Origin of the sequence: Marinobacter sp. DUT-3 (genome assembly GCF_050379435.1) — a bacterium.
Classification (GTDB): Bacteria; Pseudomonadota; Gammaproteobacteria; order Pseudomonadales; family Oleiphilaceae; genus Marinobacter.
In genome coordinates this window covers 1-57,319 of the sequence record NZ_JBNRMG010000015.1, presented here as the reverse complement: position 1 = coordinate 57,319, position 57,319 = coordinate 1, and the positions used below count along the sequence as shown (strand labels likewise).

Here is a 57,319-nt window from a genome sequence, read left to right as displayed (position 1 = left end):
GTGGAAACCGGCTGGGCACGGGATCCCCATCAGTTCGCCGTCCTGTTCGGCTTCGGTGCGACAGCGGTCTACCCGTACCTGGCGTATCAGGTACTGAATGACCTGATACGTACCGGTGAACTGCTGATGGATCCGATCGAGGCCAAGAACAACTATCGCAAGGGCATCAACAAGGGGCTGCTGAAGATCCTGTCCAAGATGGGTATCTCGACCATGACCTCTTACCGTGGCGCCCAGTTGTTCGAGGCCATCGGCCTTGCTGATGAAGTGGTCGACCTATGCTTCAAAGGTGTCCCCAGTCGTATCCAGGGCGCTGGATTCTTTGATTTCCAGCAGGATCAGGAGCAACTGGCAGCGGTAGCCTGGAAGCCCCGCAAGCCGGTATCCCAGGGTGGCCTGCTGAAGTACGTCCATGGTCAGGAATACCATGCCTTCAATCCGGATGTGGTCGGCAAGCTCCAGGAAGCAGTGATCAGCGGTGAATACGGTCACTACAAGGAATACGCGGGCCTGGTAAACGAGCGGCCAGTGGCGACCCTGCGGGATCTCCTTGGTTTCCGTCAGGACCTCAAGGCCATTGATATTGCCGAGGTTGAACCGGTCGAAAACATCTTCCCGCGCTTCGATTCCGCAGCCATGTCCCTGGGGGCGCTGTCCCCGGAGGCGCACGAGGCGCTGGCCGTCGCTATGAACACCCTGGGCGGGCGCTCCAACTCCGGTGAGGGTGGTGAAGACCCCGCCCGTTATGGCACCGAAAAGCGTTCCAAGATCAAGCAGGTGGCGTCTGGTCGTTTCGGTGTCACCGCCGAGTACCTGAGAAGTGCCGATGTCATGCAGATCAAGGTTGCCCAGGGTGCCAAGCCCGGCGAGGGTGGCCAGCTGCCGGGTGGCAAGGTAAACGACCTGATCGCGCGGCTGCGGTACTCCGTGCCCGGCGTGACGCTGATTTCGCCACCACCGCACCATGACATCTACTCGATCGAGGATCTGGCGCAGCTGATTTTCGATCTGAAGCAGGTGAATCCGAACGCGCTGGTGTCTGTGAAACTGGTCTCCGAGCCGGGTGTGGGCACGATTGCCGCTGGTGTGGCCAAGGCTTACGCCGACCTGATCACCGTGTCCGGTTACGACGGTGGTACCGCCGCGAGCCCACTGACCTCCATCCGTTACGCCGGTTCCCCTTGGGAGCTGGGGCTGACGGAAACCCAGCAGGCCCTGCGCGCCAACGATCTGCGTGGCAAGATTCGCCTGCAGACTGACGGCGGCATCAAAACCGGTCTGGACGTGGTTAAGGGCGCTATTCTCGGCGCCGAAAGCTTCGGCTTTGGTACGACGCCGATGGTGGCGCTGGGCTGTAAATACCTGCGAATCTGTCACCTGAACAACTGTGCCACCGGTGTGGCCACCCAGAATGAGCACCTCCGTGAAGAGCACTTCAAGGGTACGGTGGAAATGGCCATGAACTTCTTCCGCTTCGTTGCTGAAGAAACCCGCGAGTGGATGGCCAAGCTGGGAGTTCGCAGTCTGGAAGAGCTGGTGGGTCGGGTAGACCTGCTTGAGCGCCTGCCGGGTGATACAGAACGCCAGAAGAAGCTGGACCTGAGCCGCCTGCTGGCCAACGATCACATCCCTGCGGACAAGCCACAGACTTGTCAGGTAGAACGCAACCATCCGTTTGATGAAGGCGTGCTTGCCGAGCAGATGGTGAAAGATATTGCCGGGGCTATCGAAGAGAAGTCTGGCGGCGCATGGTCCTACCGTGTGACTAACTGCGACCGTTCCATCGGTGCGCGCCTGTCTGGTGAAATTGCCGCGAAGCATGGCAACCAGGGTATGATCGACGCACCGATTACCCTCGACCTGACCGGTACTGCCGGGCAGAGTTTCGGTGTCTGGAACGTCAGCGGTCTCAACCTGATTCTGGAAGGCGATGCCAACGACTACGTGGGCAAAGGGATGACCGGCGGCAAGCTGGTGGTCAAACCGCCCCGTGGCAGCAGCTTCAAGACCAATGAAACTTCTATCGTTGGCAACACCTGTCTGTACGGTGCGACCGGCGGCAAATTGTTTGCCGCAGGTACCGCAGGCGAGCGTTTCGCGGTACGTAACTCCGGCACCCACGCGGTTGTCGAGGGCACCGGCGACCACTGCTGTGAATACATGACCGGCGGGCTGGTGACGGTTCTCGGCTCTACCGGATACAACTTCGGTGCCGGTATGACCGGTGGCTTTGCCTATGTGCTGGATATGGATAACACTTTCGTGGACAAGTACAACCACGAACTGGTGGAAATCCAGCGCATCTCCCGTGAGGACATGGAGTCCTACCGTAATCACCTGCGTGGTGTTATCCGTGAGCATATCTCGGAGACCGGCAGTCAGTGGGCAGAGCACATTCTTGAAGATTTCGACGACTACATCGGCCGTTTCTGGCTGGTGAAACCCAAGGCTGCCAACCTGCGCAGCCTGCTGGCAAGCACTCGTGCGCGTCCGGAGTAAGCGGCTGTCGGATTACGCTTCGCTAATCCGACCTACGAGTGCCTTACTCCCGGAGTAGGCGCCAGACGGATCAGGGTTTGGGGTGCCCGCCACAACGCGGGGCCCCAGTCGAAATCGAGTTGATGAGAGCATCATGATGAAAGAACGACTGAATAACGACTTCCAGTTTGTCGAAGTAGGGCGCGTAGACCCGAAAAAGGTACCCGCAAAGAAGCGGAAGAAGGAATTCGGGGAAATCTATCACCCGTTCACTCAGGAAGAGGCTGCGCCACAGGCGCACCGCTGCCTGGAGTGTGGCAACCCATACTGTGAGTGGAAGTGCCCGGTACACAACTACATTCCTAACTGGCTGAAGCTGGTATCCGAAGGCAACATCATGCGGGCGGTGGAGCTGTGTCACCAGACCAACTCCCTGCCGGAAGTCTGTGGCCGGGTCTGCCCGCAGGACCGTCTTTGTGAGGGTGCCTGTACCCTGAATGACGGTTATGGCGCGGTTACCATCGGTTCTGTCGAGAAATACATTACCGATACCGCGTTCGCTCTGGGCTGGAAGCCGGACATGTCCGCCGTGAAGTGGACCGAAAAGAAGGTCGCCGTGATTGGTGCCGGCCCTGCGGGTCTGGGTTGTGCGGACGTTCTGGTGCGCAACGGTGTGAAACCGGTGGTATTCGATATTTACCCGGAAATTGGTGGCCTGCTGACCTTCGGTATTCCCGAGTTCAAGTTGGAAAAGTCCGTCATGACCCGCCGTCGCCAGGTGTTCGAGGAAATGGGTGTGGAATTCCGCCTGTCCACGGAGGTAGGCAAGGATGTGATGATGGAAGACATCCTTGAGGAATACGACGCCGTGTTCATGGGAATGGGTACCTACACCTACATGAAAGGCGGCTTCCCCGGGGAAGATCTGTCGGGTGTGTATGACGCCCTGCCGTTCCTGGTCTCCAACGTCAACCGCCGCCTCGGCTACGAGGAAAATGCGGATGATTTCATCGACATGAAAGGCAAGCGTGTAGTGGTCCTGGGTGGTGGTGACACTGCGATGGACTGCAACCGTACGTCCATTCGCCAGCAGGCAGAGAGCGTCACGTGTGCCTATCGCCGGGATGAGGCGAACATGCCGGGGTCCCGCAAGGAAGTGGCAAACGCCAAGGAAGAGGGCGTCAAGTTCATGTTCAACCGTCAGCCCATTGCCATCATTGGTGAAGACAAGGTGGAAGGGGTGAAGGTAGTTCAGACCCAGTTGGGTGAGCCTGACGAGAACGGCCGCCGCCGTCCGGAAGTGATTCCGGGCAGTGAAGAGGTGATCCCGGCCGACGTCGTGCTGGTGGCCTTCGGTTTCCGTCCAAGCCCGGCAGACTGGTTTGATGCGCAGAGCATCAACACCGATGATTCCGGTCGTGTGGCGGCGCCGGAAGAGTCTGAGTTTGCGTTCCAGACCAGCAACCAGAAGATTTTTGCCGGCGGTGACATGGTCCGCGGCTCCGATCTGGTCGTAACCGCTATCTGGGAAGGCCGTCAGGCCGCTGAAGGCATCCTGGATTACCTGGATATCTGAGGACGGACCTGATTCAGATCAGAAGGGCGGCTTGCTACGGGTAAGCCGCCCTTTTTTATTGTTGTAAACGGGGTATCATTGCAGCCCACATTTCACAGACCGAGAGCAGACTGGAAATCCTATGACCGAGCTGAAAAATGACCGCTTCCTGCGCGCATTGATGCGCCAGCCCGTTGATCGCACACCGGTGTGGATGATGCGTCAGGCCGGCCGTTACCTGCCAGAGTACCGTGCGACCCGCGCCCAGGCGGGGGATTTTCTCAGTCTCTGCAAGAACACGCCTCTGGCCTGTGAAGTCACGCTGCAGCCCCTGAAGCGGTATCCTCTGGATGCCGCCATCCTGTTCTCCGACATCCTGACCATCCCGGATGCTCTCGGGCTTGGCTTGTATTTCGAGACCGGTGAAGGTCCCAAGTTCAAGCATACGATCCGCTCTGAGGCCGACGTTGCAGCCTTGCCGACCGTGAAGGCCGAGGTGGACCTGGATTACGTGATGAACGCGGTATCCACCATCCGTGGCGCCCTCAACGGCAGTGTTCCGCTGATCGGTTTCTCCGGCAGTCCCTGGACGCTGGCCACTTACATGATCGAGGGCGGCTCCTCCAAGGATTTCCGCGAAGCCAAGAAACTGATGTACGGCCAGCCGGAGGTGATGCATCGCCTGCTGGATCACCTGGCGGACTGCGTCATCGATTACCTGAATGGCCAGATCAGGGCCGGTGCTCAGGCTGTCCAGATCTTTGATACCTGGGGCGGGGTGCTGAGCAGCTGGGCGTATGAAGAGTTCTCGCTGCGTTATATGAGGAAAATCGTGGGTGGCCTGATTCGCGAGAGCGAAGGTCGTCGCGTTCCGGTCATCCTGTTCACCAAGAACGGCGGCCAGTGGCTGGAATCCATCGCCGACTCCGGTGCTGACGCAGTGGGTCTGGACTGGACTACCGACATCGGCAACGCCCGCGCCCGCATCGGCGACCGGGTTGCCCTGCAGGGCAACATGGACCCAGCCATGCTATATGCACCGCCTGAGCGGATCCGACAGGAAGTGGCCGATATTCTGCGCCGCTTCGGTACCGGCCCGGGGCATATCTTCAACCTGGGGCACGGCATCACCCCGGATGTGGATCCGGAGCACGCCAAGGCGTTTATTGAGGCGGTGGTAGAGCTGAGTCCGGAGTATCACCGCTAACTCTGGTTTTCGCCGTCTCCTAGCCTGAGAGTTTGGTGGTAGCGGCCGTTGTGGGGCCCTTTCCAAAAACCGCTACGAGCACATCCATGTGCGCTTCTCTCCGGCCATCCATGGCCTCCGAAATTTTTGGAAAGGGCCCCACAACGGCCTCATCTTAACTGTCTTGGGATATCCAGCCGCGGCAATATCTCCGCTTGTGGGTCGGAGCTGACTTGTAGGTCGGATTAGGCACGCAAAGCGTGCCGTAATCCGACGCCTGCCACCAAACACCACCCCAAAAAACTCCTCTGGCTGCATCCCCCTGTCGGGTCTATAGTCATACAAAACAAGACCGGTAAACAGGAGTAACCACTTGCCGACTCAACCCCCTGAAAAACGACGATTTCACCGTATCGAATTTGATGCCCCCTGTGAGCTTCACTGCCAGGACAGCGTCTGGTTGACGGAAGTGTTGGATATTTCCCTGAAAGGCGTTCTGGTGAAAAGACCGAGTGATTGGAACGTGCCGCTAAACGAGCCGTGCGAGGTGATCATTCATCTGGACGACAATGAAACGGCCATTGTCATGGCGGTGGAACTCCGCCACGTGGAGTCGCAGCGGTTGGGCTTCAAGTGTCAGTACATCGACCTGGAAAGTGCGACTCATTTAAAGCGGCTTGTTGAGCTTAATCTGGGGGATCAGGCGTTGCTGGAGAGGGAGTTTGCGCATTTGATTGATTAGGGTGTCTGGTTTTGTCGGATTACGGCTTTGCCTAATCCGACCTACGTTGTTGCTTCCCACCTGAGTTTGCTTGCTATCTGGCGTTGAACGTCGGCGCTATCTCCTGAACTGGATGGGCGAGATTGGAAAAGCCTTTCCAAAAATTTCGGAGGCCATGGATGGCCGGAGAGAAGCGCACATGGATGTGCTCGTAGCGGTTTTTGGAAAGGCTTTTCCAATCTTGCCCCAGCACCAATCAAAGAAGTCTGGGGCAGTAGATTAAACCTCCTCCAAAGCCAAAAGCGCCTCACTAAGCTTGGTCACCGGCATCACCGTCATCCCCTCGACAGGCTTGCGAGGCACGTTGGCCTTGGGCACCAGTGCCCGGGTAAACCCGTGCTTGGAGGCCTCGTAGATCCGCTCCTGGCCGCTGGGTACCGGCCGAATCTCCCCGGACAGGCCGACTTCCCCGAAAATCACCAGATCCTGGGGCAGGGCGCGGTCGCGGAAGGACGAGACGATCGCCGCCAGCAGGGCCAGGTCAGCGCTGGTCTCGTTGACCTTGACGCCGCCGACCACGTTGACGAAGACATCCTGATCCGACACATGCATCCCGCCGTGGCGATGCAGCACCGCCAGCAACATCGCCAGCCGGTTCTGATCCAGACCGACGGCAACGCGCCGCGGATAGCCACCCTGGGCCATGTCCACCAGCGCCTGGATTTCCACCAGCATGGGCCGGGTGCCTTCCCAGACCACCATCACCACACTGCCGGGTGCAGCCTCCTCACCACGATTGAGGAAAATCGCGCTGGGGTTTTTCACTTCCTTCAGGCCCTGCTCCAGCATGGCAAATACGCCCAGCTCATTCACCGCGCCAAAACGGTTCTTGATGCCCCGCAGGGTGCGGTAGCGGCTGTCGCTGGACCCTTCCAGCAGGATGGAACAGTCGATCATGTGCTCCAGCACCTTCGGGCCGGCGAGGCTGCCGTCCTTGGTGACGTGGCCAACAAGGAACAGAATGGTGCCGGTCTGCTTGGCAAAGCGGGTCAGGTAGGCCGCGCTTTCGCGCACCTGGGAAACGCTGCCCGGAGCGGATTCAGTTTCGGCGACGTGCATCACCTGAATACTGTCCACCACCAGAATCCTCGGTTTCTCGGCCTCCGCCACCTGCATGACCCGCTCGACGCTGGTTTCCGACAGCATTTTCAGGTCTTTGGTGGGCAACCCCAGGCGCTTGGCGCGCATGGCCACCTGTTGCAGGGATTCCTCACCTGTTACATACAGAGCGGGAACGCTTGCGGCCAGATGGCAGACGGCCTGAAGCAGCAGGGTACTCTTGCCGGCGCCGGGGTGACCGCCCATCAGAACGGCAGAGCCCGCTACCAGGCCGCCACCCAGCACCCGGTCAAACTCCTGCATGCCGGAGCTGATGCGTGGCTGTTCGGCCAGGCTGACATCGTCCAGGCTCTGGACTTCTGACAGACTGCCGGCAAAGCCCTCGAAGCGGGCACCGCGGGCGCCTTTGGCATTGCTGCTGACGCCGCGTACTTCGCTGATGGTGTTCCAGGCCTGGCAGGCCGTGCACTGGCCCTGCCATTTGGAATAGTCTGCACCGCATTCGGTGCAGACGTAGGCGGTTTTGGGTTTTGCCATCAGGCCAGCTTCTTGTACTTCATGCGCTGGGGCTGCATGGCGGAATCCCCCTTACGCTTCTTGAAGTCCTCATCGTACTCCGTGAAGTTACCTTCGAAGTACACCACTTCTCCGTCGTCCTCGAACGCCAGGATGTGGCTGGCTACACGGTCCAGGAACCAGCGATCGTGCGAGATCACCAGGGCAGAGCCCGGGAAGTTGAGCAGGGCTTCCTCCAGGGCGCGCAGGGTTTCCACATCCAGGTCGTTGGTCGGTTCGTCAAGCAGCAGCACGTTGCCGCCTTCTTTGAGGAGCTTGGCCAGGTGCAGGCGGTTACGCTCACCACCGGACAGGTCGCCAACCCGTTTCTGCTGGTCACTGCCCTTGAAGTTGAAGCGTCCCACGTAAGCCCGGGACGGGGTCTCGTAGTTGCCAACCTTGATAATATCGTTGCCGTCGGAAAGCTCTTCCCACACGGTTTTGCTGCCATCCAGGTCGCGCATCTGGTCCACGTAGGCCAGTTCCACGGTCTCGCCCAAGGTAATGTCGCCGGAGTCGGGCTTGTCGTAGCCCGCAACCATCTTGAACAGTGTGGATTTGCCGGCGCCGTTGCCACCGATAATCCCCACAATGGCTCCGGGCGGTACGCTGAAGGACACGTCTTCGTACAGCAGGCGGTCACCGAAGGACTTGCTGATGCCGTCCACTTCGATCACCTTGTTGCCCAGGCGTGGTCCCGGCGGAATGTACAGCTCGTTGGTTTCATTGCGCTTCTGGAATTCCTGGGAGCTCATCTCCTCAAAGCGGGCCAGGCGGGCCTTGCTCTTGGACTGACGGCCCTTGGCGTTGCTGCGCACCCATTCCAGTTCCTGCTTGATGGCTTTCTGATGGGAGGCTTCCTGCTTGGACTCCATCTCCAGACGCTTTTCCTTGTTCTCCAGCCACTGACTGTAGTTGCCTTCAAACGGAATGCCCTGGCCGCGGTCCAGTTCCAGGATCCAGCCGGCGACGTTGTCGAGGAAGTAGCGATCGTGGGTGATGGCAACCACGGTGCCTTCGTAGTCGTGCAGGAAGCGCTCGAGCCAGGCCACGGATTCCGCATCCAGGTGGTTGGTGGGCTCATCCAGCAGCAACATGTCCGGGCCGGACAGCAGCAGGCGGCACAGGGCCACCCGGCGGCGTTCACCGCCGGACAGCACGCTTACTTTCTGATCCCACGGCGGGAGGCGCAATGCGTCGGCGGCGACTTCCATCTTGCGTTCGATGTCATGGCCGTCGGTGGCCTGAATGTAGGCTTCCAGTTCGCCCTGCTTCTTGGCGAGGGCATCAAAATCCGCATCCGGTTCGGCATAGGCGGCGTAAACCTGATCCAGTTCTGCCAATGCGTCGTGGACGCCAGAGACTGACTCATCGACGATTTCCTTGACGGTTTTCTCTTCGTCCAGCTCCGGCTCCTGGGGCAGGTAGCCCACATTGATGCCGGGTTGGGGGCGGGCCTCGCCGATGTAATCCTGGTCGATGCCCGCCATAATGCGGAGCAGGGTGGACTTACCGGCACCGTTGAGACCGAGTACGCCAATCTTGGCGCCCGGGAAGAAGCTCAGGGAAATGTCCTTGAGGATTTCACGCTTGGGCGGAACCACCTTGCCCACGCGGTTCATGGTGTATACGTACTGGGCCATAACTGGCTGTGTCCTCTGTTGTATTCGGAGGTAAATAAAGGGAATGATCAGATTAGCCCCGTAAGGTAGCGAAACCCGCAGGCTATGGCAATTGCGGGAAATCGATGGCCGGAAGCGGGAAGGGGGCGAAAATTGCGGTGTGACGGTTTCTGCGGAGGGGCCGCAGGCGCTATAAAGGATGATTTTTTACCCATTTGTAAGATAGAATAGCCGCCCAAATTTTTCGGGCAGCTAAGCACACAGGGGCAGCGCATCCATGTTTAATCGTGATATGAAAATCGCCGGCTTTGACGACGAACTCTGGAACGCCATGCAGGCGGAAGAAAAGCGTCAGGAAGCTCACATCGAGCTGATTGCGTCAGAAAACTACACCAGCCCGCGGGTGATGGAAGCTCAGGGCAGTGTGCTCACCAACAAGTACGCCGAGGGCTACCCCGGTAAGCGCTACTACGGTGGCTGTGAGTTTGTCGACATTGCTGAAGACCTGGCAATTAACCGCGCCAAGGAGTTGTTCGGCGCTGCCTACGCCAACGTGCAGCCGCATTCGGGTTCCCAGGCCAATTCCGCAGTATTCATGGCGCTGCTGAAGCCCGGCGACACTGTGCTGGGCATGAGCCTCGCCCACGGCGGTCACCTGACTCATGGCGCCAGCGTGAACTTCTCCGGCAAGATCTACAATGCCGTCCAGTATGGTATCAACAACGATACCGGCCTGATCGACTACGATGAGGTTGAAGCCTTGGCGGTTGAGCACAAGCCGAAGATGATCATTGCAGGCTTTTCTGCTTACTCCCAGGAACTGGATTTTGCCCGTTTCCGCGAGATTGCGGACAAAGTGGGTGCTTACCTGTTTGTCGACATGGCTCACGTTGCCGGTCTGGTGGCTGCTGGCGTCTACCCGGACCCAGTTCCCCACGCCCACGTGGTTGCGACGACTACCCACAAGACCCTGCGCGGCCCACGCGGTGGCCTGATTCTGGCCTGCGACGATGCCGATCTGCAGAAAAAACTGAACTCCGCGGTTTTCCCGGGCGGCCAGGGCGGCCCGCTGATGCATGTGATCGCTGGCAAGGCTGTGTGCTTTAAAGAAGCCATGAGCGACGAGTTCAAAGCGTATCAGCAACAAGTTGTGAAGAACGCATCGGCCATGGCGGAAGTATTTATTGAGCGCGGTTACGATGTGGTTTCCGGTGGCACTAAAAACCACCTGTTCCTGGTCAGCCTGATCAAGCAGGACATTACCGGTAAGGATGCGGATGCAGCCCTGGGCCGTGCCCACATCACCGTCAACAAGAACGCGGTTCCCAATGATCCTCGCTCTCCGTTTGTGACTTCCGGTCTGCGTATCGGCACGCCGGCGGTGACCACCCGTGGTTTCGGCGAGACCGAGTGTCGCGACCTGGCGGGCTGGATGTGTGACATCCTCGACAACCTGGAAGACGACGCCGTGAATAGCCGTGTGCGCGAACAGGTTGAAGCCGTGTGTGCTCGCTTCCCGGTGTACGCGGGCTAAACTTCAGGCTAGGCAGGCCGGGCCGTCCCGTCGACGGCCCGGCTATTCTTTAACCGGTGACTCTTAACCCGGCTATTTTCCGGAGCTCCCGATTATGCACTGTCCGTTCTGTGGTGAAGCAGATACCAAGGTGATTGACTCACGGCTGGTGGCCGAGGGGGATCAGGTGCGTCGTCGCAGGGAGTGTCTGTCCTGCCGTGAGCGGTTCACAACCTTTGAGTCCGCCGAACTGGTGATGCCAAGGGTGGTCAAACAGGATGGCACGCGCCAGCCGTTTGACGAGGAAAAACTGCGTTCCGGCCTGATGAAAGCGCTGGAAAAGCGCCCGGTCAGTATTGAAGAAATCGATGCCGCGTTGAATCGCATCAAGTTCCGGTTGCGCGCCACCGGCGAGCGTGAAGTTAAATCCATGCAGCTCGGCGAGGAAGTCATGACTGAGCTTCGCCAACTGGACAAGGTAGCTTACGTTCGGTTTGCGTCGGTTTACCGGAGCTTCCAGGATATTAACGAATTCAAGGAAGAGATCGAGCGGCTGTCAGCCAATTCCGGCGAGGATCCGGTGGATGTGGCCAAGGTTCTGGCCGGTAACCACTCCTCCAAGGGCAAGGCATGATAGACGCCCAGGATATTGCGTTCATGGCCCGGGCGGTGCAACTGGCCTGGCGTGGGCGCTATTCGACACATCCGAATCCACGGGTGGGCTGTGTTATTGCCCGGGGCGGCAAGATCCTGGGGGAAGGCTGGCATGAGCGCGCCGGCGAGGCCCACGCTGAAATTCGCGCGCTGAGTCAGGCGGGCCCGGCGGCGCGGGGCGCAACGGCCTATGTGACTCTGGAACCGTGTAGTCACTTCGGCCGAACGCCTCCCTGTGCCAAGGCGTTGATTGAGGCCGGTGTCGCTCACGTATTTGCGGCCACCAAGGATCCCAATCCTTCCGTGTCCGGCCGGGGGCTGGACATGCTTCGGGAGGCCGGTATCCGGGTCACCGAAGGGATGATGGCGGACGAAGCGGCCCGGCTTAACCCCGGCTTTATGAAACGAATGAATTCCGGCCGGCCTTTTGTGCGGTTGAAGATGGCGGCCAGCCTGGATGGGCGTACGGCGATGGCTTCGGGTGAAAGCCAGTGGATTACCGGCCCGGACGCGCGCCGGGACGTACAGCGTCTGCGTGCCATCAGCGATGCAGTGCTGACTGGTGTTGGTACGGTGCTCGCCGACGATCCATCACTGACGGTCCGGCGCGAGGAGCTGGGGGACATTGGCGATGCCACCGAACCATCCCGTATGCCGCTGAGGGTGATCGCAGACCGTGATGCCCGCACACCATGTGGCGCAAACATTCTTCAGGGCGGGAATGTTCAAGTGTACTGTGCGTCCCCCACGTTGGCGACCGCGCCGGCCCAGGATCTTGCCGCGCTGGGAGTTAGTCTGACCGGGGTTGCCTGGAAGGATAATGGCGTCGATGTTGGTGAGCTGCTCGATTCCCTCGGCGAGTTGGGGATCAACGAATTACTGGTGGAAGCCGGGCCAACCCTGGCCGGTACCTTTATTGACGAACGCCTGGTGGATGAGCTCTGGCTGTACCAGGCTCCGGTGTTTTTGGGCAGCACGGGGCGGCCAACAGCCCACCTGCCACTGGACTCCATGGCGGATAAAGTACAATGGAAGGTGCTGGATCGCCGTCAGGTGGGTGAGGATCAGCGTCTGATCCTGGCGCCACGGTAACTCATACAATTCACGGTTTGTTGGTTGAGAGCTCTCGTTGGTTGAGGGCTCAGCTTCGGCAAACTGAAAGGGTGCAAAATACCTATGGCACTGAACAGCATAGAAGAGATCATTGAAGATATTCGTCAGGGCAAAATGGTGATCCTGATGGACGATGAGGACCGCGAAAATGAAGGCGACCTGGTGATGGCGGCTGAGCATTGCACGCCGGAAGCCATTAACTTCATGGCCCGTTTTGGTCGCGGTCTCATCTGCATGCCGATGACTCGTACCCGCTGCGAGCAGCTCGGGCTGCCGTTGATGGTTCAGCGGAATGCTTCCGGGTTCGGAACCAAATTTACCCTGTCCATTGAGGCGACCGAGGGCGTGACTACCGGTATTTCCGCTGCGGACCGGGCGCGTACCGTACAGGCCGCGGTGGCGAAGAATGCCAAGGCGTCCGATCTCGTTCAGCCAGGCCATATCTTCCCGCTGATGGCAGACCCCGGCGGTGTCCTGAGCCGCGCCGGCCATACCGAGGCGTCCTGTGACCTCGCTTCGCTGGCCGATTGCGAGCCGGCGGGTGTGATCTGCGAGATTATGAACGACGATGGCTCCATGGCCCGCCGTGAAGATCTCGAAAGATTCGCGGAACAGCATGATCTGAAAATTGGCACCATTGCCGATCTGATTCACTACCGTACGTTGAACGAGCGCACGATCGAGTGTGTTGAGAAATACGATCTGGACACGGAATACGGTGTATTCAACTTGCGGACTTATCGGGACAATATCCAGGGCTCGACACACCTGGCTATGGTCATGGGGGATATTAAACCTGATGAGCCTGTGCTGGTACGCGTACACATTACCGACACGCTGCGGGACCTGTTGGGTGCCCGTCGTGCCGATTCCCGCAGCTGGCCACTGCATCACGCCCTGGAAAAAGTGGCCGAGGACGGCCGGGGTGTGGTGGTTCTGCTGAACAGCGCCGAGGACAGCTATAATCTGGAAGACCGGATTCACGAGTTCTTCGGGGAGGAGCAGGCCGCTGCCGCAAAGGGCAGTTCCGGTGTTTACTTCACAGTGGGTACCGGTTCCCAGATCCTCAAAGACATTGGCGTGGGAAAAATGCGCCTGCTGAGTCCGCCGATCAAGTTTTCCGCGATTTCCGGTTTCGATCTGGAAGTGGAAGAATACGTACCCTATACCCCCGAATGATGAACCCGGCAGCGCTGATGTTCAGCGTTGCCCGTTAAGGAGCCTTTCATGGCAGATATCAAAGTAATTGAAGGCGACTTCACCCACTGCAGCGGCCGGTATGCCCTGGTGGTTGGTCGCTTTAACGGATTTGTGGTGGAAAGCCTGGTGGAGGGCGCTGTTGATACCCTGCGTCGTCACGGCATCGCTGACACCGACATTACCATCGTCCGTGTTCCCGGCGCCTACGAAATGCCGCTGGCCGTCAAGCGGGTGGCCGAAACCGGTGATCACGACGCGATCATTGCCCTCGGCGCGGTCATCCGTGGTGGCACCCCGCACTTTGATTATGTTGCTGGCGAAGCTTCCAGCGGTCTGGGTGCGGTCAGCCTGGAAACCGATGTACCGGTAACCTTCGGTGTGTTAACGGTGGATTCTATTGAGCAGGCCATTGAGCGCTCCGGCACCAAAGCTGGAAACAAGGGCGCGGAAGCCGCTATTACGGCCCTGGAAATGGTTAGCCTGTTCAAGAAGCTGGGTGAGTGATGAGCGCAACTGAAGACACCTCCCCGCAGCCGGGCGCCTCCGGGCAACCGAAAGCCGGTGACCGTCGCCGTGCCCGTGCCCTGGCCATGCAGGGACTTTATCAGCGCCATTTCAGCAAGAGCGCGATATCGGATATCGAATCCGAGTTCCTGGTCGACAACGACATGACCAAGGTGGATACCCTCTATTTCCGGGACTTGTTGCGCGGGGTTCACCGTGAGCAGGCCGAACTTGACCGGTTGCTGGAGCCGTTCCTCGACCGTCCCCTCAACGAAGTGGACCCGGTGGAATTGGCCATTGTCCGCCTTGGTGCCTATGAGCTGAAGCATCGCCTCGATGTGCCCTATAAGGTGGTCATCAACGAAGGCATTGAAATGGCTAAAAAGTTCGGGGGCACGGAAGGGCACAAGTTTGTAAACAGCATCCTCGACAAACTCAGTCGTCGCCTGCGGCTGGCTGAGACCCGCCCGCGCTAACGAATGGGTGAATTCGAGCTGATACGCCGCTATTTCAGCCCTCTCACCGGGCAGAGTCGCGCAGCCTCGTTGGTGCTTGGTCCGGGGGATGACTGTGCCATCGAGCGTGTCGCCTCTGGTAACGAGCTCGTTTTTTCCGTGGACACTCTGGTTGAGGGGGTTCACTTTCCCGCGGGTTATAACCCCGAACATCTTGGTTGGCGATCGCTGGCTGTGGCTGCCAGCGATCTGGCGGCCATGGGCGCACAACCTGTTTGCTTTACCCTGGCACTGACGTTGCCGGAAGCCTCGCCGGAATGGCTGGAGCGCTTTTCCCGCGGGCTTTCCCGGGCGTCCCGGGCCTTTGGCCTGGAGTTGGCGGGAGGCGATACGACCCGGGGACCGCTGACGCTCACCCTGCAGGTGCACGGTGAAGTGCCTGCAGGCGGCGCGATATTGCGTTCCGGTGCCGCCGAGGATGACTATCTGTGTGTGTCGGGAGTCCTTGGGGAAGCGGGCGCTGCACTGGACTATCTCGATACGGTGTCCCCGTCAGAGGATGAGCAGACGGTGCTGGAGCGATACCACGCTCCGGTGCCCAGGCTGGATCTGGGGATGGCCTTGCAAGGGGTGGCCAGCGCCGCCATCGATATCTCGGATGGCCTGTTGGCCGACCTTGGCCATATCCTGAAGGCCTCCGGTGTCGGGGCGCAGCTGGATTCTCAGTCGGTGCCTGTGTCCTCTGCGGTGACTCGCCTGAAAGGCGAGGAAGAAGCGCTCAGGCTCGCCCTGGAAGCCGGTGATGATTATGAGCTTTGCGTCGCGGTTCCCCGGGACGCATGGAGTAGCCTGCCAGACACGGTACGGGCGCAAATGACCATAATTGGTAAGGTAGTGCCCGGGAGTGGCATTACCGGTATTGAGGCTGCCCCGGTGGCTGGCGGATACGACCATTTCGGGAGTAAGTCATGAGTAATGATAACGATCTGCAGGAGCCTGAGTTTGCCGGGGCGCTGCTACCTCCCGGTTTTCTGCGTGATCCGGTGCACCTGCTGGCTTTTGGTTTTGGTAGTGGGGCGGCGCCACGGGCGCCCGGGACCTGGGGCAGCCTTGCGGCAATCCCGCTGTGGTTTGCCATTGCCTGGCTACCGCTCACGGCATATTGGGTTGTGGTTGCGATCGCCTTTATTGTGGGTATCTGGCTGTGTGGCAAGACAGCCCGTGACCTTAAAGTGCACGATCATGGCGGCATTGTCTGGGATGAATTTGTCGGCATGTGGATCGCCCTGGCGTTAATCCCTGACAATATATACGGGGTGTTGATGGCCTTTGCGTTGTTCCGGCTGTTTGATGTGGTCAAGCCCTGGCCCATTAGCTGGATTGACCGGCGAGCGCCTGGCGGCCTGGGCATCATGGTGGATGACGTGGTGGCGGGGTTTATGGCGCTGGGGTGCCTGTTTGCCATTGACCGGTGGTTGATGCCGATCATTGTCTGAACCGCTCAGCGGATGAGCCTTGCAGCCCGCTTCCTGTGAGTCAGTGTATCTGCTGCTGTTGCTCTTCGGGCAGCAACCGGACCACGTGCAGGAAACGTTTCAGGCCGATCTCCGCGCGGTCGCGGGTGGCGAACGGGCCGCTGTCGAAACCTTCCCTGGTAGTGAAGTACCATTTGCTTCCCACACAGAAAAAGCGGCTGCTGCGAAACGGTGCGGGCCCTTCTTCTCCGAGCCGACGTTGAGTGTCCATGGTGTCTCCTGTGCCCTGTCTTTTTTCTGGTTTTCGGGCTTCGTATTCCATTGGTCGGTTGTTTAAAATTAAATCAATTCTGGACGAATTCAACCGTTTTTTACGGGTTGTACGTCCTGAGTCTCATTCCGGGGTCTCCGCTGCGGGAATGGGAGCAGGAAACCTGGCTTTACCGTCTTGCCCTTGTCATTTGCACTCGTCAGAATGCCAGCAGATTGAACTCTTACACCACAAGGACTTTACATGAGTATTTATCACGTTTTGCGAGTTTTCAAGATGGCTGTGTCTCCGACATCCATCGGGCGCTTTTTTGCGTTCATTGTTGCGGCTGTATTCCTGGCAGGGTGTAGCTCAACCATGACCCGCGTTCAGACCTGGGACGGGGACGCTGCTGAGGGCGGCACGGCCCTGTTGGAAGCGCCTGGTGAAATCCGGGTGGCCAAGGTCAACGGTCGCAACATGGGTAACTTCCTCATGGATGATCTGGCACTGAATTACGATCTTCTGCCCGGCGAAAACCAGGTGGTGTTCAGTTACAAGACCATCTGGGCCAAGGCGGGTGTCGTGCGAAATGGCGAGTCAAAGGTTCACGTCGTACAGACAGAGCCTCACGCAGTCACTTTCACCGCCCAGGCTGGTGAAACCTACCGTTTCGATTTTGATAAGCCGGATTCCCGCCGGGAGGCGGAGGCATTACGTGAAGATTTCTCCGGTGTCATTGTGAACGAGGCTGGCGAAGAAGTGGCGCGCTTTGAGCCGTGGGATGGTGAATCTGTCGTTGCCGCTTCACCGGCACGCACGCCTGTTTCCGGTGATGCCTCTGCAACGGCCGACGCAGTCGATGGCAATACTCTCGAGCAACTGAAAGCGCTTTGGCACAAGGCCAGTGAAGAAGAAAAACGTACCTTTCTGCGGTGGGCGTTTGAATAAGCTCTGAGGCCAACCGCTTCCGTCAGCGCCGGAAGCGGTGAAGTGTTTTTTTCAGTAATCCTTCCAGCAGGGTCAGGGCCTCATCGGTGAGGGTCTGACCGTTCTCTGCCTGATCGTCCAGTTCCTCTTCCGATTCGGTCAGCGTGGCCGCTGCGTTCTCGATGGCAGTCAGGCTGTCCTCCAGTAACGGTTTCAGGGACTCACCGTCAGCGACCACATCCGGGCACAGAGTGAAGTTGATGGTCAGTCGTCCCTCATAGCTGACCGCTACAATCACCAGTCCCATGCTGTCAAACAGGGGGGAGGTGTTGTACTGCCGGACCAGGCGAGCCCCCTGAAGATACAGCGGCACCTGTGGTCCGGGTACGTTGGTGATGGGCAGGTTGAAGACCGGTTGATAGCGTTGTGCAATCTGTAACTCGGAATAGAGCCTGGCAGACAGGGCCAACATGGTGGATGGCAGTAACTCGGTGAGCCGGTCTGCAGCAATGGCCTCCCGGTATGGCTCCGATGCGACCGCGTTCCGGTGGATCTTGCGGATTCGGCGCGCGGGGTTGGGTTCGTTGGTGGCCAGGTCCAGCAGCATGGCCGACATCTGGTTGCCCGTTGCCATGCGCAAGCTGTTCGAGCGAACGGAGATCGGCGTCATGGCGACCAGGGATTTGTCCGGGTCGCCATCGTGGTTGACCTGATAGCGCCGGAGCGCTTCCGCGCACAACCCCAGCACCACGTCGTTCAGAGTGACGTTACCCAGGCTGGCCTTGATAGCCTTGAGGCGTGACAGATCGAGATCGGCGGCCACGATCTGCCGGTTGGCTGTGATCTGGCGATTGAAGGCGCTGTGGGGTGCCGAAAACAGGGGGAATGGCAGTGGCAGTTTGCGCATCTGGTTGTGAATCAGCCCCCGCGCGGTAACTTCTGCCGCGCTGATGGCCAGTGACGTGACCTGCAGGGGTTTGCGCAGCAGGTTGGCGCCCGTCTGCACAATGATTCTTTCCTCAGATGGCGCCGGTTTTGGGTGCCAGGGCCTGGGCTGTGGGATAGGTCTCGCCTGCGGCGTATATTCCAGTAGCTTGCCCATGATTTCCTCGCCACTGAAGGCGTCAATCGCCGCGTGATGGAGTTTGACGATCAGGGCGAACCCGTTGAGGCCGTCGTCATCCTCAGCGGCTGGAAAGCCGTCCACGAAGGTGATGTGCCAAAGTGGACGATCCCGTTTCAGCGGTTCCTCAAGGATCTTGGAGGCCAGCTCCATCAGGCCATGAGCACGCCCGTGCTCACCCAGGTTTACGTAAGCGAGGTGACGCTCAATGCTGAAATCGGGATCGTCAACCCAGTAGGGGCGACCGAGACGAAATGGAATTTTCTTCAGGCGCTGGCGAAATACCGGGACAACATGGAGGCGGCTGCGGAGATAGGCAACAAAGGTACTGAAGGCCAGGGGGGTGTCGCTACCGCGGCCATCGAACAGATAGATGCCCCCGATGTGCATGGGCGCCGTTTCCGACTCCAGGTAAAGAAAAGAGGCATCCAGTTCCGACAGCTGCCGCATGTTTGAACTCCGTTCGGCGTTGGTTTGCCGGCAGTATAAACGAGTTGCGCCGGATTCCGTTGGCTGTTTTGCCTGTTCCGCCCACGCCTCGGCGGCCACGTTGAACTCCCGGCTAGGTTTCAAGCCAGGAGGTCAGCTCCTCTGACTGGCTCAGGTAGTCCCAGAACCACATCAGGGCCTTGCCCTGATCTTCCGCGTGTCGTGCCAGGTGGAGCATGATGGGTTGGCGAACGTCGTGGACATCAAGTGCAATAAGCTGGCCTTCCCTTAGTTGCGAGCGAATCCTCGATTCCGGCAACCAGCCGACCCCCAGGCCCGCCTGTTGCACAGCGATCTTCTGGTCAATGTTGGCCACTGTGATGGTGCGCTGTCGCCGGAAGATGCCGGCGTGCCCCGGTGGCAGCGAGCGGGAGGTGTCCGCCGCGACCGCAGCCGGGTAGTGGGCAATGTCCTCTTCGGTCAACGGCTGGGGTACGGATGCGAGTGGGTGGTCGGGGGCAACGGCGTACACAAAGTTCATCCTGCCGAGTGCCTTGGTAGTAAAGGTGCCGGCTGGTTTGCTGAGCTGGTCGGCACCCACAATCAGGTCGACGCGGCGGCTTTGCAGTGCGTCCCAGGAGCCGGCAAAGACTTCCTCAATGATCTGCACTTCCACGGGAATGTCCAGGTCGTTGAATGTCTTTATGGCTGGAAACAGGCATTCCGCCGGGAGCAGGGAGTTGAAACCGATGCGCAGCCGGGTCTCCCAGCCCTGGGCCACCTGTTTGGTGGTGTGCGCCAGGTTCTCTGCCGCCTCCAGGAGGGTTCGACCTTCTTCCAGCAGGTAGCGTCCCGCCGGCGTCAGGGTAGCGCGATGGCCGCTACGGTCGTAGATGGCAATGTTCAGGTCTTCCTCGAGCTTTTGCACCGTGTAACTGATGGCGGAGGGAACCCGGAACAGTTCCCCGGCAGCGCCGGCGAAACTGCCTTTGCGGTCGATGGCATCGAGGACTTTGAGTGCGTCTATGGTGATGGCTGTATGCATGTTCGAATTATCTGAGGTAGTTGGCCAGAAATGCTTGTTTGAGAGGGTAGCAGGCTGACCGTTATTCTTCTTCAAATATTATCGGGTTCTGGAGAGGTAAATATTATGGGTCTTTTGGTTGACGGCAAATGGCACGATCAGTGGTATGACACCGGCAAGACCGGTGGCAAGTTTGAGCGGGAGGCCGCCCGGTTTCGCAACTGGGTAACGGCGGATGGATTGCCCGGTCCGGAAGGTGAGGGTGGTTTCAGGGCGGAGTCGGGTCGATACCACCTGTACGTATCCATGGCCTGCCCCTGGGCGCATCGCACCTTGATCTTCAGGAAGCTGAAGGGGCTGGAGAAGCATATCTCCGTGTCGGTGGTTCATCCGGACATGGTAGAGAATGGGTGGGAGTTCCGGCCTGGCGATGAGCAGCACAGGGATCATCTGCACGATTTCGAATTCCTGCGTCAGGTTTACACCCGTGCAGCGCCGGATTATTCCGGGCGGGTGACGGTGCCGACATTGTGGGACAAGGAAAAGCAGACCATTGTCAGCAACGAATCAGCCGAGATCATCCGGATGTTCAATTCCGCGTTTGATGGTCTTGATGGCGTGCGTGAGGAACTGGATTTCTACCCTGAACCTCTGCGAGGGGAGATAGAGGAGGTGAATGCCCGGGTGTATGACACCGTCAACAATGGTGTCTACAAGGCCGGGTTTGCCACCGCTCAGGATAAATACGAAGAGGCTTATGGTGCGCTGTTTGACTCACTCGACTGGCTGGAGGCGCGGTTGGCAAAACAGCGTTACCTGGTCGGAGGGCAACTGACCGAAGCGGACTGGCGTTTGTTCACGACGCTGATCCGGTTTGACGCGGTGTACTACAGCCACTTCAAGTGCAACCGGCAACGCATCGGGGACTTTCCGGCGCTGTCCGCGTATGTCCGGGATCTGTACCAGGTGCCGGGGGTGTCGGAGACGGTCGATATTGGTCAGATCAAACAGCACTACTACGTGAGCCAGCGTACCATCAACCCGACCCAGATTGTCCCTGTAGGGCCGCAGCTGGATTTTGAGACGCCCCACGGCAGAGAGCTCTTGAAGTGAGTCGCCAGAGTTGGTGCCAAAAGTAGAGGCTTCGATTCGGCGTGGGATGTCGGAATACGCGCCGCTAGGCGGCGCTAATCCGACAATCTTCTGTTCAAGGGAGGCTAGCTGACCCGGGCAACCGCAACTTCAGTCAGCAGCGCCAGGGCTTCTTTATAGTCGGATTCGGGAAGAATAGTGAGGCAGCCCGCCGCCAGGGCGGCCTGTTCCCTGGCTTTCGCCATGGTGTACTCCAGGGCGCCGGAGCTGTCGACGATCTGCAGGATGGCCGGCAGGTCATCCAGGCCGCCCTTGCGGATGGCCTGACGAATCAGTTGGCGTTCGTCCTCCACCCCTTTTTCCATGGCGTGGATCAGGGGCAGGGTGGTCTTGCCCTCGGCCAGGTCGTCGCCCACGTTCTTGCCCATGGCTTCGGCATCGCCACGGTAGTCCAGCACGTCGTCCACCAGCTGGAACGCCAGTCCCAGGTGTTTGCCGTAGTCCTTCAGGGCGTTTTCCTGGCGTTCATCGGCGCCGGCCAGCAAGGCGCCGGTGTGAGAAGCAGCCTCAAACAGCATGGCGGTCTTGTTGTGGATGACCTCCATATACTGCGCTTCGCTGAGATCCGGATTCTTTACGTTCATTAATTGCATCACCTCACCTTCGGCGATCACCGCTGTGGCGTGTGACAGCACGTCCATGATGCGCAGGCTTTGCAGTTCCACCATCATCTCGAATGCGCGGGCATAGAGGAAATCACCTACCAGCACGCTGGGTGCATTTCCCCACCGGGCGTTGGCGGTGCTGCGGCCCCGGCGCATGTCGGATGTGTCTACAACATCATCATGGAGCAGGGTGGCGGTGTGCAGGAATTCGATGACGGCGGCCAGTTTGAGATGGTCGTCCTTGTCATAACCCGCAGCCTGGCTGGATAGCAGGACCAGGAGTGGTCTCAGTCTTTTCCCGCCACTTTCAATAATATAGTGGGCTATTTTCTCCACCAGCGGGACGTCGGAAGAAAGCCGTTTGATGATCAGGTCGTTCACGCGGCTGAAATCATCCGCCACGGTGTCGTAGATGCGCTGGGCTGTCATGCGGCTTGTGGATCCCTTTCTGGTGTTTTCGTTGATGCTTCTGTCGATACTATTTGTTGATAATAAATAGGGCAGGAAGCGGCAATGCTAGGTACTGGGGCTTTCAGTGTCAACTTGGCTTGTATTACGGGGGCGGTTTTCGTACAATCACGCGCCCAACTCATCCCAACCTGCGCTCCCTGCTATAGGGTTGCCGAAGCGCTTCCCTTAGAACCAGGTGGATAAGAGCAGGGATGGGTCAATCGCGGAGAACGTTAATGTACGCAGTTATTGTTAGCGGTGGTAAGCAGCACCGTGTAAAAGAAGGCGAGACTCTGAAGCTGGAAAAGCTGGAAGTGGAAACCGGCGGTAACGTCGAGTTTGACCGCGTTCTGCTGATCGCCGATGGTGACAAGGTTCAGGTTGGCGCGCCGGTTGTTGATGGTGCCAAGGTGACAGCGGAAGTGGTAAACCACGGCCGTCACGACAAGATCCAGATCATCAAGTTCCGTCGTCGTAAGCATTCCATGAAGCGTCAGGGCCACCGTCAGTGGTTCACTGAAGTCAAGATCACGGGTATCCAGGGCTAAGACCCTCGAGTAACCCCTTAAATAAGGAGGCTTGTAATGGCTCATAAAAAGGCAGCAGGTAGTACCCGTAACGGTCGCGATTCCGAGTCGAAACGACTTGGTGTGAAGCGTTTCGGTGGTGAGACTGTTTCTGCAGGCAGCATCATCATTCGTCAGCGTGGCACTCGTTTCCACGCTGGTAGCAACGTAGGCATTGGCAAGGACCACACCCTGTTTGCGAAAGCAGACGGCCAGGTGAAGTTCGAAGTCAAAGGCCCGCAGAGCCGTAAGTTCGTGAGCATCGTTTCGGCTGCGTAAGCAGCGGCGATCCGGTTCTGTCGAACCTTGGATTGCTCTGGTGGTATCATCAGGGTAATCCGGAGCCCCGCAAAGCTTCCTAGAGGCTGCGGGGCTTTTTAGTTTATGCGCACAGCGCAAAGGGTAGACCCATGAAATTCGTAGACGAAGCCACCATCATCGTAGAAGCCGGCAAAGGCGGTCACGGCTGCCTCAGTTTCCGGCGAGAAAAGTACGTTCCCAAAGGTGGTCCCGATGGGGGCGATGGCGGGGATGGTGGTTCCGTGTATCTGGAGGCGGATGACGCGCTCAATACGCTCATTGATTACCGTTTCCAGCGCAAACACAAGGCGCAGAACGGTGAGCCGGGGTCCGGCCGGAATTGCACCGGCACCAAGGGTGAAGACCTGGTTCTGCCAGTGCCGGTGGGCACCACGGTTGTCGATATGGATACCCATGAGGTGCTCGGAGATCTGACCCATGCCGGGCAGCGCCTGAAGGTTGCCCAGTGCGGTTTTCACGGTCTTGGCAATACCCGCTTCAAGTCCTCGGTCAACCGCGCTCCGCGCCAGACCACCAAGGGCTCCGAGGGTGAGTTGCGCAACCTGCGCCTGGAGCTCAAGGTGCTGGCGGACGTGGGCCTTCTGGGTATGCCCAACGCGGGCAAGTCCACCTTTATCCGTTCAGTGTCGGCTGCACGGCCCAAGGTTGCGGACTATCCGTTTACCACGCTGGTGCCGAACCTCGGCGTGGTCAGCGTGCAGGCGCATCAGAGTTTTGTGATTGCGGATATTCCCGGCCTGATTGAAGGTGCCGCTGAAGGCGCCGGGCTCGGAATCCGTTTCCTGAAGCATCTGGTGCGAACGCGTCTGCTGTTGCACCTTGTAGACGTGGCTCCCTATGACGGTTCCTCTCCCGCCGAGTCAGCGCGCGCCATTGAGCATGAACTTGAAAAGTTCAGCGAGACCCTGGCTAACCGGGAGCGCTGGCTGGTTCTGAATAAAGTCGACATGGTGGCGGACGAGGATCGGGATGCCCATTGCCAGGCCATTATTGATGAGCTGGAGTGGGAGGGGCCGGTTTTCCGTATTTCCGCATTGAGTGGAGAGGGCACCAAACCGTTGACTCAGGCGGTGATGCGCTGGATTGAGGAGCAGGCCGAAGAAGAGGCTCAGAACCCGGAGTTTGCCGAGCGCGAGGCAGAACGCCGTCGCCAGATGGACGAAGAGGCGCGTGCCCGCATTGCGGCGGAGCGTCAGGCTCGCCGGGCTGCCCGTGAGGACGACGACGATGACGACTTCGACGACGATGATTACGATGTCGAAGTGGTGTACGCCCCCGAATAATTCGATAGACGCATCAGTGAGCACCCAGGCGAATCATGAGTGAACGCACCCAGTTACGCCAGGCTCGTCGCCTGGTTGTGAAAATAGGAAGCGCCCTGCTGACCAATGATGGTAAGGGGCTGGACGTTTCGGCCCTGGGTTTGTGGGTGGATCAGATTGCGGAGCTGGTTGAAGACGGCGTTGAGGTGGTTATTGTTTCCTCGGGCTCTGTCGCCGAAGGGATGAGTCGCCTGGGGTGGACCTCCCGCCCCGAGCAGCTCCATGAGTTGCAGGCCGCGGCTGCGGTTGGGCAGATGGGGTTGGTGCAGACCTGGGAGGCTCAGTTCAAGCGCCACGATATCCATACCGCCCAGATTCTGCTGACTCACGATGATTTGTCTGACCGCAAGCGATACCTGAACGGGCGCAGTACGTTGCGGGCGCTGTTGGATTTTGGTGTGGTGCCGATCGTTAATGAGAACGACACCGTGGTCACCGATGAGATCCGCTTTGGCGATAACGATACCCTTGGTGCCCTGGTGGCCAACCTGATTGAGGCGGATGGTCTGATCATTCTTACCGATCAGCTCGGGCTGTTTGACAAGGATCCCCGCAAGCACGCTGATGCGCAACTGGTCACCGAGCGGAAGGCGGGTGATCATGAGCTGGATGCCATGGCGGGCGGCGGTGCTGGTGCGCTGGGGCGTGGCGGCATGCAGACCAAGGTGCGTGCGGCTCGCCTCGCGGCGCGCTCAGGTGCGTTCACCGTGATCGTGGGTGGCCGAATCGAGCATGCCATCGCGCGTCTGCGTGGCGGCGATGTGATTGGCACTTTGTTGCTCCCGGAGCAGGGGCGCATTGCCGCGCGCAAGCAGTGGCTGGCCAGTCATTTACAGACCCGGGGCAAGCTCATCCTGGACGATGGTGCGGTAAGGGTCTTGTGCTTAGGTGGTCGTAGTTTGCTGCCGGTGGGCGTCAAGGGTGTTTCTGGTCAGTTTCGCCGTGGCGAGATGGTGTCCTGTGTGGATCAGCATGGGAAAGAGGTAGCTCGCGGATTGGTCAATTATGATGCGGATGAGGCCAGGGCCATTGCCGGGCGCTCCAGTGACCGAATTGCAGAAGTGCTGGGGTTTATCTCGGACGAAGAAATGATTCACCGGGATAATATGGTGATTGTCTGAGGGGGAGGGCTCCCAGTCAGGCACAAAAAAACCGGCTCGAAAGCCGGTTTTTTCAGCTCTGAAGGAAAGTCGCTTATGCGCTCTTCAGGGCTTTGATCTTGGCGCTCAGGCGGCTCTTATGACGAGCAACCTTGTTCTTGGCGATGACGCCCTTGTTAACCATGCTGTCCATGATCGGCTGGAACTGCTTGAAGGCAGCCTGGGCTTCTTCGTAGTTGCCGGCTTCAATCTTGGATTGAACCTTTTTCATGTAAGTACGAGCCATGGAACGCAGGCTGGCGTTGTGCTTGCGGTTCTTCTCGTTCTGACGTGCGCGCTTCTTGGCTTGCGGGGAATTTGCCACCGTATAACTCCTGAAAATCTGTAATTGATTCGAAAAATTCGCGGGCGCGCCAAAACCAGCGCGTCGAAATAAATGACGCGGAACTATGCCGCCGATACCTCTAAATGTCAAGACTTAAACCCATTTCATCCCGTGGTGCAGAAGGGCTGTGCTAAACTCGCCGCTCAGCAGACAGCGACGCTCGCGAGTATGCAGGTAATTACCGAAATTCCGGGTCGCTGCCGAGTTCCATGAGCTATTCCAGACACCAGGGCCCGAATGTCATCCCAAGCTGAAGATACGCCACAGAAAAAAGAACCACCGAAAGCGCCTGGCCTGCTTCGCTCGTCGGGATTGGTGGGCATGATGACGATGCTCTCCCGGGTGCTGGGGCTGGTGCGGGATATGGTTATTGCCCGCTATTTCGGTGCCGGAGCGGGTGCGGACGCCTTCTTTGTTGCCTTCAAGATCCCCAATTTCCTGCGCCGGCTGTTTGCGGAAGGTGCGTTTGCCCAGGCGTTTGTGCCGGTGCTGTCGTCCTACCGTGAAAAGCAGGATATTACCGAGGTCCGGCAGTTGGTCAATGCGGTTGCCGGCTCCCTGGGGCTGGTGCTGCTCGGGGTGACTATTGTTGCAATGCTGGGTGCGCCTTTATTGACGGCGGTGTTTGCACCGGGGTTCCTGGATGACGACTACAAGTTTGGTCTGGCCAGTGACATGCTGCGGATCACCTTTCCTTATCTGCTGCTGATTTCGCTCACCGCATTCGCTGGCGGCATTCTCAATAGCTATGATCGGTTTGCGATACCGGCCTTTACGCCGGTGTTGCTGAACCTGGCGATGATCGGCGCCGCGATTTTCCTCTCGCCGCTGATGCAAACGCCGGTGATGGCCCTGGCCTGGGGGGTGTTTATTGCCGGGGCGCTGCAACTGTTTTTCCAGTTGCCGTTCCTGATGCGTCTGGGCTTGCTGCCAAGGCCCCGGGTGGATTACCGGCACGAAGGTGTAAACCGGATCCTGAGGCTGATGGCGCCGGCGTTGTTCGGTGTTTCGGTCAGTCAGATCAATCTGCTGCTGGATACGGTGCTGGCCTCGTTCCTGCAGACCGGCAGCGTGTCCTGGCTGTATTATTCCGACCGACTATCCGAGTTGCCCCTGGGGGTATTCGGTATCGCCATTGCAACCGTGATTCTGCCCAGTCTGTCCCGTAAACACGCGGCTGCATCGGCAGACCAGTTTGCGGCCACGCTGGATTGGGCTGTGCGCGCGGTTCTGCTGATTGGCGTGCCAGCCGCGCTGGCTCTGGCCCTGCTCGCGGAGCCTCTGATTGCCACCCTGTTCCATTATGGCGAGGTGACGGACCGCGATGTCACCATGTCAGCAATGAGTCTGCGGGCCTATTCCGCCGGGTTATTGGCCTTTATGCTGATCAAGGTGCTGGCCCCCGGTTTCTTCGCCCGGCAGGATACCAAGACGCCGGTCAAGATTGGCGTGATTGCCATGGTCGCGAACATGGTGTTCAACCTGGTGTTGGTCTTTCCGCTCGCTCACGCGGGTCTGGCTTTGGCCACCTCGTTGTCTGCCTGGCTGAATGGTTTTCTGTTGTGGCGAGGGTTGCGAAAGGAGGGCGCCTGGAAAAGTCAGCCGGGTTGGCCTCGATTCCTGGCTCAGCTTGCGTTCGCCAATGCCGCGCTGGCGGGGGTTATCCTTTATTTGCAGGCGCCGGTGGATGACTGGCTGGCGGCGGGCGGCCTGCAGAGAGCGGCGGATATGGGAGTTCTGGTGGCTGCCGGAGTGGCGGTTTACTTTGTCGCGCTGGCGGTTACCGGCGTCCGGGTAAGACATTTCCGCCACAGGTAGGTTATAATCGCGCGTTTTCTCACCAGCGGATTGCTGCCGGTAATCTGCTGAACGCACAGCTGGCAATTGAAGGTTCGCATTACATGCGTCTGATCCGGGGCCTGACCAACCTGAAAATTCTGTCTCAGCAGGAGCAATCGCCTCTGGCCGATGGTTGTGTCGCAACCATTGGTAACTTTGACGGTGTTCACCTGGGCCACAAGACCATTCTTGACCAGGTCAAGGAAAAGGCGCGGTCCTTCGGGCTGCCATCGGTGGTAATGATCTTTGAGCCGCAGCCCCGTGAATTTTTCCAGGGCAGCGAAGCGCCGCCCCGACTGATGGCGTTTCGCCAGAAACTCGAAGCCCTGTTGGCTGAACGCATCGATATCGTGTTGTGCCTGCGCTTTGACGAGACGTTCCGGAGTTACTCCAGCATGGGGTTTATCGAGGACGTTCTCATCGACGGACTGGCGGTACGACATCTGGTGGTTGGCGATGATTTCCGTTTCGGTTGTGACCGCGCCGGGGACTTTGCCCTGCTGGAGCAGGTTGGGGCGAAGCGTGGCTTCAGCGTTGAAAATACCAAAACGGTGACCGTTGGCGGTGAGCGAGTGAGCAGCACCCGGGTCAGAAACGTGTTAAATGTGGATGGTCTGGAGGAAGCCGAGAAACTGCTTGGGCACCCATACCGGATCCGGGGGCGGGTTGTTTATGGTCGTCAACTGGGCCGTGAACTGGGTGCGCCGACGGCCAACGTCCTGCTGCGAAAAATGCCTGCACTACAGGGCGTGTATGTTGTCAGTGCCACCCTGGAAGACGGATCTGTCCACGATGGCGTAGCCAACATCGGGCTCAGGCCGACCGTGGACGGCAAGCAGCCCTCGCTGGAAGTGCACCTGTTTGACTTTGCTGGCACACTTTATGGGCAGCATATTGATGTCGTGTTTCGCCACGGTTTGCGGGAAGAGATCAAATTCTCCTCCGTGGATGAGCTGAAAGCGCAAATCGCCCGTGACTTTGCCGACGCCCGGGCGTGGATTACCGACAATGGTTCTGCCGCTGATGACCGCTAAGGTCGATCGGTGTGATCTGCCCCCTGTTTATTGATGACAACTGACCGAAAGAGTACGCACACAGACCATGAGCGACTACAAGCACACTCTGAATCTGCCAGAAACCGCCTTTCCCATGCGCGGTAACCTGGCCAAGCGCGAGCCGGACATGCTCAAGCGTTGGCAGGATCTTGATGTTTACGGCAACCTGCGCAAGCAGCGTGAAGGTCGGGACAAATTCATTCTTCACGATGGCCCTCCCTACGCCAACGGCAGTATTCACATTGGTCACGCGGTGAACAAGATTCTCAAGGACATGATCGTCAAGTCCCGCAGCTTCATGGGCTATGATGCGCCCTATGTGCCGGGCTGGGACTGTCACGGTCTGCCTATCGAGCACAAGGTGGAGCAGGAGATTGGCAAGGCCGGTGTCAAGGTGGACTACAAAACGTTCCGTCAGGCCTGTCGTGACTACGCCACCAAGCAGATTTCCGGGCAGAAGGCCGACTTTATTCGCCTGGGTGTAATGGGAGAGTGGGACAAACCCTACCTGACCATGGACCCGAAGGTTGAGGCCGGAATTGTTCGCGCCCTGGGTAAGATCGTTGCCAAAGGCCATCTGGTTCGCGGTTACAAGCCGGTTTACTGGAGTGTGGTGGGGCAGTCCGCTCTGGCGGAAGCCGAAGTGGAATACCAGGACAAGACCTCCACTCAGATCGATGTGCGTTTCACGGCGGTGGATCAGGCCAAAGCGCTGTCGTTGTTTGGCACTGATCAGGGCGAAGGGGACGTGTCCGTGGTGATCTGGACCACCACCCCCTGGACCATCCCCGCCAACCAGGCGGTGTCACTAAGTGCCGACCTGGACTACGCCCTGGTTCAGGTTGATACCGGGCAGGGCCCTGAGCGAATCATTGTCGCCGCTGACATGGTGGAAGGCATCATGGCGCGCTGGTCTGTGGAGTCCTTTGAAGTACTGGCGACCTGTTCAGGCTCAGCCCTTGAACACCTCGCGCTTCATCACCCGGTTTACGATAAGCAGGTTCCGGTGGTTCTTGGCGACCATGTGTCCACTGACGCAGGTACCGGTGCGGTCCATACCGCCCCCGATCACGGTATGGAAGACTTTGAAGTGGGCAAGACCTACGGCATCGATACCATCAATCTGGTGCAGGCGGACGGTACCTACACCGGCGCCGCAGGCGAGTTCGCCGGTGTGCACGTCTACAAGGCGGATCAGCCGGTGTGTGCCGCGCTGGAGCGGGAAGGCAAACTGGTGTTCTCTGAGAAATTCCGCCACAGCTATCCCCATTGCTGGCGCACCAAGACACCGCTGATCTACCGCGCCACACCGCAGTGGTTCATCAGCATGGACAAAGAGAATCTGCGTGCCGATGCCTTGGAAGCCATCAAGGGCATCCGCTGGGTTCCGGCCTGGGGCCAGAATCGTATCGAGGCCATGTTCCAGCAGTCCCCGGACTGGTGTATCTCCCGTCAGCGTACCTGGGGGGTGCCGATCACCCTGTTTATCCACAAGGAAACCCAGGAGCTGCATCCGGATACCCAGAACCTGATTGAAGCCGTAGCGAAAGAGATCGAAACCGGTGGTATCGATGCCTGGTACGAGATCGACACCAGCGCCCTGCTGGGCGATGACGCCGACCAGTACGAGAAGGTCACGGACACCCTGGATGTCTGGTTCGACTCCGGTGTGACCCACGATTCGGTGCTGCGCCCGCGCACCGAGCTGGGCCAGTTCCCGGCCGACATGTACCTGGAAGGCTCCGATCAGCACCGTGGCTGGTTCCAGTCGTCCCTGAAAACCTCCATTGCGATGAATGGCGTTGCGCCCTACAAGCAGGTGCTGACCCACGGTTTCACGGTGGATGGCAAGGGCCACAAAATGTCCAAGTCCATGGGCAACGTGATCGCGCCCCAGGAAGTGATGAATGAGTTGGGTGCGGACATTCTGCGCCTGTGGGTGGCGGCCACGGATTACAGTGGCGAGATGACGGTCTCCAAGGACATCCTCCGCCAGACGGCGGACGGTTACCGCCGCATCCGTAACACCGCGCGCTTCCTGCTCAGCAACCTCACCGGCTTCGAGCCGGACCAGCATACGGTAGCGCCTGAGGACATGCTCGCCCTGGATCGCTGGATGGTAGATCGTGCCCTGCAGTTGCAGAAAGAGCTCGACGAGGATTACCAGAACTACGCCTTCCTGCGCATTTACCAGAAGGTGTACAACTTCTGCGAGGCGACGCTGGGTGGGTTTTACCTGGATATCATCAAGGACCGCCAGTACACCACCCAGGCTGATAGCCGGGAGCGTCGTTCCTGTCAGACCGCTCTGTATCACGTGGCCGAAGCCCTGGTGCGCTGGATTGCGCCCATCCTGAGCTTCACCGCTGACGAAATCTGGCAGACCCTGCCGGGCAAGCGTGGCGACACCGTGTTCTACGAGACCTGGTACGAGGGCCTGACGGCACTGCCGGAGAGTGCCGAGTTGGGGCGTGACTACTGGCGTGAAATCTACAGCGTCAAGGAAGCGGTGAACAAGTGCCTGGAAGAAGCGCGCGGTCGAGGTGAAATCAAAGGCTCCCTGAGTGCGGAAGTCACCCTGTACTGCGAAGGCGACCTGGCGGCGGATCTCAAGCATCTGGGTGAAGAGCTGCGCTTTGTGCTGATTACCTCGGAAGCCACCGTTAAGCCAGTGTCCGAAGCGGAGGATGCCGAGCCCACCACTCATGAAGGACTGCTGGTGAAGGTGTTGCCTGCTTCCCATGCCAAGTGTGAACGCTGCTGGCATCACCGGGAAGATGTGGGCCAGCACGCGACCTACACAGATCTCTGTGGCCGTTGCGTCACCAACGTGGAAGGGGCGGGTGAAGTCCGCTCGTTTGCCTGATGGATGCGGTTATGACCGATGAACGCCCCGGCGCCAAACTGAAGTGGCTGTGGTTGGCCGTTCTGGTGATTGCGCTGGACCTGGGGACCAAGGCCATGGCGACAGCCATGCTGACCTACGGCAACCCGGTGCCCGTAATCCCGAGCTTCAACCTGACGTTGTTGCACAATACCGGCGCCGCCTTCAGCTTTCTGGCGGGGGCCGATGGCTGGCAGCGCTGGTTCTTTGTGGTGCTGGCCATCGGTGTCAGCGTGGCGCTGGTGGTCTGGCTCAAGTCGCTCAAGCGGCATGAGACCTGGACTGCTATTGCGATCGCGCTGATCCTCGGTGGTGCGCTGGGCAACGTCTATGACCGCGTGGTGCACGGTTATGTGGTGGACTTCCTGCATTTCTACTGGCAGAACTGGCATTTCCCCGCCTTCAACCTGGCTGACACCGCGATCACCATTGGTGCCGGTATGATGATTATCGATATGTTCCGCAAGCCCTCCGAAGAGGGCGCGGACGGGAGTGATAAACACTGATGAAAGAACTGCCTGTAGACAAGGGAACCCGCGTTAAACTGCATTTCGCCCTGAAATTTCAGGACGGTGAAGTGGTGGACTCCACCTTCGAGAAAGAGCCCGCCACCCTGGAGATTGGTGACGAGAACCTGCCCGAGAATTTTGAAGCCTATTTGCTGGGCATGACCGCCGGTGAAAACAAAACCGTGCAGGTACCGCCGGAAAAAGCCTTCGGGCAGCATAACCCAAGTAACGTGCAGACGTTCAAACGCCACGAGTTCAGCGCTGACATGGTGCTCGAGCCGGGCGTGATGATCTCCTTCGCCGATGCGCGCCAGCAGGAGCTGCCGGGCGTGGTCAGCCGAGTGGAGGGTGATGAGGTGGAGGTGGACTTCAACCATCCCCTGGCAGGGCGTACACTGACCTTCGAAGTGGAAATCATTGATGTTGAGCCGGTCGGACCGGCCCACTAACCAGAGCAGCAGGCGCAGATATGCAGATCCGACTCGCGAACCCCCGTGGCTTTTGTGCCGGTGTTGACCGTGCCATCGAAATCGTTAATCGGGCCCTGGATGTGTTCGGGGCGCCCATATACGTGCGTCATGAGGTCGTTCACAACAAGTTCGTAGTCGACAACCTGCGGGATCGAGGCGCGATCTTCGTGGACGAACTGCATGAAGTGCCGGACGATACCCTGGTCATCTTCAGCGCCCATGGCGTCTCTCAGGCGGTGCAGAATGAAGCCGCCAGTCGTGGCCTGAAAGTGTTTGATGCCACCTGCCCGCTGGTCACCAAGGTGCACATGGAAGTCATGCGCTACAGCCGCGAAGGCCGTGAGTGCATCCTGATCGGTCACCATGGCCATCCGGAAGTGGAAGGCACCATGGGGCAGTATGATCACGGCAACGGCGGCGACATCTACCTGGTTGAAGACGAGGAGGATGTTGCAAAGCTGGAAGTGAAGGACGCCTCCAGGCTGTCCTACGTCACCCAGACCACGCTGTCGATGGATGACACCGCCCGTGTCATCGATGCCCTGCGGGCCAGATTCCCGGAGATCCAGGGGCCGCGCAAAGACGACATTTGCTACGCCACCCAGAACCGCCAGGACGCCGTCAAGCAGCTCGCGGGCGACTGCGACCTGATGCTGGTGGTCGGCTCCCCCAACAGCTCCAACTCCAACCGGCTGCGGGAACTCGCCGAGCGCATGGGTACCCCCGCCTATCTGATCGACGAAGCCAACCAGATTGACCCGCAATGGCTCGATGGCAAGCAATCTGTCGGCGTCACCGCTGGTGCCTCCGCCCCGGAAGTGCTGGTGAACGATGTGATATCCCGACTCCGCGAACTTGGCGGCGACCTGCCTGAGGAGATTGCAGGCAGGGAGGAGAACATTGTGTTTTCCATGCCGAAAGAGTTGCGGATTGATGCTGTGGACGTAACCTCTATTTCCGGGTAAGTGAAGCACTTCTCAAAATAGGGTTGTTGCTGACCTTTTATCGCCAAAAGAGCACCGCTAGTCGTGTCAGCTCTGGCATCAAAGATGTCATGTTATTAATCTCTGGGTATGTGGTTGCCCAAGGGATGCAGTATATCCATGACAGACAAAGCTCACGGTTTCACACTTCTGGAATTGCTCGTCACGATAATTATCCTCGGAATCGTGGCGAGTTTTGCTGTGCCATCCTTCCGTCAAATGATTCTGAATAACCAACTGGTCTCCCAGACCAATGAAGTGTCCGGCTTGGTAGCGTTCGCCCGCAGCGAAGCCTCCAAAATGCAGGATGGTGTTGTCACCGTGTGCAGCTCTGCGGATGGCGCATCATGCAGCGGTGCTAATACATGGGAGCAGGGATGGATCGTATTCAGTGATATTGATGCAGACCGGGTTGTGGATTCCGGTACCGATGAGTTGCATCGGGTGGCGAGTGCCCTGGGCGGTGGAAACAGTCTGCGGGTTTCAGGACTAAGCAGCAGTGATGGATCGTTTATCCAGTTTTCCCCGAACGGTTTCCCGTTGCCTGAAAGTCTCGGGGCCTCTCCGGCCGGCACCCTGACTGTTTGTGACTCCCGTGGTGCGTCTGAAGCCAGGGCAGTCGTAGTGGGCGTAGCGGGGCAGGTCAGGATAGCCAGAGACAACGATAATGATGGAATTGTCGAGGGTCACGACGGTAATGGTGTGACATGTCCCTGATAAAGAGCAGAGCAGGCAGAACGGTGATGTCGAAAAATGTTGAGCATCCGGTGAAACGGCAATCCGGCTTCACCCTGATTGAGATTCTGGTGACCATGTTCATTCTGGCGATCGGGTTGCTGGGGCTGGCAGGGTTGACGGTCGATGGTATGAGAAATAACCAGGGCGCGTATCTGCGAACCCAGGCGAGTATTCTGGCCTATGACATGGCGGACAGGATCCGGGCTAACCGCCAGCACGCAGAGGATGGCGGTTCCTACAAGGATTTTTCAACGGTTGATGCTTCCACCAACCTCCCGGGATGCGCTACCGAGGACACAGGCTGTTCGCCGACCCAGCAGGCAACGCTGGATCTTGTTCAATGGACGCGCCTTATTCAGGGGGTCGGCAGCGGCGTTACCCTGTTGCCGGCCGGCGAGGGCACGATTGCTTATGACGACGCCAACGGGATATTTACGGTTACCGTACAGTGGGAAGAAGTCGCGAAGGATGGCGAGTCCGAGGGTGATGTGCGCGAGGATTCGTTTGCAGTGAGGTTCGCACTATGAACAGAGGTCAGTTGCCACGGGTGAAGATGATAAAGAATCAGTATCCGGTGGGCCGGAGCCAGGCGGGGCTCTCACTTGTCGAACTGATGGTTGCGCTGGCGCTGAGTACAACGCTGATCCTCGGGATCTTCACGGTGTATTTTGATTCCAGCCAAACCTCACGGGTGAGTAGCGCGTTGGCCCGAATCCAGGAATCCGGCCGGATTGCGATTGATATCATGGCGCGGGACATGCGCATGGTGGGTTACCAGGGCTGTGCCGATCCGAACAATATCACCATGAACATCATTGCGGACAATCCGCCCACTGGTGACTTCTTCTCCACCACACTGCGTGGTTGGGAGGTGGAAAACGGTAACTGGGCAAACGGCACGGAATTCGATGACACCACGATTGAGGCTGACGCAATCGTCGGCAGTGATGTCATTGCGATCCAGCGTGGCGAGACCGTTAATGTTCAACTGACCGGCAACATGGATAATACCAACGCAAATATCCAGGTAGGCGGGCCGGAAGTCAGTACGTTTGACCAGAACGATATTGTGCTCCTGTCGGACTGTGAAAACGCCGATCTTTTCCGTATCTCCAGTAACCCCGACAGCGAGACTTGGGCTCACGCTAAGGGTGTGAACACCGACAATCGGCTGGGGCAGGCCTATAGCGATTCCGCCAGCGTTATGCGGTTCTCCTCGACAGTCTACTACGTAGCGGACACGGGCCGGACCGATTCCCGGGGTAACCCGATTCGGGCGCTCTATCGGGGCACTAACAATCTGATAAACGACTCTTCACCGGATTTCCAGGTGGAGGAGTTGGTGGAAGGCGTGGAAAGCCTTCAGATCGAATACGGGGAGCAGATCGGAACCAACAGTTTCCGTTATCGCCCAGCGGATGACGTTGGTCAAATGACCAGAGTCGTCGCCCTCCGCATGGGCCTGTTGATCAGTGATGCGGAGCCGGTTCGGGATACCGTGGACACCGGGACCTACGCCTTGCCCTCCGAGACCATCACCTCTACCAGCGGCGGTGGGACCGTCACTCATCCGGAAGATCAGCGTTTAAGGCGGGTCTTCTCCAATACCGTGGCGCTTCGTAACCGCGACTGACCCGAGACGTTTTGGATAAGGGATTGAATTGATATGACACATTCGATTGATAGCCAGCGGGGAGCGGTGCTGATTGTCAGCCTGGTGATTCTGCTGGTGCTGACGCTGATTGGTGTGGCGGGTATGAACTCCTCGGTCATGCAGGAGCGCATGGCGTCAAACGCCCAGAATAGCAATCGCGCGTTCCAGGGGGCGGAAAGCAGTGCAACAGCACTGACCGAGATATTGATGACAGGCAACCTTAATCTGCTTCAAGAAGCGATGGAGGCGGCCGATGATCTGAGCAGCACCGGCAGCGTTACGCTGGACGCGGCCAACGGCGTTCAGACTGAATACCAGGCGCGTTATCTCGGTGAGGTCATTATCAGCAGCGGCAGCTCCATGGACGCAGATGAGAGTACAACGCTGCTCAAGGGGTATCGCTATGAGTTGCGGGGAAGTGCGGAAATGGATAATACCGGCGCCGCCAGCACGGTTTATAAAGGCATTGAATACTACTGAGCGGCAGTGTCACTGCTGTGGGAGGAAGTAAATGAAACCTGTAATCATGTTGTGCGGAACCCTGATGGCGCTGTACGCCCATGCGGCACTCGCACAGGATATTCTGAACGAACCGAGGGAGCCCGCTCCAATAGAGTTGGTCGAGCGGGCTATTGAATCAGGCTGGGTGGAGTTGACGGTCTCCGGCTCAGATGTGCTGGCGGTTGATTTTCGCCCCTGTCACAGCTGCGAGATGGTTCGCCACCTGCCGTCAAGGGACATCGAGCTCTATGTCGGCAGGCAGGTTATTACGGCTGACATGGCAGGCACCCTTCCGGATGGCCCGGGCACCGTCTTTGTAAACTCCGATTCCAATATGGTGACCAAGGTCAGACTCAGCAACATAAAAAGAGGGGAAGACCAATGAAACTGAAATTTGGCGTTCCAGTCTTCGCTGCATTCTTCTCCATGGCGTTGCATTCCGGGGTGACCTTCGCCGATGACACGGAGATCTTTTTCAATCGGTCCGAGACTTCCATCCGGCCCAACCTGATGTTTGTCCTGGATAATTCGGGCAGCATGGATGCCACTGTGCGAACAGTGTCCACCTACGATCCGGATGTTGATTACAGCGGCGAGGCTTCGGATGACTATTTCTACTACTATGATTATCGGGCAGGTTTTGTTCCCTTGCTCTGGGAGGCCAACCGCTGTGCTGATCTGGAGAGCCGGCTGGCGTCTTCTGGCCGCGTGCTGGATTACCGCATAGCGACATGGCGTGGTCGATATGCTGGCAGCACTTCCGAACGGTGGCGGAACCTGTCGACTGATTGGAGACTGCGGCAATCGGATAATGTTCTGGAGTGCTATTCCGATCGCGGCACCCATGGCGCTACGGAGGGCAGTGGTCAGACCTACGCCAACGATAAGAACCAGTGGACTAACAACGAGAGACATGAGATTGACTGGTCGGATATTAACCGACAGCACCTGTATTCCGCCAACTATCTGAACTGGTATTACAACCATCGGGAGGAGACCGAGCAGACTCGCCTGGAAATCGTAAAGAGCGTTGCCAAGAATCTGATTGACAGCCTTACCGGGGTGAATGTCGGACTGATGGCCTTTAATCCGGACGACAATTACCCGACTCAGGGTGGCCGCGTCTATGTACCGGTGGGCAAGGTGGAAGACGTCCGTGACGATTTCAAGGCAGCCGTGGATGGTCTTGGCTACGACACCAACACGCCTTTGTCCGAGACTTTGTTTGGCTCGATGCGCTACTTCGCAGGCGAGGAGCCGTACCTGGATGACAACCCTGTTGCCGGCACCGTCTCCGACGGAAAATACATTAGCCCCGTGGAGTATGAGTGCCAGTCCAATAACGTAATATTCCTGACCGATGGCGAGCCGACCTACGACGGGGACCCGACCAACGACGGTTACCATGAGCAGGAGATGGAAAGTCGAGCCGCCATGGAGTCCCGTGTTGGGAATTGCTCAGGAAACTGCATGGATGAAGTCGCGGACTATATGAACAACAGCGACATCACCTCCGGCGATGATATGGATGTCAACGTATCGACCTACACGGTCGGATTCGATCTGGACCTGGATCTTTTGGATGATGCGGCCCGTAAAGGCGGTGGAGATTTTTTCCTGGTCAATGACGCCGAATCCCTGGAAACAGCCTTTACCGATGTGGTGAGTTCAGTGCTGGCGGTCAGCACAACTTATGTGGCGCCGGGCGTCGCGGTAAATACCTTTAACCGTCTGAATCACCTTGATTCCCTGTATTTCTCTGTATTCCAGCCGGAGCTCTCCCAGAGCTGGGATGGTAACCTGAAGCGCTATCGTCTTGGCAGTGACGGTGTCATTTATGATGTCAACGGTGATCCCGCGACAGACCCGGATACAGGCTTCTTCCGGAACGGTTCCCGTAGCTGGTGGAGTGGTGAGGACGATGGTCCGGATGTCTCCAAAGGGGGGGCGGCGTCTGTTCACCCCGCAACCAACAGCTTGCGTGACGTGTACACCTATCTGTCTGCGACAGGCAACACAGATCTGACAGTATCAGCCAACAGTGTCGAAGCATCGAATACGAACCTCACCAAGGCTTTGTTGGGGGACGAGAGTATGTCCGATGACGTTCGCGACCAGATTATTAACTGGGCGCGAGGCGCTGATGTGTTCGATGAGGATCGGGATGGGCAGACGGCAGACAGTCGAGAGTACATTGCGGACCCGCTGCATTCAGTGCCTCACCTGGTCATCTACGGCGGCTCCTCTGAATCGCCGGATACTACGATCTTCTTCGGGGACAACCAGGGTTATATCCATGCAATTAATGGGGATTCCGGAGATACCTATTTCTCCTTCATTCCAGAAGAGCTTCTGGATAATCAACGTGACCTGATGGATGACAACACGATTGAATCTGGCAAGATCTATGGTATGGACAGCTCTGTTATCAGTTGGCAGCACGATGATAACCGTGATGGTCAGATTGATGGTACAGATGGAGACCACGTTTATATCTACGCGGGAATGCGCCGTGGAGGGCGGAATTACTATGCCCTGGATGTGACTAACAGGGATGTCCCGAAAATGCTCTGGACCATCGAAGGCGGCACCGGAGACTTCGCGGAACTCGGGCAATCGTGGTCAGTGCCGGTAAAAACCAAGATTCGGATTGGCAAAACTCTGGAGGATGTGTTGATCTTCGCGGGTGGCTATGACACCCAGCAGGATACGGTCACCGAGCGAACCGAGGATTCGGTTGGTCGGGCGCTCTATATCGTGGATGCGGAGACCGGGGCGCGGCTGTGGTGGGCCGGCCCCACGGATAGCGGTGCCAATCTGGAGTTGGCAGAACTGAAATACTCGATCCCATCCGCCGTGAAGGCCATTGATGTCACCGGTGATGGTGGTACTGACCAGATTTATGTCGGTGATATGGGCGGGCAGGTATGGCGCTTCGATATCATGGATGGCGAGAAAGCCAGCGACATTGCGACCGGCGGTGTGATCGCCGATCTGGCAGGCGCTGATTCCGCGAGCAATCGTCGGTTCTACCACGCTCCGGACCTGTTTGGTGAGAAAATCGGCGGTGTCCGTCACCTGGGGCTTGTGATCGGTTCGGGGTGGCAGGCACACCCGCTGGATAATGTTGTCGAGGACAGAATCTACAAGCTGCAAATCGTTGATGTTGTGGATCCCCCCGCCCATCCTCCTGAGCCGCCCGAGACAGTGGGCGAAATAGACTATTCGCTTGCCAAAGTAACCGAAGCGGACCTGTTTGACACCACCGACAACCTGATCGGTCAGGGGGATGAAACAGAGCAGGCGCAGGCGCAAACCGAGCTGGCTGCCGCTGATGGCTGGTATATCCGGATGGTCAGGGCAGGTGAGAAAGTTCTCTCAACCAGCCAGACGGTCAATGGAGAGCTGTTCTTTACAACGTTCGAACCAAAGCCCAACGCCAATCCGTGTGTTCCGTCATCGGGTACGTCACGCCTGTATCACATATACGTCGCGGACGGCCAGCCAGTGGTGAATTACGATGGCCTGGGCTCCGATACGGAACTGACCGTGCCGGACCGTGAAGTGACTCTCAATACGCTTGGGCTCCCGCCAGATCCCCAGAGGATGCGGGTCGATGGCAAGGATGTAGTTTGTGTCGGTGCGGAGTGCTTCCCGGTAGATAGTCTGACCGGTGTTGTAGAAACCTATTGGTACGAGGACTAACTGTTGAAACCGATTATATCGACATCCAGAGGGGTTACCCTGATTGAGTTGATGATCGTGGTGGCGATCATCGGAATCATCGCGGCGATCGCCTACCCCAGCTACCAGGAATACACGGAGCGAACCCGCCGTGTCGATGCTCAGGGTGCGCTAATGGGGTTGGCGAGCGCTATGGAGCGGCATTATTCAGTGAACAACTCATATGAGGGGGCTGCAGCCGGCGGTAGCGACACCGGCTCTCCCGCGATCTATGCCACCGAAGCACCGCTGGATGGTAGTACCAAGTTCTATGATCTGACGATACAGAGTGCAGATGCTAACTCGTTCACGGTCAGAGCTACTCCCAAGGGAGGCCAGGCCGGAGACGGAATGCTGGAGCTGGATTCAACCGGCGCGCGCCGCTGGGACAGAAACAATGTCAGTGGATTTGAGGCCGGTGAAAATACCTGGGACAAATAAGCTAACGGGGCCGCCAGCTATGGCGGCCCTTCCTAACAGGTGATGGTTGCTCCCCAGCTCAGGCGAATCTTATTGTCACCGTCTTCGTCGTACTGAACTCTGAATCTCCCGCCCTTGTTGAGCGCCATATAGACCATTGTGGCTGTGGTCCGGCGGCCCGGGCATAACACCAGGCTGCCGGTCGCGCCGTGAATCATCCCCTCGCTGTTGAACTGGAAGTAACCGCGTCCACCCGTTCTTGACCGGATGTCGAATGATCCCGAGCCAGCAGTGAGCTGTCGGAGTATGCTGTTGTCATCGGGTTGCTTGTCGTTATTATGGTCGATGAATACGGAGATCGGCCGCTGCCAGTCATCGGTACATTGATTATCCGCTGAGAGAGGGCACACGGTCACCAGTTGTCTGTGGCTCGCTGCAGCCCAACGCGCGTAGGCAAAGAGGGAATGATAGTTCTCAAGGCTGGCGCGCAACCTTCCCCTGTCAGCCCACGCGTTCCAGCTGTAATTGGCGAAGCCAAGCAGCACTGAAAGTATGGTGATCGTTACAAGCAGTTCCAGCAGGGTAAACCCCGCCGAAGTGGTGGCAGTACGCATAGAAACATTCCCTGTTATCGTGCATTGTCGAGGGCTCTTGCATCCTGCATGAGCCCGGAGATCAGTTTAAGGAAGACTGCTCTGAGTTATGTGATCTGTATCTGGTCTCTGTGCTTTGGTTTCACTCCATCCCCAACTTCTTCAACCGATACCGCAACGCCCTGAAACTGATCCCCAGCCGCTTGGCCGCCGCAGTCTTATTCCAGCGGGTCGCCTCCAGCGCCTTCTCGATCGCCTGGCGTTCAATGGTTTCGAGGTAACCTTCCAGGTCTATCTCACCATCGGGCACATCAGCCTGCTCGGCATTACGGGTGATTTCTCTTGTTGCCGCGCCACCCAATCCTGGCGGCGTGGGGGCGTTGCCCAAATGGAGATCGGAGGCGCCGATCCGGTCGTTGTCGCACAGGGTGAATGCCCGTTCCAGGATGTTCTCAAGTTCGCGGACGTTCCCGGGAAAGTCATAATCCTTGAGGCGTTCGATGGCATCGGATGTCAGGGTTGCGGGCTCGCACTCATATTCCCGGGCAATGCGTTCCAGGATGTGGTTGGCGAGCAACGCAATGTCATCGGGGCGTTCCCGCAAGGGGGGGACGGCAAGCTCAATGACATTGATCCGGTAGAACAGATCCTGGCGGAACGTACCTTCCTGCACCAGTTCCGGCAGGTTTTTGTGGGTAGCGCTTAGCACGCGGATGTCCACGGGGATTTCCCTGGTGTCTCCCACTGGCCGTACGGCCTTTTCCTGGATGGCCCTGAGCAGTTTTACCTGCATGGCGATGGGCAGGTCTGCGACTTCGTCGAGGAACAGGGTGCCGCCATCGGCTGTGCGGAACAGGCCGTCCTTGTTATCCACCGCACCGGTGAAACTTCCTTTTTTGTGGCCGAAGAACTCGCTTTCCATTAACTCGGAAGGAATGGCGCCACAGTTAACGGCGATGAAAGGGCCTTCCCTTCTGGGGCCCTGCAAATGAATCATCCGTGCAACCAGTTCCTTGCCGCTGCCGGATTCGCCGCTGATAAACACCGGCGCCTGGCTTCTCGCCAGTTTGCGGACCTGAGTGCGCAGCCGTTTGATTTCTGCTGACTTGCCCAGAAGCAGGCCGGGTTCATCCGGCGCAGCGTCGTCGGACTCCGGTTTCGGTTCGGAGAGTTTGAGCGCGCTGTTGACCAGTTCCCGCAGGCGCGGCAGTTCCACAGGCTTGGAAACAAAATCGAAGGCGCCGGCTTTCAGGGATTCAATCGCCGTGTCCATATTGCCGTAGGCGGTAATGACGGCTACCGGGGTGCAGGGCGTATGTTGTTGAATCCAGTGCACCAGGTCGATGCCATTGCCGTCCGGCAGGTTCATGTCGGTCAGGCAGAGGTGAGGTCGATGCTCTTCCAGGAGCTGCCTGGCGCTGGTGATGTCCGGCGCGGTCAGGGTTTTGATGCCCATGCGGGTCAGAGTAATTTCCAGAAGGTCCCGGATGTCCGGTTCGTCGTCTACGATCAGCGCAGTGTGAGTGGTCATTGTCAGGTATTGGTTCTCTATCGTTATACTTTGATCCGCTGGCGTTAAATCATTCGCCCCGGGTGAGCGAAGGTAATGCGAAAACAGCAGCCGGATTTATCGTCTTCCACCAGGGAAAGATGGGCCTGGTTAGCCTCGCACAGTTCCCGGGCCAGATAAAGTCCGAGGCCCGTGCCGCTTTTATCGGTTGTGAAGAATGGCTCAAAAACCGATGCCCGCTGATCCGGTGCGATACCGGCACCAATATCCCGAACGTCCAGGTAGGCCCGTTCACCATCTGCCGTGGGGCCGGCATGCAGTTCGATGTATCGCTTGCCGGTGCGCTGCTCACTATACCGCAATCCATTATCGCAGAGATTCACCAGCACCTGTTCGATCTGGCTCTTATCGAACCGGGCCGGTGGAATGCCTGAATCCAGAATCAGTTTGATCTCGGTGGGCGGTTGCCTTTCGTTGTTCTGTGTTTGCAGGTACTCATCCCTGAACTCGCGAAGCCATGCGGTTACATCAAAGAGCTCACTATTGGCCACTCGTCGCCGGGAAAGATCCAACACGTTTTCTATTATGCCGTTTACCCGCCTGGAATGGCGTTGGATGATGTCGAGCATCTGTTGATCGCCCTTGTCCAGATGGGGGGATTCTTCCATCAGCTGCGCCGCGTGGCTGATCGCCCCCAGCGGGTTGCGGATCTCATGGGCAATACCCGCGGTCAGCCGGCCCAGGGACGCCAGCTTCATTTGCTGCGCCTGCTGGGTGACTTTGCTCATGTCCTCAATAAACACGAGGATGTGATCACCACGTTCCTGGTCAAGCCGGGTAAAGTTTACCTGCAGCAGCGGTGACGTCGGTGATGCCTGGAAGGGCTCCGTCTTGCGAGAGGGATCCTTGAGCCAGGCCTCCAGGCCGAGGCCAAGTGGCTGGGGCAGATGGCGTCCCCGGTTGCCATTGTCGGATTTTTCGGTCTGGGCGCCGAACAACAGTTCCTCGGCTGCGGCGTTGGCCAGGCGGATCTGGCCGAACCGGTCAAGCACCAGTATACCGGTGCGCATGCGCTGGATGATCTGGCGGTTGATTTGCTCCAGTTCCGCTATGCTGCGGGCCCTGGAGGTGGCCAGGGCCTCGCTGCGTACCATGCGCCTGGAGATGTTCTGAAGGATGAAGGCAGCCGCAAAATAGAGAATCCCCAGGGAGCCCGCACGAACAATGTCATCTGCGGAATGGTCCAACACAAGCGTGGCCCAACTGGAAATGCCCAGCGAGCAAATGGCCGCCAGGGCCGCGTAGAAGGTTCCCATGCGACTGGGCGTCAGGATGTTGCCCGCCGCTACCGACACAATCACCAGGTTCGCCAGGCCGCTGGTGATGCCTGTGCTGGTCAGCAGCAGGCCGTGCATGATCAGAATGTCCAGCAGAACCGAGAGCGTTATGTGCCGCTGGCTGGGCTGGAAGCCCGGCAACATGATGAGGGCAATGAAGCAGTTCAGGGCGAAGTAACTGACGACCCCGGCCTGATAGTAATCCTGCATGCGGAAGCGGGTATCGAAGTTCACTGGATCCACAAACAGCAAGGCGACCAGCATCAGGCTGATGACCACGCGGTAGTGATTGTAGATGCGGAACAGCTTGACCCGTTGCGTCACTGGGGGACTGTCTGGCCAGCTTTGTTCGGGGCTGGTTGCCGTTTTTACCATAATTGGTTGGGGTTCCCGGGAGAATTCCGTTGCCTTGAAGGGTTATAATAGCCTTTTCATGGCAATAAGTTACAGGAGCTGTCTCTATGTCCGTCTCACAGCAACCGTCCTCCGCTGGCACGGAACCCCGAAAACTGCGTGTGGTGATGGCGCAACTGGATTTCCTGGTGGGGGATATTCCGGGCAACACCCGGGCTGTGATCGAGGCAACAAAGAAGGCCCAGAAAGAACACCAGGCCGATATTGTGGTGTTTCCGGAGCTGTGCCTGACGGGCTACCCGCCAGAAGACCTGCTGCTGAGGCCCAGCCTGGAAGTGCGGGTGGGTGAGGCTCTGGATGCTCTCTGTCAGGCGAATCTTGAGCCTGCCATTGTGATCGGGGCGCCGATGCGCCAGGGCGGTCTGCTCTACAACTCGGCGGTCATCATTGAAAGGGGGGATGTCTCGGGACGCTATTTCAAACGGTTCCCGCCGAATTACCAGGTCTTCGACGAGAAGCGGTATTTTGCCGAAGGACAGAAAACACTGGTCGTGCCTATCCATGGCATACAGGTGGGGATCACCGTCTGCGAGGATCTCTGGAGTGACGGGCCGGTGGAAGACGCCGCCGCTGCCGGAGCGCAGTTGATCCTGAACCTTAACGCGTCTCCCTATGATATTGACAAGCAGGTACGCCGCAAAGCGTTGCTGGAACGCAAGTCCCGGGAAAACCGGGTGAGCATTGTATACGTGAACCTGGTCGGCGGGCAGGATGAACTGGTGTTCGATGGCGGCTCCATGGTGTTTGATCATTCCGGCCGGCTGGATGTGGAAGCGCCGCAGTTTGTAGAGGGCCTGTTCCCGGTGGATTTCCTGTGTGAACATCCGTGCCAGCCTGTCTCCCAACCCCTGCCTGAGGAGCCGTCGCTGGAGGCGAATGTGTACAACGCTCTCGTGCTTGGGGTGCGGGATTACGTCAACAAGAATGGCTTTAAATCCGTTGTCCTCGGGTTATCCGGTGGGATCGATTCCGCGGTGACGCTGGCGGTTGCGGCTGATGCCCTGGGGCCCGAGCGGGTCCGGGCGGTGATGATGCCGTTCCGCTACACCTCGGGAATGAGTCTCGAAGACGCCGAAGCGGAAGCGGTTGCCCTTGGAGTTCAGTATGACGTGTTCTCTATCGAGCCCATGTACGACGCGTTCATGGCGACTCTGGAGAAACCGTTTGAAGGCACAAGGCCGGATACCACCGAAGAGAACCTCCAGGCTCGGTTGAGGGGCGTGTTGCTGATGTCCCTGTCCAACAAGTTCGGGTCATTGGTGCTGACAACGGGTAACAAGAGCGAGATGGCCGTTGGCTATTCCACGCTCTACGGCGATATGGCGGGTGGTTTTGACGTGCTGAAGGATGTGCCCAAAACCCTGGTGTTCAGGCTTGCCAGGTACCGCAATACCGTCTCATCCGTCATCCCGGAACGCGTGATCACGCGCCCGCCGTCCGCGGAGTTGGCGCCGGACCAGAAGGACGAGGACAGCCTGCCGGGCTACGATGTGCTGGATCAGATCCTGAATCTGTATGTGGAGCGGGACTTCAGTGCGGACGCGATTGTCGCGGAGGGCTTTGACCGCGCCGATGTGGAGCGGATCATCCGCCTGGTGGACATCAACGAATACAAGCGGCGTCAGGCGCCCATCGGGGTTCGCATTACCGAGCGGGGATTTGGCAAGGATCGTCGTTATCCGATCACCAACGGGTGGCGCAGCGGGAAATAGGGACGCAGGCCCTATTTCCCGGCCGGGATTACTCGTCTCCCATCAGGCCGAAGGTCACAACGCTTGAGAGAGAGCGGTCCTCTCGCTTCAGCAGGCTGGGTACAAATTCACCGTTGTCGTCAAACGCATTGCTGTCCGGGTAATTTTGCGAAAGCAGGGCGATGGCATCGTCGGCGGCCTTGTTCAGATCCATGAAGCGGAAGGTCTCTGCCAGGATAACCAGTGCCTCCTCAACGGACGGCGATGTGGAATAGTTTTCCACCACGTAGCGGGCGCGGTTGTTGGCGGCAATGTAGGCTTCCCGCTTGATGTAGTAACGGGCCGCATGGATTTCCAGTTCGGCCATGCGGTTGCGGATGGCGATCATGCGCTGACGTGCATCCGGTGCGTATTCGCTGTTCGGATAACGGTTCAGCAGATCAGAAAAATCACGGAACGCCTGGCGTTGCTCGCCCGGATCACGTGCGGCAACATCGATCGGGAAGTATCGTGCGGCCAGGCCGATATCCAGGTTGTAGGAGGCCAGGCCCCGCATGTACATGGCATAGTCCGCGTGTTCGCTCTGCGGGTTCAGGCGCAGGAACCGGTCAGCTGCGGCTCGCGCGCCCTCAAGATCCAGATTCTGGTAGCGTGCATAGATCAGGTCCATCTGGGCCTGCTCGGCATAGCGGCCGAATGGGTAGTAGGTTTCCAGAAAATCGAGATTCCGTTCTGCCTCGTTGAAATTGCCGGAGTTCATGGCCTGGCGGGCGTTCTCGTAATAGGTTTCTTCCGGCAGCACTTCTTCCTGTTTGTTGGAAGCACAGGCACTGATCAACAGCGCTGTGGTGGTCAGTAGCAATAATCGAACAACTGATCTCATGCCGGAATCCCGTATAATGACTGAAAGCGAATGATCGGCCATTGTAACGGGGAACCTTTGACTTGTGCAGTGGCTGGCCAATCTGATTGAAAATTTCTGACTGAAACGTAACACAACACCAATGGCCCCGGGGGCTTAATGTCTGCTGAAAACCGTATTACCGCTGCTTTTTCCGTTCCGCCGGAATTGAGTGACCGCCGCCTGGACCAGGCCGCGGCGGAGCTGATGCCGGAGCATTCCCGCTCGCGTCTTCAGGGCTGGATCAAAAGCGGCGCCTTGACCGTCAACGGAGAAAATCGCAAGCCACGGGACAAGGTGATGCTCGATGATCGCCTGGAGCTGGATGCCGAGCCGGAGGCGCAGGTGAGCTGGCAGGCGGAATCGATCACCCTCGATGTGGTCTACGAGGATGAGCATCTGCTGGTCATCAACAAACCGGCCGGGCTGGTGGTGCATCCTGCCGCGGGGCATGCAGACGGAACACTGGTCAATGCACTGCTTAATTACGCGCCGGAAGTGGAAAACCTGCCCCGGGCGGGCATCGTTCACCGTCTCGACAAGGATACCTCTGGCATCATGGTGGTGGCTCGCAGCCTGATTGCCCACACCTCCCTGGTGGGCCAGCTGCAGAGTCGCACCATGGGGCGTGAATACGAAGCCGTGGTGGTGGGCACATTGACTGGCGGTGCCACCGTGGATGCGCCTATTGGTCGTCACCCCCGCGAGCGTAAGAAGATGGCCGTAGTGCCGACGGGCAAACCGGCGGTTACTCACTACCGGCTGGTGGAGCGATTTGCTGCCCACACCCATGTTCGCTGCAAACTGGAGAGTGGTCGTACCCACCAGATTCGTGTCCATATGGCCCATGTGAAGCATCCGTTGATCGGTGATCCGCTCTACGGCGGCCGGCTGCGATTGCCGAAAGGCACCACTGAAGAATTGCGGGAGGTGCTGGCGGCATTTCAGCGTCAGGCGCTGCATGCGCGCCAGTTGACCCTGGAGCATCCGGAAACCGGAGAGATTCTGACCTGGGAAGTGCCTTTGCCTGAGGATATGGAGCATCTGCTGGCCGCGCTGCGCCAGCACGTTAAGGATCTGGAGAGCGATGAATTCTGATATGCCTCTGATCAAGCCGGACTGGCCCGCGCCCGGGCGAGTCCGGGCGGTGTGTTCCACGCGCCTCGGGGGAGTTAGTGAGGCGCCCTGGGATTCCTTCAATCTCGGTTCCCATGTGGGTGACGATCCTGCCCGGGTCCAGGAAAACCGACAGCGTCTGGCGACCATGGCGGGGATCGGGCCCGGTGACATTGGTTGGCTTGAGCAGGTTCACGGCACAGAGGTGGCTTCCCTGCCGGTTAACGGTGTTCCCCGGGCCGATGCCAGTTATACGCTTCAGGCTGGCCAGGCCTGTGTGATCATGACGGCGGATTGCCTGCCGGTATTGCTGTGCGATGAATCCGGCACACGGGTGGGTGCTGCCCACGCCGGTTGGCGCAGCCTGTGTGGTGGCGTGCTTGAAGCGCTGGTGGATGACATGGGCGGCAAGCCGACAGAATTGATGGCCTGGCTTGGCCCCGCCATCGGCCCGGAACGCTTTGAGGTTGGCCCCGAAGTGCGGGAAGCTTTCCTGCGCCATGATCCGGCAGCGGCCAGCGCATTCTCGGAGGAAGGCGCACGCGCGGGGCACTTTATGGCGGACATCTATCTTCTGGCCCGGCAGCGTCTCGCTGAATGTGGGGTTCGTCAGGTCTACGGTGGAGATTTTTGCACCGTGTCAGAGCCACAACGCTTCTTTTCCTATCGTCGCGATGGACAGACCGGCCGCATGGCCAGCCTGATCTGGATAACCGATAATAGCTGACGCCCGTCAATTTTCTGACAGTTTCTGCCTGTCGCCGCTTGAAGTCCCCCCGGTTGCCCCTACATTTAATGTCAAAGCAAACAGGATGTCGGCAAAACGCCCGGGCATCCAGATACCGAATCGGGGAAAACAGATTATGCGAATCGACAAACTCACCAGCCGGCTGCAGACCGCTCTTGCGGATGCGCAGTCACTTGCGGTCGGCAAGGATCACAATTTTATCGAGCCCGTTCACCTGATGCAGGCGCTGCTGGATCAGGACTCCAGCTCCATCAAGCCGCTGTTGAAGCAGATTGGTGTGGAGCCGGGCCGGGTTCGCCAGGCCATTGCCCGGGAGATTGAGCACCTGCCGGAGGTTCAGGGTTCTGCTGGTGACGTCTCCATGTCCAATGACATGGGGCGACTGTTCAACATCGCCGACAAGCTGGCGCAAAAACGCAAGGACCAGTTCATCTCCAGCGAGCTGATGTTGCTGGCCGCCCTGGAAGACCGCGGCACCCTCGGACGGATTCTGCGGGAGCAGGGCGTGGACAAGGCCGCCCTGGAAAAGGCCATTGATGAGGTTCGCGGTGGCGAGCCGGTGGACGACGCGGCCGCCGAGGAGAGCCGGCAGGCGCTGTCAAAGTACACCATTGACCTTACTGAACGCGCCGAAGCGGGCAAACTGGACCCGGTGATTGGTCGTGACGACGAGATTCGCCGCACCATTCAGGTCCTGCAGCGTCGTCGCAAGAACAACCCGGTGCTGATCGGCGAACCTGGCGTAGGTAAGACCGCCATTGTCGAGGGCCTGGCCCAGCGAATTGTGAATGGCGAAGTTCCGGATGGCCTGAAGGACAAAAAGGTACTGTCCCTGGATATGGGCTCACTGATTGCCGGCGCTAAGTTCCGGGGTGAGTTCGAGGAACGCCTGAAGGCGGTGCTGAATGAGCTGTCGAAGCAGGAAGGCCAGATCATTCTGTTCATCGATGAGATCCATACCGTGGTGGGCGCCGGCAAGGCGGAAGGTTCCATGGATGCGGGCAATATGCTCAAGCCGGCGTTGGCCCGGGGCGAGCTGCACTGCGTGGGCGCCACAACCCTGGACGAGTATCGCGAGAATATCGAGAAAGATGCTGCCCTGGAGCGCCGTTTCCAGAAAGTACTGGTCAGCGAGCCGAACGAAGAAGATACCATCGCCATCCTGCGTGGTCTGAAGGAACGTTACGAAGTTCACCACGGGGTCGAGGTGACCGACGGGGCGATTATTGCCGCTGCCAAGCTGTCCCATCGTTATATCGCCGATCGTCAGTTGCCGGACAAGGCGATTGATCTGGTGGACGAGGCGGCGAGCCAGATCCGTATGGAAATGGATTCCAAACCGGAAGCGCTGGACCGCCTGGAACGCCGTCTGATTCAGCTCAAGATCGAGCGGGAGGCGCTGAAAAAAGAAACCGATGCCGCCTCGAAAAAACGTCTGGAAGAGTTGTCGGATGTGATTTCAAAGGTTGAGCGTGAATACGCCGATCTGGAAGAGGTGTGGAACACCGAAAAGGCTGCGTTGCACGGTTCCCAGAAGATCAAGAGCCAGCTGGAGCAGGCCCGGATTGATCTGGAAAACGCCCGCCGCAGCGGTGATCTGGGGCGCATGTCCGAACTGCAATACGGCAGGATTCCGGAACTGGAGCGCCAGCTGGATATGGCCAGTCAGGCCGAGATGATGGAGATGAAACTGCTGCGCAACCGTGTGACGGACGAGGAAATTGCCGAGATTGTCTCCAAGTGGACGGGCATTCCCGTTTCCAAGATGCTGGAAGGCGAGCGCGACAAGCTGATGCGCATGGAAGAGGCGCTCCATGGCCGGGTGATTGGTCAGGAAGAGGCAGTGGAAGCGGTATCCAACGCGGTACGCCGTTCCCGCGCGGGGCTGTCGGATCCTAACCGGCCCAATGGTTCGTTTCTGTTTCTAGGTCCGACCGGTGTCGGTAAGACGGAGTTGTGCAAGGCGCTGGCCTCGTTCCTGTTCGATACCGAAGAGGCGATGGTACGCATCGACATGTCGGAATTCATGGAGAAGCACTCCGTGGCCCGGCTGATTGGCGCGCCTCCGGGCTATGTCGGCTACGAAGAGGGCGGTTACCTGACCGAAGCGGTCCGTCGTCGTCCTTATTCGGTGCTGCTGCTCGATGAGGTTGAGAAAGCTCATCCGGATGTGTTCAACATCCTGTTGCAGGTACTGGAGGACGGTCGCCTGACCGATGGCCAGGGCAGAACGGTGGATTTTCGCAACACCGTTATCGTGATGACGTCGAACCTGGGGTCCGACATCATCCAGCAGAAAGCGGGTGAGGAAAACTATGAATCCATGAAGAATGCGGTGATGGAAGTTGTGGGCACGCATTTCCGTCCCGAGTTCATCAACCGCGTGGACGAAGTCGTGGTCTTCCATCCGCTGGCGGAGAGCCAGATTCAGGGGATTGCCAAGATCCAGGTCGAATCGCTCAGCCAGCGCCTGAAGGATCAGGATATGAAGCTGGAGCTGGACGATGCCGCCATGGAGCTGCTGGCGGAAGTGGGCTACGACCCGGTCTACGGTGCGCGGCCACTGAAGCGGGCGATTCAGCGGATGATCGAGAATCCGTTGGCGCAGCGCTTGCTGCAGGGAGAGTTTTTGCCCGGGGATACCATCCGGGGAACCGTGCAGGAGCACAAACTGGTTTTTGCCAAAGCCTGATCGTTGTGCAGTCCTGAAATCAGAAAGGGGGCGGTCAGTTTGATCGCCCCTTTTTATTCTCTTTGTTTAACGTTCGCCCTCGGCTCCGCAATTCTCGTCCGCGATTTCCTGGAACTTCTCGCGTTGCTCCTCTATTTCTTCCGGAGACAGGTAGCGTTGCTCTCCGTCCTCTTCAATGCGAATCCGGCTATTGCGATCAAGGAGGTCCAGGTTGTTGCGGGCTGTCGAGCAATTGGCTTCCCGTTGTTTGCGGCGGGCTTCCTCCACGGCGGATTCTTCACGCTTACCGGCTTCATCCGCTTCACGTGCTTCAAGCTCATCCAGTTGTTCCTGGGGGCTCTGGCGTTGTTGGCCGCCCGAGGATTTCCCGGTGCGAACGCTGACCCGCTCTGACTGCTTGCCGGTTGGTTGTCGGTCGCCAAAGTGGGTTACGCCATTTTCGTCGGTCCACTTGTAGACGGAAGCGCCGGTGGCGGCAAAAGGGGCAACGGCCAGAATGATGGCCAGTGTCAGGATTCTTTTGTTCATTGCTATACTCATCTCGCATTAGCCGTTTCGGGGCAGAACTGGGGCTGCTCCATTGTATTTCGGTGGTTTTATCATGCCATCCGCTGGCCGGTTTTTCTCTCGCCTGGTTCAAATACTCGAACAAAGTATGGCAGACCTGTTGCCAGTATGGGTATAGAATCAACGCGATGCTATTGACAGGGAGTTTCCCGCTGTCAAAATTACCGATTGCCTGAAGACAGGGGTCAATACGGCAGGCAATCCCGAGCGAGTATCCCCCGTTAATCACCACACTGAACGCGCCGCGCACAGGTCGCGGGATGGTTGTTGCTCATTTGCAACCGTCGATTGGCCGTTCTCCGCAACCCTCAGGAGGGCGGCTGGCCAGGAGACAACCTCTTAAAGGTAGTGTGGAGGAGCAGCCGGTGCCGCTTTCACAAGAAGCAGGCAGGCCGGGTATCCAGGCAACCGGGATTTTTCCCGGCTCATTCACTCGTAGAAGAGGGTAGAAAATCGTGGAGTTATTGTCTGGCGCCGATATGCTGATCCGGTCCCTTCAAGATGAGGGTATCGAATACATATACGGCTATCCGGGTGGTGCAGCCCTTCATATTTATGATGCGCTGTTCAGGCAGGACAAAGTCAAGCATATTCTGGTTCGGCACGAACAGGCCGCGGTCCATATGGCCGACGGTTATGCTCGCGCAACCGGAAAACCAGGTACCGTACTGGTGACCTCGGGTCCTGGAGCCACCAACACTATTACCGGCATTGCCACTGCGTTCATGGATTCCATCCCCATGGTGGTTCTGTGCGGTCAGGTTGCATCCACCCTGATAGGTGAGGATGCATTCCAGGAAACCGATATGATCGGTGTCTCCCGTCCTGTGGTAAAACACAACCTGAGCGTACGTCACCCCGAGGAAATTCCCGAGGTGATTCGCAAGGCATACTACATTGCTTCGACTGGCCGTCCCGGTCCGGTTGTGGTGGATATCCCCAAGGATATGACCACGCCGAATGAGCGTTACGAGTACGTTTTCCCCAAGAAGGTCAAGCTGCGTTCCTACAATCCTGCGATCCGTGGCCATGCCGGGCAGATCAAGAAGGCTGTGGACATGCTGCTGGCGGCCAAGCGTCCGATCATCTATGCGGGTGGCGGCGTTATTCTGGGCAAGGCCTCTGGTCAGTTGACCGAGCTGGTGCGCATGCTGGGTCATCCCATCACCAACACCCTGATGGGTATCGGGTGTTACCCGGCCTCCGACAAGCAGCACCTGGGCTGGTTGGGTATGCACGGCACCTATGAGTCCAACATGGCCATGCACCATTCGGATCTGATCCTCTGTGTGGGTGCGCGCTTCGATGACCGTGTGACCAACGCTACCGAGAAGTTCTGTCCCGGGGCGCGGATTGTCCACATCGACATTGATCCGGCTTCCATCTCCAAGACCATTGATGCGGATGTGCCTATCGTGGGGCCGGTCGATGCGGTGCTCAAAGAGATGATCTCGCTCGTCAAGGAAAGCAAGGAAAAGCCCGATGCGGATGCCCTTGCGTCCTGGTGGAAGCAGATTGAAGAGTGGCGCGCCTTCCATGGCATGCGTTATGAAACCAGTCCGGACGTGATCAAGCCGCAGGAAGTGATTGAAACGTTGTGCCGGCTGACCAAGGGTGAAGCGTTTGTCACCTCCGACGTGGGGCAGCACCAGATGTTCGCGGCCCAGTACTACAAGTTTGACAAGCCCAACCGCTGGATCAACTCCGGTGGCCTGGGGACCATGGGCTTTGGCCTGCCGGCGGCCATGGGGGTCAAGCTGACTCATCCGGACGACGAGGTACTCTGTATCACCGGTGAAGGCAGTATCCAGATGAACATTCAGGAGCTGTCCACCTGTAACCAGTACAATCTGCCGGTGAAGATCATTAACCTCAACAACCAGGCCCTGGGCATGGTCAAGCAATGGCAGGACATGAACTACGAGTCCCGCCATTCCCAGTCCTACATGGAATCCCTGCCGGACTTCGTCAAGCTGGCGGAAGCCTATGGCCACGTGGGAGTCCGGATCGACCGTAAGGAAGACCTGGAAACCAAGCTGAAAGAAGTGTTGGCCATGAAGGACAAGCTGGTATTCGTGGATATTTACGTGGATCGGTTTGAGCACGTGTATCCGATGCAGGTGGCCCGTGGTTCCATGAAAGACATGTGGCTCAGCAAGACGGAGAGGGTGTGATCATGCGTCGAATCATTTCTGTTTTGCTTGAGAACGAGCCAGGGGCGCTGTCGCGGGTTGTGGGTCTGTTTTCCCAGCGCAACTACAACATCGAGACCCTTACGGTGGCCCCGACCGAGGACGAGACCCTGTCTCGTCTGACCGTCACCACCACGGGGTCGGACAAGGTTATCGAGCAGATCACCAAACAGTTGAACAAGCTGATCGAGGTGGTGAAGCTGGTGGACCTGACTGAAGGCTCTCACATTGAGCGCGAGTTGATGTTGGTCAAGCTCAAGGCCACGGGATCCCAGCGTGCTGAGATCAAGCGCACCGTTGATATTTTCCGTGGTCAGATCGTGGACGTGACCAGTTCGGTCTATACGGTTCAGCTGGCGGGTGACAGCGAGAAGCTGGATGGTTTCATTCAGGCGGTGGGCACGTCAGGCGTGCTTGAGGTTGTTCGTACCGGTGTATCCGGTATCGCCCGCGGCGAAAAGGTGCTGAGTCTCTGACCGGTACCCGTTCATTTTTAAATCATGACCCCGGAAGCGGGGTCGTTACAATACAGAGGTTATCCCATGCAGGTTTATTACGATAAGGATTGCGATCTTTCTCTCATCCAGGGCAAGAAAGTGGCCATCATCGGTTTCGGTTCCCAGGGCCATGCCCACGCGTGCAACCTGAAAGAGTCCGGCGTTGACGTCACCGTTGGTCTGCGCCCCGGTTCTTCTTCCATTGCCAAGGCGGAAGCCTACGGCCTGAAGACCAGCGATGTACCGTCTGCCGTTGCCGCCGCTGACGTGGTGATGGTCCTGACTCCTGACGAGTTCCAGGCTCAGCTGTACGCCGCGGAAATCGAGCCGAACCTGAAGCAGGGCGCTACCCTGGCATTTGCTCATGGCTTCGCTATCCACTATAACCAGATCGTTCCGCGCAAGGATCTGGACGTCATCATGGTCGCTCCTAAAGCGCCGGGCCACACCGTTCGCACCGAGTTCACCCGTGGCGGCGGCATCCCTGACCTGATCGCGATCTTCCAGGACGCTTCCGGTACCGCCAAGAACCTGGCCCTGTCCTACGCCAGTGGCATCGGTGGCGGTCGTACCGGCATCATCGAAACCACCTTCAAGGACGAGACTGAAACCGATCTGTTCGGTGAGCAGGCAGTTCTGTGTGGCGGTGCAGTTGAGCTGGTTAAAGCGGGCTTCGAGACTCTGACTGAAGCCGGTTACGCGCCGGAAATGGCCTACTTCGAGTGTCTGCATGAGCTCAAGTTGATCGTTGACCTGATGTACGAAGGCGGCATCGCCAACATGAACTACTCCATCTCCAACAACGCGGAGTATGGTGAGTACGTGACCGGGCCAGAGGTAATCAACGAGCAGTCCCGCGAAGCCATGCGCAACGCACTGAAGCGCATCCAGAGTGGTGAGTACGCGAAGATGTTCATCTCTGAAGGGGCTCTGAACTACCCGTCCATGACGGCCCGTCGTCGTCAGAATGCGGCCCATGAGATTGAAACCGTTGGTGAGAAGTTGCGCGGTATGATGCCGTGGATCACCGCGAACAAGATCGTGGACAAGGACAAGAACTAAATCGGGTTTCCGGTAAGTTCTGAAAACGCGGCCCGGGTGGCCGCGTTTTTCGTATATACTCCGCATAAATGCTTTCCGGAGTGAGTGGAATGACTGAAGACAGGAAAATCCCGGAATCGAAAGAATCCGAAAAGGCCGGCAAACCTTCCAATGCCTCCTCGGTGAATGAGTTCGAGCCGGGTGAGGTTGTAGAGGAAGAGCTTGTGGAGGGCGCACCGGTGAGGCGCAAAGGCATTTATCTATTGCCGAATGCGTTGACGACTGCGTCATTGTTTTCGGGTTTTTATGCGATTGTGTCCGCTGCCAATGGCATGTTCGATAATGCCGCGATTGCGATTTTCGTCTCCATGATACTGGACGGTCTTGACGGCCGGGTTGCCAGAATGACCAACACCCAGAGCAAATTTGGTGAGGAGTACGACAGCCTGGCGGATATGGTGGCCTTTGGCGTGGCGCCCGGACTGGTCGCGTTCTTTTGGTCGCTCAATGAGTTGGGTCAGGTAGGTTGGGCAATAACCTTTATCTACGTGGCCGGGGCTGCTTTGCGCCTGGCGCGGTTCAACACCCAGATTGGTTCCGTAGACAAGAAGTTCTTTGTCGGGTTGCCAAGTCCGGCTGCTGCGGCGTGTTTGGCCGGGCTGGTGTGGTGCTTCCATGATGTGGATCCGGCCACGTGGCTGACGCTCATGACCATCGTCGTAGTTGGCGGCAGTGGTGTGTTGATGGTCAGCAATATTCTGTATCGCAGCTTCAAGGATCTGGACCTGCGGGGCCGGGTGCCTTTCGCGGCGATCTTGCTGGTGGTGCTGATCTTCGTGGTGGTCGCTCTGGATCCTGCCACCGTACTCTTTACCGGGTTCCTGGTTTATGGGTTGTCCGGTCCCTTCCTGGCGCTGACGCGCAAAGCCCGCCGAAAACCAGGCAGTGCCGCCTGAGCGGGCATCTTCCGGCCCGCGTGATCGGGCCGGAAATCCCGGGATACGGCCTGTTCTGTTGGTTAATTGATCAGTTTGGGCGTATTCTGAGCAAGTGGGTAGGGGGAAACCGAAATATCTCCCAAATAGTTTGAAAAGCTCGTTGACACCTCGCCTGAGCTCTGTAGAATGCGCATCTCTTTCGAGGGGTAAGCCACTTAGGCGGCTCCGGATTCGGAAGGCAACTGTTTGAAAGTATTGAAGAAAACGAGTTTCAAATTTCTTCAGAAAGCAGTTGACAAGGTGGCGGTTCAGTGTAGAATGCGCGCCTCGATACAGCAGTAAGCCGGTTCATTTTTCGGCGGTTTCCGGAGGCGGAAACAACGGAAAATAAACGGTTGACAAGGCGGCGGAGCGATGTAGAATACGCCACCTTGATCGGGCAAGCCCCGAACGCTCTTTAAAAAGTTAACCAAGTAATTCGTGTGGGCGCTGGCCGAGG

52 protein-coding genes (1 of these 52 cut by a window edge) are annotated in these 57,319 nt (G+C 58.2%); 39 read left to right on the top strand and 13 right to left on the bottom strand.

Translation table 11 applies throughout. The features are described from left to right. From gltB to ACQUWM_RS17440, 4 genes are all read left to right on the top strand, one after another. On the top strand, positions 1 to 2,499 hold the 3' portion of the coding sequence (gltB, locus tag ACQUWM_RS17455) for a glutamate synthase large subunit (RefSeq protein ID WP_428922967.1). Its footprint begins 1,950 nt before the window's first position; the window shows 2,499 of its 4,449 coding nt (coding positions 1,951–4,449); its start codon lies beyond the left edge, outside the window; the stop codon is at positions 2,497 to 2,499. A gap of 136 nt (positions 2,500 to 2,635) precedes the next feature. Then, positions 2,636 to 4,054, top strand: coding sequence for an FAD-dependent oxidoreductase (locus ACQUWM_RS17450; protein WP_407001312.1), 1,419 nt, complete (start codon positions 2,636 to 2,638; stop codon positions 4,052 to 4,054). Positions 4,055 to 4,175: 121 nt separating this feature from the next. Further along, positions 4,176 to 5,240, top strand: a complete 1,065-nt coding sequence (gene hemE / locus ACQUWM_RS17445) for a uroporphyrinogen decarboxylase (RefSeq protein ID WP_428922966.1) — start codon at positions 4,176 to 4,178, stop codon at positions 5,238 to 5,240. Between the two features lie 352 nt (positions 5,241 to 5,592). Next, entirely contained in the window at positions 5,593 to 5,961 is a 369-nt protein-coding gene (locus ACQUWM_RS17440) for a PilZ domain-containing protein (protein ID WP_407001234.1), read from the top strand. Between the two features lie 258 nt (positions 5,962 to 6,219). On the opposite strand, the gene radA is transcribed toward ACQUWM_RS17440, so the two are convergent. Continuing rightward, a complete protein-coding gene (gene radA, locus ACQUWM_RS17435; protein ID WP_407001233.1) occupies positions 6,220 to 7,596 on the bottom strand; it encodes a DNA repair protein RadA in 1,377 nt (458 codons plus the stop codon). Next, entirely contained in the window at positions 7,596 to 9,257 is a 1,662-nt protein-coding gene (ettA, locus tag ACQUWM_RS17430) for an energy-dependent translational throttle protein EttA (RefSeq protein ID WP_407001232.1), read from the bottom strand. Before ettA ends, radA begins: the two co-directional genes overlap by 1 nt. A gap of 256 nt (positions 9,258 to 9,513) precedes the next feature. Between ettA and glyA the strand changes: the two genes are divergently transcribed. From glyA to ACQUWM_RS17390, 8 genes are all read left to right on the top strand, one after another. Continuing rightward, entirely contained in the window at positions 9,514 to 10,770 is a 1,257-nt protein-coding gene (gene glyA, locus ACQUWM_RS17425; protein WP_407001231.1) for a serine hydroxymethyltransferase, read from the top strand. A 94-nt stretch (positions 10,771 to 10,864) separates the two neighbouring features. Then, on the top strand, positions 10,865 to 11,383 hold the full coding sequence (nrdR, locus tag ACQUWM_RS17420; protein WP_012139711.1) for a transcriptional regulator NrdR: 519 nt from the start codon (positions 10,865 to 10,867) through the stop codon (positions 11,381 to 11,383). Then, on the top strand, positions 11,380 to 12,495 hold the full coding sequence (gene ribD / locus ACQUWM_RS17415; protein ID WP_407001230.1) for a bifunctional diaminohydroxyphosphoribosylaminopyrimidine deaminase/5-amino-6-(5-phosphoribosylamino)uracil reductase RibD: 1,116 nt from the start codon (positions 11,380 to 11,382) through the stop codon (positions 12,493 to 12,495). The genes nrdR and ribD overlap by 4 nt, the downstream gene beginning before the upstream one ends. A gap of 84 nt (positions 12,496 to 12,579) precedes the next feature. Next, complete coding sequence (gene ribBA, locus ACQUWM_RS17410) at positions 12,580 to 13,695, top strand: bifunctional 3,4-dihydroxy-2-butanone-4-phosphate synthase/GTP cyclohydrolase II (protein WP_407001229.1); 1,116 nt, start codon at positions 12,580 to 12,582, stop codon at positions 13,693 to 13,695. 48 nt (positions 13,696 to 13,743) lie between these two features. Continuing rightward, positions 13,744 to 14,220 (top strand): 6,7-dimethyl-8-ribityllumazine synthase, encoded by a 477-nt coding sequence (gene ribH, locus ACQUWM_RS17405; RefSeq protein WP_407001228.1) that lies wholly within the window; start codon positions 13,744 to 13,746, stop codon positions 14,218 to 14,220. Next, on the top strand, positions 14,220 to 14,696 hold the full coding sequence (gene nusB / locus ACQUWM_RS17400; protein WP_012139707.1) for a transcription antitermination factor NusB: 477 nt from the start codon (positions 14,220 to 14,222) through the stop codon (positions 14,694 to 14,696). The genes ribH and nusB overlap by 1 nt, the downstream gene beginning before the upstream one ends. Before the next feature lie 3 nt (positions 14,697 to 14,699). After that, complete coding sequence (gene thiL, locus ACQUWM_RS17395; RefSeq protein ID WP_428922965.1) at positions 14,700 to 15,647, top strand: thiamine-phosphate kinase; 948 nt, start codon at positions 14,700 to 14,702, stop codon at positions 15,645 to 15,647. Continuing rightward, entirely contained in the window at positions 15,644 to 16,171 is a 528-nt protein-coding gene (locus tag ACQUWM_RS17390) for a phosphatidylglycerophosphatase A family protein (protein ID WP_428922964.1), read from the top strand. Before thiL ends, ACQUWM_RS17390 begins: the two co-directional genes overlap by 4 nt. A 40-nt stretch (positions 16,172 to 16,211) precedes the next feature. On the opposite strand, the gene ACQUWM_RS17385 is transcribed toward ACQUWM_RS17390, so the two are convergent. Continuing rightward, complete coding sequence (locus ACQUWM_RS17385; RefSeq protein ID WP_428922963.1) at positions 16,212 to 16,421, bottom strand: DUF6316 family protein; 210 nt, start codon at positions 16,419 to 16,421, stop codon at positions 16,212 to 16,214. Positions 16,422 to 16,664: 243 nt separating this feature from the next. Here ACQUWM_RS17385 and ACQUWM_RS17380 point away from each other — a divergent pair, with 243 nt between their 5' ends. Continuing rightward, positions 16,665 to 17,351 carry a DUF2057 family protein gene (locus ACQUWM_RS17380; protein ID WP_428922962.1) on the top strand — a complete coding sequence of 229 codons (687 nt, stop codon included), beginning with the start codon at positions 16,665 to 16,667 and terminating at the stop codon, positions 17,349 to 17,351. Between the two features lie 22 nt (positions 17,352 to 17,373). Here the strand turns inward: ACQUWM_RS17380 and ACQUWM_RS17375 are convergent, their stop codons facing one another. After that, positions 17,374 to 18,903, bottom strand: a complete 1,530-nt coding sequence (locus ACQUWM_RS17375) for a WS/DGAT/MGAT family O-acyltransferase (RefSeq protein WP_428922961.1) — start codon at positions 18,901 to 18,903, stop codon at positions 17,374 to 17,376. Between the two features lie 112 nt (positions 18,904 to 19,015). After that, the gene (locus tag ACQUWM_RS17370) at positions 19,016 to 19,927 is read right to left on the bottom strand and encodes a LysR substrate-binding domain-containing protein (RefSeq protein WP_407001222.1); all 912 of its coding nucleotides are present in this window, start codon (positions 19,925 to 19,927) and stop codon (positions 19,016 to 19,018) included. A 105-nt stretch (positions 19,928 to 20,032) separates the two neighbouring features. Here ACQUWM_RS17370 and ACQUWM_RS17365 point away from each other — a divergent pair, with 105 nt between their 5' ends. Next, positions 20,033 to 21,019, top strand: coding sequence for a glutathione S-transferase family protein (locus ACQUWM_RS17365; RefSeq protein WP_407001221.1), 987 nt, complete (start codon positions 20,033 to 20,035; stop codon positions 21,017 to 21,019). Positions 21,020 to 21,123: 104 nt separating this feature from the next. Here the strand turns inward: ACQUWM_RS17365 and ispB are convergent, their stop codons facing one another. Further along, the gene (ispB, locus tag ACQUWM_RS17360) at positions 21,124 to 22,092 is read right to left on the bottom strand and encodes an octaprenyl diphosphate synthase (RefSeq protein WP_428922960.1); all 969 of its coding nucleotides are present in this window, start codon (positions 22,090 to 22,092) and stop codon (positions 21,124 to 21,126) included. A gap of 257 nt (positions 22,093 to 22,349) precedes the next feature. Here ispB and rplU point away from each other — a divergent pair, with 257 nt between their 5' ends. The 4 genes from rplU to proB all read left to right on the top strand — a co-directional run bounded on the left by rplU (position 22,350) and on the right by proB (position 25,443). Further along, positions 22,350 to 22,661, top strand: coding sequence for a 50S ribosomal protein L21 (gene rplU / locus ACQUWM_RS17355; protein WP_348296915.1), 312 nt, complete (start codon positions 22,350 to 22,352; stop codon positions 22,659 to 22,661). A 36-nt stretch (positions 22,662 to 22,697) separates the two neighbouring features. After that, positions 22,698 to 22,958 carry a 50S ribosomal protein L27 gene (gene rpmA, locus ACQUWM_RS17350; RefSeq protein WP_407001219.1) on the top strand — a complete coding sequence of 87 codons (261 nt, stop codon included), beginning with the start codon at positions 22,698 to 22,700 and terminating at the stop codon, positions 22,956 to 22,958. 131 nt (positions 22,959 to 23,089) lie between these two features. Next, positions 23,090 to 24,283, top strand: a complete 1,194-nt coding sequence (gene cgtA, locus ACQUWM_RS17345) for an Obg family GTPase CgtA (RefSeq protein WP_406988096.1) — start codon at positions 23,090 to 23,092, stop codon at positions 24,281 to 24,283. A gap of 35 nt (positions 24,284 to 24,318) precedes the next feature. After that, complete coding sequence (proB, locus tag ACQUWM_RS17340; RefSeq protein WP_428922959.1) at positions 24,319 to 25,443, top strand: glutamate 5-kinase; 1,125 nt, start codon at positions 24,319 to 24,321, stop codon at positions 25,441 to 25,443. A gap of 73 nt (positions 25,444 to 25,516) precedes the next feature. Here proB and rpsT read toward each other — a convergent pair whose 3' ends face one another. After that, on the bottom strand, positions 25,517 to 25,786 hold the full coding sequence (rpsT, locus tag ACQUWM_RS17335; RefSeq protein ID WP_406988094.1) for a 30S ribosomal protein S20: 270 nt from the start codon (positions 25,784 to 25,786) through the stop codon (positions 25,517 to 25,519). Between the two features lie 258 nt (positions 25,787 to 26,044). On the opposite strand from rpsT, the gene murJ reads away from it, so the two are divergent. From murJ to ACQUWM_RS17270, 13 genes are all read left to right on the top strand, one after another. Further along, the gene (murJ, locus tag ACQUWM_RS17330) at positions 26,045 to 27,625 is read left to right on the top strand and encodes a murein biosynthesis integral membrane protein MurJ (protein ID WP_428922958.1); all 1,581 of its coding nucleotides are present in this window, start codon (positions 26,045 to 26,047) and stop codon (positions 27,623 to 27,625) included. A gap of 83 nt (positions 27,626 to 27,708) precedes the next feature. Then, a complete protein-coding gene (gene ribF, locus ACQUWM_RS17325) occupies positions 27,709 to 28,680 on the top strand; it encodes a bifunctional riboflavin kinase/FAD synthetase (protein WP_428922957.1) in 972 nt (323 codons plus the stop codon). A gap of 67 nt (positions 28,681 to 28,747) precedes the next feature. Beyond that, complete coding sequence (gene ileS / locus ACQUWM_RS17320) at positions 28,748 to 31,567, top strand: isoleucine--tRNA ligase (RefSeq protein ID WP_428922956.1); 2,820 nt, start codon at positions 28,748 to 28,750, stop codon at positions 31,565 to 31,567. After that, positions 31,567 to 32,091: a signal peptidase II gene (gene lspA, locus ACQUWM_RS17315; protein WP_428922955.1), complete on the top strand. Its 525-nt coding sequence runs from the start codon at positions 31,567 to 31,569 to the stop codon at positions 32,089 to 32,091. The genes ileS and lspA overlap by 1 nt, the downstream gene beginning before the upstream one ends. Then, entirely contained in the window at positions 32,091 to 32,543 is a 453-nt protein-coding gene (gene fkpB, locus ACQUWM_RS17310; RefSeq protein WP_428922954.1) for an FKBP-type peptidyl-prolyl cis-trans isomerase, read from the top strand. The genes lspA and fkpB overlap by 1 nt, the downstream gene beginning before the upstream one ends. A gap of 20 nt (positions 32,544 to 32,563) precedes the next feature. After that, positions 32,564 to 33,529: a 4-hydroxy-3-methylbut-2-enyl diphosphate reductase gene (gene ispH / locus ACQUWM_RS17305; RefSeq protein WP_407001213.1), complete on the top strand. Its 966-nt coding sequence runs from the start codon at positions 32,564 to 32,566 to the stop codon at positions 33,527 to 33,529. A gap of 138 nt (positions 33,530 to 33,667) precedes the next feature. Next, positions 33,668 to 34,264, top strand: coding sequence for a GspH/FimT family pseudopilin (locus ACQUWM_RS17300; RefSeq protein WP_407001212.1), 597 nt, complete (start codon positions 33,668 to 33,670; stop codon positions 34,262 to 34,264). 26 nt (positions 34,265 to 34,290) lie between these two features. Then, positions 34,291 to 34,812 (top strand): type IV pilus modification protein PilV, encoded by a 522-nt coding sequence (gene pilV, locus ACQUWM_RS17295; protein ID WP_407001211.1) that lies wholly within the window; start codon positions 34,291 to 34,293, stop codon positions 34,810 to 34,812. Continuing rightward, positions 34,809 to 35,918: a PilW family protein gene (locus tag ACQUWM_RS17290; protein ID WP_428922953.1), complete on the top strand. Its 1,110-nt coding sequence runs from the start codon at positions 34,809 to 34,811 to the stop codon at positions 35,916 to 35,918. Before pilV ends, ACQUWM_RS17290 begins: the two co-directional genes overlap by 4 nt. 33 nt (positions 35,919 to 35,951) lie before the next feature. Beyond that, positions 35,952 to 36,419, top strand: coding sequence for a PilX N-terminal domain-containing pilus assembly protein (locus ACQUWM_RS17285; RefSeq protein ID WP_407001209.1), 468 nt, complete (start codon positions 35,952 to 35,954; stop codon positions 36,417 to 36,419). A 31-nt stretch (positions 36,420 to 36,450) separates the two neighbouring features. After that, on the top strand, positions 36,451 to 36,825 hold the full coding sequence (locus tag ACQUWM_RS17280) for a hypothetical protein (protein ID WP_407001208.1): 375 nt from the start codon (positions 36,451 to 36,453) through the stop codon (positions 36,823 to 36,825). Beyond that, on the top strand, positions 36,822 to 40,145 hold the full coding sequence (locus tag ACQUWM_RS17275; protein ID WP_407001207.1) for a pilus assembly protein: 3,324 nt from the start codon (positions 36,822 to 36,824) through the stop codon (positions 40,143 to 40,145). The genes ACQUWM_RS17280 and ACQUWM_RS17275 overlap by 4 nt, the downstream gene beginning before the upstream one ends. A 3-nt stretch (positions 40,146 to 40,148) precedes the next feature. Then, positions 40,149 to 40,604 carry a type IV pilin protein gene (locus ACQUWM_RS17270; protein ID WP_407001206.1) on the top strand — a complete coding sequence of 152 codons (456 nt, stop codon included), beginning with the start codon at positions 40,149 to 40,151 and terminating at the stop codon, positions 40,602 to 40,604. Between the two features lie 32 nt (positions 40,605 to 40,636). On the opposite strand, the gene ACQUWM_RS17265 is transcribed toward ACQUWM_RS17270, so the two are convergent. The 3 genes from ACQUWM_RS17265 to ACQUWM_RS17255 form a co-directional block, all read right to left on the bottom strand. Continuing rightward, positions 40,637 to 41,197 carry a GspH/FimT family pseudopilin gene (locus ACQUWM_RS17265; protein WP_407001205.1) on the bottom strand — a complete coding sequence of 187 codons (561 nt, stop codon included), beginning with the start codon at positions 41,195 to 41,197 and terminating at the stop codon, positions 40,637 to 40,639. Positions 41,198 to 41,318: 121 nt separating this feature from the next. Beyond that, a complete protein-coding gene (locus tag ACQUWM_RS17260; RefSeq protein ID WP_407001204.1) occupies positions 41,319 to 42,707 on the bottom strand; it encodes a sigma-54-dependent transcriptional regulator in 1,389 nt (462 codons plus the stop codon). Between the two features lie 44 nt (positions 42,708 to 42,751). Then, positions 42,752 to 44,398: a sensor histidine kinase gene (locus tag ACQUWM_RS17255; protein WP_407001203.1), complete on the bottom strand. Its 1,647-nt coding sequence runs from the start codon at positions 44,396 to 44,398 to the stop codon at positions 42,752 to 42,754. An 86-nt stretch (positions 44,399 to 44,484) separates the two neighbouring features. Here ACQUWM_RS17255 and ACQUWM_RS17250 point away from each other — a divergent pair, with 86 nt between their 5' ends. Then, positions 44,485 to 46,149, top strand: coding sequence for an NAD+ synthase (locus ACQUWM_RS17250; RefSeq protein ID WP_428922952.1), 1,665 nt, complete (start codon positions 44,485 to 44,487; stop codon positions 46,147 to 46,149). A 28-nt stretch (positions 46,150 to 46,177) separates the two neighbouring features. Here the strand turns inward: ACQUWM_RS17250 and ACQUWM_RS17245 are convergent, their stop codons facing one another. Beyond that, positions 46,178 to 47,011 (bottom strand): outer membrane protein assembly factor BamD, encoded by an 834-nt coding sequence (locus ACQUWM_RS17245; protein WP_406988068.1) that lies wholly within the window; start codon positions 47,009 to 47,011, stop codon positions 46,178 to 46,180. Between the two features lie 138 nt (positions 47,012 to 47,149). Here ACQUWM_RS17245 and rluD point away from each other — a divergent pair, with 138 nt between their 5' ends. The 3 genes from rluD to clpB all read left to right on the top strand — a co-directional run bounded on the left by rluD (position 47,150) and on the right by clpB (position 51,585). Further along, the gene (gene rluD / locus ACQUWM_RS17240) at positions 47,150 to 48,127 is read left to right on the top strand and encodes a 23S rRNA pseudouridine(1911/1915/1917) synthase RluD (RefSeq protein WP_407001201.1); all 978 of its coding nucleotides are present in this window, start codon (positions 47,150 to 47,152) and stop codon (positions 48,125 to 48,127) included. Beyond that, a complete protein-coding gene (pgeF, locus tag ACQUWM_RS17235; protein WP_428922951.1) occupies positions 48,117 to 48,872 on the top strand; it encodes a peptidoglycan editing factor PgeF in 756 nt (251 codons plus the stop codon). Before rluD ends, pgeF begins: the two co-directional genes overlap by 11 nt. A gap of 136 nt (positions 48,873 to 49,008) precedes the next feature. Next, positions 49,009 to 51,585 carry an ATP-dependent chaperone ClpB gene (gene clpB, locus ACQUWM_RS17230; protein WP_428922950.1) on the top strand — a complete coding sequence of 859 codons (2,577 nt, stop codon included), beginning with the start codon at positions 49,009 to 49,011 and terminating at the stop codon, positions 51,583 to 51,585. A 66-nt stretch (positions 51,586 to 51,651) separates the two neighbouring features. On the opposite strand, the gene ACQUWM_RS17225 is transcribed toward clpB, so the two are convergent. After that, the gene (locus tag ACQUWM_RS17225; RefSeq protein ID WP_428922949.1) at positions 51,652 to 52,113 is read right to left on the bottom strand and encodes a DUF4124 domain-containing protein; all 462 of its coding nucleotides are present in this window, start codon (positions 52,111 to 52,113) and stop codon (positions 51,652 to 51,654) included. 494 nt (positions 52,114 to 52,607) lie between these two features. On the opposite strand from ACQUWM_RS17225, the gene ACQUWM_RS17220 reads away from it, so the two are divergent. The 4 genes from ACQUWM_RS17220 to pssA all read left to right on the top strand — a co-directional run bounded on the left by ACQUWM_RS17220 (position 52,608) and on the right by pssA (position 56,838). Next, complete coding sequence (locus ACQUWM_RS17220) at positions 52,608 to 54,326, top strand: acetolactate synthase 3 large subunit (RefSeq protein ID WP_406988062.1); 1,719 nt, start codon at positions 52,608 to 52,610, stop codon at positions 54,324 to 54,326. Positions 54,327 to 54,328: 2 nt separating this feature from the next. Next, entirely contained in the window at positions 54,329 to 54,820 is a 492-nt protein-coding gene (ilvN, locus tag ACQUWM_RS17215) for an acetolactate synthase small subunit (protein WP_070970156.1), read from the top strand. A 66-nt stretch (positions 54,821 to 54,886) separates the two neighbouring features. Continuing rightward, on the top strand, positions 54,887 to 55,903 hold the full coding sequence (ilvC, locus tag ACQUWM_RS17210) for a ketol-acid reductoisomerase (protein ID WP_407001196.1): 1,017 nt from the start codon (positions 54,887 to 54,889) through the stop codon (positions 55,901 to 55,903). Between the two features lie 89 nt (positions 55,904 to 55,992). After that, on the top strand, positions 55,993 to 56,838 hold the full coding sequence (gene pssA, locus ACQUWM_RS17205) for a CDP-diacylglycerol--serine O-phosphatidyltransferase (RefSeq protein WP_428922948.1): 846 nt from the start codon (positions 55,993 to 55,995) through the stop codon (positions 56,836 to 56,838). A gap of 290 nt (positions 56,839 to 57,128) precedes the next feature. On the opposite strand, the gene ACQUWM_RS17200 is transcribed toward pssA, so the two are convergent. After that, positions 57,129 to 57,319, bottom strand: a 191-nt coding sequence (locus ACQUWM_RS17200; RefSeq protein WP_428922947.1) for a hypothetical protein, incomplete at its 5' end; no start/stop codon positions are given.

Coding starts and splice junctions, on each gene's coding strand:
- ispH (WP_407001213.1), top strand. CDS start 32,564: ATGCAGATCCGACTCGCGAACCCCCGTGGCTTTTGTGCCGGTGTTGAC.
- ettA (WP_407001232.1), bottom strand. CDS start 9,257: ATGGCCCAGTACGTATACACCATGAACCGCGTGGGCAAGGTGGTTCCG.
- rluD (WP_407001201.1), top strand. CDS start 47,150: ATGTCTGCTGAAAACCGTATTACCGCTGCTTTTTCCGTTCCGCCGGAA.
- thiL (WP_428922965.1), top strand. CDS start 14,700: ATGGGTGAATTCGAGCTGATACGCCGCTATTTCAGCCCTCTCACCGGG.
- radA (WP_407001233.1), bottom strand. CDS start 7,596: ATGGCAAAACCCAAAACCGCCTACGTCTGCACCGAATGCGGTGCAGAC.
- ACQUWM_RS17285 (WP_407001209.1), top strand. CDS start 35,952: ATGACACATTCGATTGATAGCCAGCGGGGAGCGGTGCTGATTGTCAGC.
- ACQUWM_RS17375 (WP_428922961.1), bottom strand. CDS start 18,903: ATGCGGCAGCTGTCGGAACTGGATGCCTCTTTTCTTTACCTGGAGTCG.
- glyA (WP_407001231.1), top strand. CDS start 9,514: ATGTTTAATCGTGATATGAAAATCGCCGGCTTTGACGACGAACTCTGG.
- ACQUWM_RS17385 (WP_428922963.1), bottom strand. CDS start 16,421: ATGGACACTCAACGTCGGCTCGGAGAAGAAGGGCCCGCACCGTTTCGC.
- ispB (WP_428922960.1), bottom strand. CDS start 22,092: ATGACAGCCCAGCGCATCTACGACACCGTGGCGGATGATTTCAGCCGC.
- fkpB (WP_428922954.1), top strand. CDS start 32,091: ATGAAAGAACTGCCTGTAGACAAGGGAACCCGCGTTAAACTGCATTTC.
- nrdR (WP_012139711.1), top strand. CDS start 10,865: ATGCACTGTCCGTTCTGTGGTGAAGCAGATACCAAGGTGATTGACTCA.
- ACQUWM_RS17275 (WP_407001207.1), top strand. CDS start 36,822: ATGAAACTGAAATTTGGCGTTCCAGTCTTCGCTGCATTCTTCTCCATG.
- ACQUWM_RS17260 (WP_407001204.1), bottom strand. CDS start 42,707: ATGACCACTCACACTGCGCTGATCGTAGACGACGAACCGGACATCCGG.
- ileS (WP_428922956.1), top strand. CDS start 28,748: ATGAGCGACTACAAGCACACTCTGAATCTGCCAGAAACCGCCTTTCCC.
- hemE (WP_428922966.1), top strand. CDS start 4,176: ATGACCGAGCTGAAAAATGACCGCTTCCTGCGCGCATTGATGCGCCAG.
- ribF (WP_428922957.1), top strand. CDS start 27,709: ATGCGTCTGATCCGGGGCCTGACCAACCTGAAAATTCTGTCTCAGCAG.
- cgtA (WP_406988096.1), top strand. CDS start 23,090: ATGAAATTCGTAGACGAAGCCACCATCATCGTAGAAGCCGGCAAAGGC.
- ribD (WP_407001230.1), top strand. CDS start 11,380: ATGATAGACGCCCAGGATATTGCGTTCATGGCCCGGGCGGTGCAACTG.
- ACQUWM_RS17370 (WP_407001222.1), bottom strand. CDS start 19,927: ATGCATACAGCCATCACCATAGACGCACTCAAAGTCCTCGATGCCATC.
- ribBA (WP_407001229.1), top strand. CDS start 12,580: ATGGCACTGAACAGCATAGAAGAGATCATTGAAGATATTCGTCAGGGC.
- nusB (WP_012139707.1), top strand. CDS start 14,220: ATGAGCGCAACTGAAGACACCTCCCCGCAGCCGGGCGCCTCCGGGCAA.
- pssA (WP_428922948.1), top strand. CDS start 55,993: ATGACTGAAGACAGGAAAATCCCGGAATCGAAAGAATCCGAAAAGGCC.
- ACQUWM_RS17300 (WP_407001212.1), top strand. CDS start 33,668: ATGACAGACAAAGCTCACGGTTTCACACTTCTGGAATTGCTCGTCACG.
- rpmA (WP_407001219.1), top strand. CDS start 22,698: ATGGCTCATAAAAAGGCAGCAGGTAGTACCCGTAACGGTCGCGATTCC.
- ACQUWM_RS17380 (WP_428922962.1), top strand. CDS start 16,665: ATGAGTATTTATCACGTTTTGCGAGTTTTCAAGATGGCTGTGTCTCCG.
- ACQUWM_RS17290 (WP_428922953.1), top strand. CDS start 34,809: ATGAACAGAGGTCAGTTGCCACGGGTGAAGATGATAAAGAATCAGTAT.
- rplU (WP_348296915.1), top strand. CDS start 22,350: ATGTACGCAGTTATTGTTAGCGGTGGTAAGCAGCACCGTGTAAAAGAA.
- clpB (WP_428922950.1), top strand. CDS start 49,009: ATGCGAATCGACAAACTCACCAGCCGGCTGCAGACCGCTCTTGCGGAT.
- ACQUWM_RS17365 (WP_407001221.1), top strand. CDS start 20,033: ATGGGTCTTTTGGTTGACGGCAAATGGCACGATCAGTGGTATGACACC.
- pgeF (WP_428922951.1), top strand. CDS start 48,117: ATGAATTCTGATATGCCTCTGATCAAGCCGGACTGGCCCGCGCCCGGG.
- ACQUWM_RS17265 (WP_407001205.1), bottom strand. CDS start 41,197: ATGCGTACTGCCACCACTTCGGCGGGGTTTACCCTGCTGGAACTGCTT.
- ilvN (WP_070970156.1), top strand. CDS start 54,329: ATGCGTCGAATCATTTCTGTTTTGCTTGAGAACGAGCCAGGGGCGCTG.
- ACQUWM_RS17450 (WP_407001312.1), top strand. CDS start 2,636: ATGAAAGAACGACTGAATAACGACTTCCAGTTTGTCGAAGTAGGGCGC.
- ACQUWM_RS17225 (WP_428922949.1), bottom strand. CDS start 52,113: ATGAACAAAAGAATCCTGACACTGGCCATCATTCTGGCCGTTGCCCCT.
- lspA (WP_428922955.1), top strand. CDS start 31,567: ATGGATGCGGTTATGACCGATGAACGCCCCGGCGCCAAACTGAAGTGG.
- ACQUWM_RS17390 (WP_428922964.1), top strand. CDS start 15,644: ATGAGTAATGATAACGATCTGCAGGAGCCTGAGTTTGCCGGGGCGCTG.
- ribH (WP_407001228.1), top strand. CDS start 13,744: ATGGCAGATATCAAAGTAATTGAAGGCGACTTCACCCACTGCAGCGGC.
- proB (WP_428922959.1), top strand. CDS start 24,319: ATGAGTGAACGCACCCAGTTACGCCAGGCTCGTCGCCTGGTTGTGAAA.
- pilV (WP_407001211.1), top strand. CDS start 34,291: ATGTCGAAAAATGTTGAGCATCCGGTGAAACGGCAATCCGGCTTCACC.
- ACQUWM_RS17255 (WP_407001203.1), bottom strand. CDS start 44,398: ATGGTAAAAACGGCAACCAGCCCCGAACAAAGCTGGCCAGACAGTCCC.
- ACQUWM_RS17280 (WP_407001208.1), top strand. CDS start 36,451: ATGAAACCTGTAATCATGTTGTGCGGAACCCTGATGGCGCTGTACGCC.
- ACQUWM_RS17245 (WP_406988068.1), bottom strand. CDS start 47,011: ATGAGATCAGTTGTTCGATTATTGCTACTGACCACCACAGCGCTGTTG.
- ACQUWM_RS17250 (WP_428922952.1), top strand. CDS start 44,485: ATGTCCGTCTCACAGCAACCGTCCTCCGCTGGCACGGAACCCCGAAAA.
- murJ (WP_428922958.1), top strand. CDS start 26,045: ATGTCATCCCAAGCTGAAGATACGCCACAGAAAAAAGAACCACCGAAA.
- ilvC (WP_407001196.1), top strand. CDS start 54,887: ATGCAGGTTTATTACGATAAGGATTGCGATCTTTCTCTCATCCAGGGC.